The organism is Pseudolabrys taiwanensis (assembly GCF_003367395.1).
Taxonomy (GTDB): Bacteria; Pseudomonadota; Alphaproteobacteria; order Rhizobiales; family Xanthobacteraceae; genus Pseudolabrys; species Pseudolabrys taiwanensis.
In genome coordinates this window covers 1-57,671 of the sequence record NZ_CP031417.1, presented here as the reverse complement: position 1 = coordinate 57,671, position 57,671 = coordinate 1, and the positions used below count along the sequence as shown (strand labels likewise).

48 protein-coding genes and 1 pseudogene (1 of these 49 running past the window's edge) are annotated in these 57,671 nt (G+C 60.2%); 22 read left to right on the top strand and 27 right to left on the bottom strand.

Annotation, left to right across the window (positions count from 1 at the left end; translation table 11 throughout):
• A protein-coding gene (locus DW352_RS00245; protein ID WP_115687424.1) for a mannose-1-phosphate guanylyltransferase/mannose-6-phosphate isomerase crosses the window boundary here: on the top strand, positions 1 to 155 show its final stretch. 1,258 nt of this gene lie to the left of the window's left edge; 155 of the gene's 1,413 nt are visible here — the last part of the coding sequence; its start codon lies off the left edge, out of view; it ends in the stop codon at positions 153 to 155.
• A gap of 28 nt (positions 156 to 183) precedes the next feature.
• Here the strand turns inward: DW352_RS00245 and DW352_RS27595 are convergent, their stop codons facing one another.
• On the bottom strand, positions 184 to 456 hold the full coding sequence (locus DW352_RS27595) for a diguanylate cyclase domain-containing protein (protein ID WP_425374675.1): 273 nt from the start codon (positions 454 to 456) through the stop codon (positions 184 to 186).
• Here DW352_RS27595 and DW352_RS26560 point away from each other — a divergent pair.
• From DW352_RS26560 to cpsB, 3 genes and pseudogenes are all read left to right on the top strand, one after another.
• Positions 409 to 546 carry a hypothetical protein gene (locus DW352_RS26560; protein WP_162826676.1) on the top strand — a complete coding sequence of 46 codons (138 nt, stop codon included), beginning with the start codon at positions 409 to 411 and terminating at the stop codon, positions 544 to 546. The genes DW352_RS27595 and DW352_RS26560 overlap by 48 nt on opposite strands.
• A 248-nt stretch (positions 547 to 794) precedes the next feature.
• Positions 795 to 3,722 carry an autotransporter domain-containing protein gene (locus DW352_RS27465; RefSeq protein WP_162826675.1) on the top strand — a complete coding sequence of 976 codons (2,928 nt, stop codon included), beginning with the start codon at positions 795 to 797 and terminating at the stop codon, positions 3,720 to 3,722.
• An 83-nt stretch (positions 3,723 to 3,805) separates the two neighbouring features.
• Positions 3,806 to 4,009: pseudogene (cpsB, locus tag DW352_RS27225) on the top strand (mannose-1-phosphate guanylyltransferase/mannose-6-phosphate isomerase); the annotation flags it as partial.
• Positions 4,010 to 4,028: 19 nt separating this feature from the next.
• On the opposite strand, the gene DW352_RS00225 reads toward cpsB, so the two are convergent.
• The 5 genes from DW352_RS00225 to DW352_RS00205 all read right to left on the bottom strand — a co-directional run bounded on the left by DW352_RS00225 (position 4,029) and on the right by DW352_RS00205 (position 10,518).
• Positions 4,029 to 5,210: a GGDEF domain-containing protein gene (locus DW352_RS00225; protein ID WP_115687418.1), complete on the bottom strand. Its 1,182-nt coding sequence runs from the start codon at positions 5,208 to 5,210 to the stop codon at positions 4,029 to 4,031.
• A 215-nt stretch (positions 5,211 to 5,425) separates the two neighbouring features.
• On the bottom strand, positions 5,426 to 7,315 hold the full coding sequence (gene cysN / locus DW352_RS00220; RefSeq protein ID WP_115687416.1) for a sulfate adenylyltransferase subunit CysN: 1,890 nt from the start codon (positions 7,313 to 7,315) through the stop codon (positions 5,426 to 5,428).
• A complete protein-coding gene (gene cysD, locus DW352_RS00215) occupies positions 7,315 to 8,226 on the bottom strand; it encodes a sulfate adenylyltransferase subunit CysD (RefSeq protein WP_115687414.1) in 912 nt (303 codons plus the stop codon). The genes cysN and cysD overlap by 1 nt, the downstream gene beginning before the upstream one ends.
• A gap of 112 nt (positions 8,227 to 8,338) precedes the next feature.
• A complete protein-coding gene (locus tag DW352_RS00210) occupies positions 8,339 to 9,487 on the bottom strand; it encodes a DegT/DnrJ/EryC1/StrS family aminotransferase (RefSeq protein ID WP_115687412.1) in 1,149 nt (382 codons plus the stop codon).
• Positions 9,488 to 9,519: 32 nt separating this feature from the next.
• A complete protein-coding gene (locus tag DW352_RS00205) occupies positions 9,520 to 10,518 on the bottom strand; it encodes a Gfo/Idh/MocA family protein (protein ID WP_115687410.1) in 999 nt (332 codons plus the stop codon).
• A 632-nt stretch (positions 10,519 to 11,150) separates the two neighbouring features.
• Here DW352_RS00205 and DW352_RS00195 point away from each other — a divergent pair.
• Positions 11,151 to 12,065: a class I SAM-dependent methyltransferase gene (locus tag DW352_RS00195; protein WP_162826674.1), complete on the top strand. Its 915-nt coding sequence runs from the start codon at positions 11,151 to 11,153 to the stop codon at positions 12,063 to 12,065.
• 104 nt (positions 12,066 to 12,169) lie between these two features.
• Here the strand turns inward: DW352_RS00195 and gmd are convergent, their stop codons facing one another.
• The 7 genes from gmd to DW352_RS00160 form a co-directional block, all read right to left on the bottom strand.
• A complete protein-coding gene (gmd, locus tag DW352_RS00190) occupies positions 12,170 to 13,219 on the bottom strand; it encodes a GDP-mannose 4,6-dehydratase (RefSeq protein ID WP_115687406.1) in 1,050 nt (349 codons plus the stop codon).
• Positions 13,216 to 14,271 (bottom strand): NAD-dependent epimerase, encoded by a 1,056-nt coding sequence (locus DW352_RS00185; protein WP_115687404.1) that lies wholly within the window; start codon positions 14,269 to 14,271, stop codon positions 13,216 to 13,218. Before DW352_RS00185 ends, gmd begins: the two co-directional genes overlap by 4 nt.
• A complete protein-coding gene (locus DW352_RS00180) occupies positions 14,259 to 15,545 on the bottom strand; it encodes a nucleotide sugar dehydrogenase (RefSeq protein ID WP_245434263.1) in 1,287 nt (428 codons plus the stop codon). The genes DW352_RS00185 and DW352_RS00180 overlap by 13 nt, the downstream gene beginning before the upstream one ends.
• A 95-nt stretch (positions 15,546 to 15,640) precedes the next feature.
• Complete coding sequence (locus DW352_RS00175; RefSeq protein WP_115687402.1) at positions 15,641 to 17,545, bottom strand: hypothetical protein; 1,905 nt, start codon at positions 17,543 to 17,545, stop codon at positions 15,641 to 15,643.
• A 13-nt stretch (positions 17,546 to 17,558) separates the two neighbouring features.
• Entirely contained in the window at positions 17,559 to 18,998 is a 1,440-nt protein-coding gene (locus DW352_RS00170) for a glycosyltransferase (protein ID WP_115694160.1), read from the bottom strand.
• On the bottom strand, positions 18,995 to 20,437 hold the full coding sequence (locus DW352_RS00165; protein WP_115687400.1) for a hypothetical protein: 1,443 nt from the start codon (positions 20,435 to 20,437) through the stop codon (positions 18,995 to 18,997). Before DW352_RS00165 ends, DW352_RS00170 begins: the two co-directional genes overlap by 4 nt.
• Positions 20,438 to 20,454: 17 nt before the next feature.
• Positions 20,455 to 21,606, bottom strand: a complete 1,152-nt coding sequence (locus tag DW352_RS00160; RefSeq protein ID WP_115687398.1) for a glycosyltransferase family 4 protein — start codon at positions 21,604 to 21,606, stop codon at positions 20,455 to 20,457.
• Between the two features lie 55 nt (positions 21,607 to 21,661).
• On the opposite strand from DW352_RS00160, the gene DW352_RS00155 reads away from it, so the two are divergent.
• From DW352_RS00155 to DW352_RS00145, 3 genes are all read left to right on the top strand, one after another.
• Complete coding sequence (locus DW352_RS00155; protein ID WP_115687396.1) at positions 21,662 to 22,897, top strand: ArnT family glycosyltransferase; 1,236 nt, start codon at positions 21,662 to 21,664, stop codon at positions 22,895 to 22,897.
• A 106-nt stretch (positions 22,898 to 23,003) separates the two neighbouring features.
• Positions 23,004 to 24,944: an asparagine synthase (glutamine-hydrolyzing) gene (gene asnB, locus DW352_RS00150; RefSeq protein ID WP_115687394.1), complete on the top strand. Its 1,941-nt coding sequence runs from the start codon at positions 23,004 to 23,006 to the stop codon at positions 24,942 to 24,944.
• 23 nt (positions 24,945 to 24,967) lie between these two features.
• On the top strand, positions 24,968 to 26,095 hold the full coding sequence (locus DW352_RS00145; RefSeq protein WP_162826673.1) for a glycosyltransferase: 1,128 nt from the start codon (positions 24,968 to 24,970) through the stop codon (positions 26,093 to 26,095).
• 568 nt (positions 26,096 to 26,663) lie between these two features.
• On the opposite strand, the gene DW352_RS00140 is transcribed toward DW352_RS00145, so the two are convergent.
• Genes DW352_RS00140 through DW352_RS00130 form a run of 3 tightly spaced genes read right to left on the bottom strand, consistent with a single transcriptional unit; the run spans position 26,664 to position 29,101 of the window.
• Complete coding sequence (locus DW352_RS00140) at positions 26,664 to 27,794, bottom strand: glycosyltransferase (RefSeq protein ID WP_115687390.1); 1,131 nt, start codon at positions 27,792 to 27,794, stop codon at positions 26,664 to 26,666.
• 58 nt (positions 27,795 to 27,852) lie between these two features.
• Positions 27,853 to 28,242, bottom strand: a complete 390-nt coding sequence (locus tag DW352_RS00135; RefSeq protein ID WP_115687388.1) for a hypothetical protein — start codon at positions 28,240 to 28,242, stop codon at positions 27,853 to 27,855.
• Between the two features lie 16 nt (positions 28,243 to 28,258).
• On the bottom strand, positions 28,259 to 29,101 hold the full coding sequence (locus DW352_RS00130) for an EamA family transporter (protein ID WP_162826672.1): 843 nt from the start codon (positions 29,099 to 29,101) through the stop codon (positions 28,259 to 28,261).
• 417 nt (positions 29,102 to 29,518) lie between these two features.
• Between DW352_RS00130 and DW352_RS00125 the strand changes: the two genes are divergently transcribed.
• The 5 genes from DW352_RS00125 (at position 29,519) to DW352_RS00105 (ending at position 34,416) form a co-directional block, all read left to right on the top strand.
• The gene (locus DW352_RS00125; RefSeq protein ID WP_162826671.1) at positions 29,519 to 30,352 is read left to right on the top strand and encodes an ABC transporter permease; all 834 of its coding nucleotides are present in this window, start codon (positions 29,519 to 29,521) and stop codon (positions 30,350 to 30,352) included.
• A 10-nt stretch (positions 30,353 to 30,362) separates the two neighbouring features.
• Positions 30,363 to 31,121 carry an ABC transporter ATP-binding protein gene (locus DW352_RS00120; RefSeq protein ID WP_115687382.1) on the top strand — a complete coding sequence of 253 codons (759 nt, stop codon included), beginning with the start codon at positions 30,363 to 30,365 and terminating at the stop codon, positions 31,119 to 31,121.
• A 45-nt stretch (positions 31,122 to 31,166) separates the two neighbouring features.
• Complete coding sequence (locus tag DW352_RS00115) at positions 31,167 to 31,658, top strand: NUDIX domain-containing protein (RefSeq protein WP_162826670.1); 492 nt, start codon at positions 31,167 to 31,169, stop codon at positions 31,656 to 31,658.
• Positions 31,659 to 31,808: 150 nt separating this feature from the next.
• On the top strand, positions 31,809 to 32,960 hold the full coding sequence (locus DW352_RS00110; RefSeq protein WP_115687378.1) for an FAD-dependent oxidoreductase: 1,152 nt from the start codon (positions 31,809 to 31,811) through the stop codon (positions 32,958 to 32,960).
• A gap of 58 nt (positions 32,961 to 33,018) precedes the next feature.
• Positions 33,019 to 34,416 (top strand): MBOAT family O-acyltransferase, encoded by a 1,398-nt coding sequence (locus tag DW352_RS00105; RefSeq protein ID WP_115687376.1) that lies wholly within the window; start codon positions 33,019 to 33,021, stop codon positions 34,414 to 34,416.
• 15 nt (positions 34,417 to 34,431) lie between these two features.
• Here DW352_RS00105 and DW352_RS00100 read toward each other — a convergent pair whose 3' ends face one another.
• The gene (locus DW352_RS00100) at positions 34,432 to 36,240 is read right to left on the bottom strand and encodes a hypothetical protein (RefSeq protein ID WP_162826669.1); all 1,809 of its coding nucleotides are present in this window, start codon (positions 36,238 to 36,240) and stop codon (positions 34,432 to 34,434) included.
• A gap of 319 nt (positions 36,241 to 36,559) precedes the next feature.
• Here DW352_RS00100 and DW352_RS00095 point away from each other — a divergent pair, with 319 nt between their 5' ends.
• On the top strand, positions 36,560 to 37,768 hold the full coding sequence (locus tag DW352_RS00095) for an FkbM family methyltransferase (RefSeq protein ID WP_115687372.1): 1,209 nt from the start codon (positions 36,560 to 36,562) through the stop codon (positions 37,766 to 37,768).
• A gap of 143 nt (positions 37,769 to 37,911) precedes the next feature.
• On the opposite strand, the gene DW352_RS00090 is transcribed toward DW352_RS00095, so the two are convergent.
• Positions 37,912 to 39,366, bottom strand: a complete 1,455-nt coding sequence (locus DW352_RS00090; protein ID WP_162826668.1) for a hypothetical protein — start codon at positions 39,364 to 39,366, stop codon at positions 37,912 to 37,914.
• A gap of 296 nt (positions 39,367 to 39,662) precedes the next feature.
• On the opposite strand from DW352_RS00090, the gene DW352_RS00085 reads away from it, so the two are divergent.
• On the top strand, positions 39,663 to 40,970 hold the full coding sequence (locus DW352_RS00085; RefSeq protein ID WP_115687368.1) for a hypothetical protein: 1,308 nt from the start codon (positions 39,663 to 39,665) through the stop codon (positions 40,968 to 40,970).
• A gap of 93 nt (positions 40,971 to 41,063) precedes the next feature.
• Positions 41,064 to 41,921: a TylF/MycF/NovP-related O-methyltransferase gene (locus tag DW352_RS00080; RefSeq protein ID WP_115687366.1), complete on the top strand. Its 858-nt coding sequence runs from the start codon at positions 41,064 to 41,066 to the stop codon at positions 41,919 to 41,921.
• Positions 41,922 to 41,995: 74 nt separating this feature from the next.
• On the opposite strand, the gene DW352_RS00075 is transcribed toward DW352_RS00080, so the two are convergent.
• The 5 genes from DW352_RS00075 to DW352_RS00055 form a co-directional block, all read right to left on the bottom strand.
• Positions 41,996 to 43,225, bottom strand: a complete 1,230-nt coding sequence (locus DW352_RS00075; protein ID WP_115687364.1) for a class I SAM-dependent methyltransferase — start codon at positions 43,223 to 43,225, stop codon at positions 41,996 to 41,998.
• The gene (locus tag DW352_RS00070) at positions 43,225 to 44,115 is read right to left on the bottom strand and encodes an NAD-dependent epimerase/dehydratase family protein (RefSeq protein WP_115687362.1); all 891 of its coding nucleotides are present in this window, start codon (positions 44,113 to 44,115) and stop codon (positions 43,225 to 43,227) included. Before DW352_RS00070 ends, DW352_RS00075 begins: the two co-directional genes overlap by 1 nt.
• Before the next feature lie 4 nt (positions 44,116 to 44,119).
• On the bottom strand, positions 44,120 to 44,536 hold the full coding sequence (locus DW352_RS00065) for an LIC12192 family sporadic carbohydrate cluster protein (protein ID WP_115687360.1): 417 nt from the start codon (positions 44,534 to 44,536) through the stop codon (positions 44,120 to 44,122).
• A gap of 3 nt (positions 44,537 to 44,539) precedes the next feature.
• The gene (locus DW352_RS00060; protein ID WP_115687358.1) at positions 44,540 to 45,355 is read right to left on the bottom strand and encodes a sporadic carbohydrate cluster 2OG-Fe(II) oxygenase; all 816 of its coding nucleotides are present in this window, start codon (positions 45,353 to 45,355) and stop codon (positions 44,540 to 44,542) included.
• 267 nt (positions 45,356 to 45,622) lie between these two features.
• Positions 45,623 to 47,809 carry a tetratricopeptide repeat protein gene (locus DW352_RS00055; RefSeq protein ID WP_115687356.1) on the bottom strand — a complete coding sequence of 729 codons (2,187 nt, stop codon included), beginning with the start codon at positions 47,807 to 47,809 and terminating at the stop codon, positions 45,623 to 45,625.
• A gap of 97 nt (positions 47,810 to 47,906) precedes the next feature.
• Between DW352_RS00055 and DW352_RS00050 the strand changes: the two genes are divergently transcribed.
• From DW352_RS00050 to DW352_RS00025, 6 genes are all read left to right on the top strand, one after another.
• Complete coding sequence (locus DW352_RS00050) at positions 47,907 to 49,088, top strand: hypothetical protein (protein ID WP_115687354.1); 1,182 nt, start codon at positions 47,907 to 47,909, stop codon at positions 49,086 to 49,088.
• A gap of 388 nt (positions 49,089 to 49,476) precedes the next feature.
• The gene (locus tag DW352_RS00045; RefSeq protein WP_115694159.1) at positions 49,477 to 50,133 is read left to right on the top strand and encodes a class I SAM-dependent methyltransferase; all 657 of its coding nucleotides are present in this window, start codon (positions 49,477 to 49,479) and stop codon (positions 50,131 to 50,133) included.
• A gap of 8 nt (positions 50,134 to 50,141) precedes the next feature.
• Positions 50,142 to 50,981: a transketolase gene (locus DW352_RS00040; RefSeq protein WP_115687352.1), complete on the top strand. Its 840-nt coding sequence runs from the start codon at positions 50,142 to 50,144 to the stop codon at positions 50,979 to 50,981.
• On the top strand, positions 50,978 to 51,889 hold the full coding sequence (locus tag DW352_RS00035) for a transketolase family protein (RefSeq protein ID WP_115687350.1): 912 nt from the start codon (positions 50,978 to 50,980) through the stop codon (positions 51,887 to 51,889). Before DW352_RS00040 ends, DW352_RS00035 begins: the two co-directional genes overlap by 4 nt.
• A gap of 39 nt (positions 51,890 to 51,928) precedes the next feature.
• Complete coding sequence (locus DW352_RS00030; protein ID WP_115687348.1) at positions 51,929 to 52,828, top strand: NAD-dependent epimerase/dehydratase family protein; 900 nt, start codon at positions 51,929 to 51,931, stop codon at positions 52,826 to 52,828.
• A 5-nt stretch (positions 52,829 to 52,833) separates the two neighbouring features.
• Positions 52,834 to 53,979, top strand: a complete 1,146-nt coding sequence (locus DW352_RS00025; RefSeq protein WP_115687346.1) for a radical SAM protein — start codon at positions 52,834 to 52,836, stop codon at positions 53,977 to 53,979.
• Between the two features lie 77 nt (positions 53,980 to 54,056).
• On the opposite strand, the gene DW352_RS00020 is transcribed toward DW352_RS00025, so the two are convergent.
• Genes DW352_RS00020 through DW352_RS00005 form a run of 4 tightly spaced genes read right to left on the bottom strand, consistent with a single transcriptional unit; the run spans position 54,057 to position 57,643 of the window.
• Positions 54,057 to 54,941 (bottom strand): NAD-dependent epimerase/dehydratase family protein, encoded by an 885-nt coding sequence (locus tag DW352_RS00020; RefSeq protein ID WP_115687344.1) that lies wholly within the window; start codon positions 54,939 to 54,941, stop codon positions 54,057 to 54,059.
• Positions 54,942 to 54,953: 12 nt separating this feature from the next.
• The gene (locus DW352_RS00015) at positions 54,954 to 56,285 is read right to left on the bottom strand and encodes a nucleotide sugar dehydrogenase (RefSeq protein WP_245434262.1); all 1,332 of its coding nucleotides are present in this window, start codon (positions 56,283 to 56,285) and stop codon (positions 54,954 to 54,956) included.
• A complete protein-coding gene (locus DW352_RS00010; RefSeq protein WP_115687340.1) occupies positions 56,228 to 57,157 on the bottom strand; it encodes a Gfo/Idh/MocA family protein in 930 nt (309 codons plus the stop codon). Before DW352_RS00010 ends, DW352_RS00015 begins: the two co-directional genes overlap by 58 nt.
• A gap of 30 nt (positions 57,158 to 57,187) precedes the next feature.
• Positions 57,188 to 57,643 (bottom strand): PfkB family carbohydrate kinase, encoded by a 456-nt coding sequence (locus tag DW352_RS00005; protein ID WP_245434521.1) that lies wholly within the window; start codon positions 57,641 to 57,643, stop codon positions 57,188 to 57,190.
• Positions 57,644 to 57,671 lie beyond the last annotated feature (28 nt).

Here is a 57,671-nt window from a genome sequence, read left to right as displayed (position 1 = left end):
TGCACGAGAACGAGTCGGTCTACATTCCGATCGGCAGCGTGCACCGCCTCGCCAATCAGGGCCGCATCCCGCTCGAGCTCATCGAAGTGCAGACCGGCAGCTATCTCGGCGAGGACGACATCGTCCGGCTCGAGGACATCTACAAGCGCGTCTAGCGCCGAACGTTGCTTGGTGCCGCCTCGTCTACGCGACGATGCGCGACGTATGCTTCAGCGTCGGTAGGTCACCGTCCGCCCGGCATTGCGCCGTCGGCACGGCCACTTCTGCATCGGCGGACGTTTTCCACACGGCGACACTGCCCCGGCCCTGGCGTTTGGCATGATATAGCGCGGCATCGGCGCGCGACGACAGCGTCTGCGGACCCATCCCGTCCTGAGGCGCGAGAGCTATGCTGATGCTCGCGCCGACATGCATCTCCCGGCCATCGTGCACAACGGGCGCGCCGAGGCTGCGAATGATCCGGTGCGCCAGCAGCCGCGCTTCATCGACCCCCTGATGCCGCTCTGCAGCATGATGAACTCGTCGCCGCCGATCCGCGCCGCATGAACGTCAACGCGATGACGCGCTGTTTCACATTTGTGATGGTTGGACAGCGGAGTGGGGCGTCATATGGACCGTCAGGAGCGGCGCACGGCAGGTCGCTCCTGTTCGCAGCCACGTCCGCTTTCGAATATCTTTCGCGGAGGTAGCAATGTGCGGCTTGCGCACGCACAGCACACGTTTACTTTTGCAGCGGCACAAGGCGCAGATATTCGCGCCGGATCTCGACAGGGCGACGGATGCAGAAATCGTCCATGACGTCTGAGACAATCGGCGGTGCGAGGAGACGACGCCGTTTCGCCGCAATGCTAGCGCGCGTGGCGGTTTTTGCTCAGGTAGTGTGCGTCGCGTCTGAAGCAATGGCAGATGGCGGCCCCGGCGGCTCTGGCAATGCTGCCGCTCCAGGCGGTGGCGGCACCGATTCAGTGACGGGAGTCGGCGGCATCGGCGGCGATGGGGACGCCGGCATCGGGGGCGGCGGTGGCGGCGGCGGCGGTTCCGGGGCCACAGGCGGACATGGCGGCAACGGCGGCGCAAACCCTGGCAGCGGTGGTGCGGCTGGTAGCAGCGGTGCGGGCGGTGTCGGCAACCAAGGCGGTGGTGGCGGTGGCGGTGGCGTGCACGGCGCAGTCGTCACCGTAGACACAACAAACACCGTGACGGTCAATGGTGGCGCTGGCGGCAACGGCGGTAACGCCTCCTGGGGCGGCGGAGGTGGCGGCGCCGCCGGCTACGGTGTCGTGGTGAACGGCGCGGGCATCAACTACATCAACTTTGGATTGGTTTCGGGCGGCAACGGCGGCGGCGGCGGTCAAAGCCAGACCAGCGGCGGCGGCAGCGGCGGCAGCGGCGGCAGCGGCATCGCCTTCGCCGGCACCGGCGGCACGTTCAGTAACTTCGGCATTCTCAGGGGTGGCGCTGGTGGCGCCGGAGGGAACGGCGGTAGCGCGTTCGGCTTCGGACGCCTCGCCGGCTTTGGAGCCACGGGTGGCGCCGCTTTCGTCGGAAGCGGCATGACGATCATCAATAGCGGTACAATCACGGGCGGAATCGGCGGCGGCACAGTCGGCCTTGCTCCAGGGCGCGGCGGCATTGCCATCTCGGGCAACAATCTCGCAATCAGCAATGCAGGCGCAATCGTAGGCGGCAGCGGCGGCCACGGAGGACGCAATTCAACCACCGGGGCCTTCGTCTACGGCAGCGGTGCGGAAGCCGTCGTCGGCAGTGGCCTTTCGATTAGCAACGGCGGAATAATTGCCGGTGGACTAAGCGGGGATGGGCAAACGCGCACCAATGCGATCAATTTCACTGGCGGTAGCAACAGCCTGACGTTTCAAACCGGATCTGCCATTCTCGGCAACATCGTTATTGGTGGCGCTGGCACGCTCACGCTGAGCGAAACAACCGCCCAGGCACTCGCCGGTGCAATCACCGGAAACGGCTCGCTCGTGCACGACGGAACCAGCACCCTGACGTTGTCCGGTACAAGTACCTATTCCGGAGCGACACTTGTGAACGCCGGTACGCTGCTCATCACAGGCGCATTGAATGGCACCAGCGCTGTCACCGTCATCAACGGCGCGACCTTCGGCGGCACCGGCAGCGTGAACCGCACCACGGTCCAGAACGGCGGCACGTTGATGCCCGGTGCGCCTGGAACGCCAGGCACTTTCACAATCACCGGCAATCTCGTTTTTAGCAATGGCGCCACCTATCTCGTGCAAGGACAATCGAATTCGGCGTATTCTAAGACAAACGTCACCGGCAGCGCGAATGTCACCGGGACCGCGAAAGTAACGTTCGCTGACGGCGCTTACTTGTCCGGCACCTACACGATCATCGCTGCCAATGGTGGCGTGACCGGAACGTTCGCAAACTTGATCACCTCTGGAAACGTTACTGGCATCCGCAACCCACATTTGGCCTACGATGCAAATAACGTCTTCCTTGTTCTCGACCCAGGGTTGATTGCGATATCACCAGGCTTTTCGGGCAATCAGCAAAACGTCGCAAACGCCATTAACAACGCCATCATGGGTGGCACCGTCCCGAATGAAGGCTTCGCCACCTTACTCGGCTTTACAGGCACGCAACTGACAGATTCGCTGACCCAACTTGCCGGCATGACGCCCGGGGGAGCACCGATTGCCGGCATGCAATTAATGAATGGCTTTCTGTCAGTGATGCTCCATCCAACGGGCGGCCCGCCTTCGAACCAGCCTGACGCGTCGGGTGCATCGACCGGCTTCGCCACGGAAGCCGATTTCCCGCGCGAGATCGCGGAAGCCTACGCCGCGGCTGTGCCGGTAAAAGCGGAGTTAGCCACCACCTTCACTTCGCGCTGGAGCGTTTGGGCCGCTGGCTATGGCGGCAGCACGCACCGCAGCAGCCAAGCCGACATCGGTACCGCAAGTACGAATGCGCGTGCTTATGGGATAGCGGCCGGCGCAGAGTATAAATTCGACAGCCAAACCACGCTAGGCTTCGCTCTTGCCGGTGGAGGCACTTCCTGGGGTCTCGCTAACGGGCTGGGCAACGGCGGCGGTAACGCCTTTCAAATTGGCGGCTATGCCTCGCACACTTTCGGCCCCGCTTATATCTCTGGAGCGCTAGCCTATTCTTGGCATGACATGCGCACCGATCGCGCAGTTACCGCTGTCGGCAGCGAGCGACTGCACGCTAGCTTTCATGCGCAAGGGTTCGGCGCCCGACTCGAAGGCGGCTATCGCCTAAGGACCCCTTGGCTCGGCATCACACCTTATGGCGCCCTGCAGCTACAGACTTTCCACACACCTTCGTATGGCGAGGTCGCCCAGTCCGGGGCCGGCGCATTCGCCTTGTCATACGAAGCGCGCAACATCACCGCGACCCGCATCGAGCTTGGCGCGTGGGTCGATAAGCCCCTTGCGCTTGCATCCGGCCAGATGCTGCTGGCGCGCGGCCGTTTAGCCTGGGGACACGACCATTCGAACGATCCGACCATAAACCCCTTTTTTCAAACCCTCCCCGGCTCAAATTTCACTGTGAATACTACGATGGGGCCAAGCGATCTCGCGCTCCTCACAGCGGGCGCAGAGTTGAGACTAGCCAACAACTGGGCAATCGCCGCACAATTTGATGGAGAGTTTTCGAGCCACTCGCAAACCTACGCCGGCACCGGCGTGATCAAACGCGTGTGGTGACCGCTACGGCTCAGCTGGCATTGGCTATGCTCACGCACAGCCAAACAGAAACGCAACGCAACTGCGTCGTGCATTCCGACCATCGGCTTACGGCCGTTGTAGCCGTCGAGGACCTCGTCGTGGTGCGATCGGTGCACGAGAACGAGTCGGTCTATATTCCGATCGGCAGCGTGCACCGCCTCGCCAATCAGGGCCGCATCCCGCTCGAGTTGATCGAAGTGCAGACCGGCAGCTATCTCGGCGAGGACGACATCGTCCGGCTCGAGGACATCTACAAGCGCGTGTGACCGCCCGCCGGCTTCCGCATCATCCGGCGGAATCGGGATCGCCCCACACGACGACGTTGCCGCGCCCCCGCGCCTTGGCGCGATAGAGGGCGGCATCCGCGCAGGCGATCAGCGTCTGCTCGTCACGAGCGTCGCGTGGCGCGATGGCGATGCCGACGCTGCCGCCGATCCGCACCGGTTGGTGCGCATATTCGTATGGGGCGCTGATGGCGCGGACGATGCGCGCTCCCAGAACCCGCGCTTCCTCCGCGTCTTTGACGCCGGTCTGCAAGACGATGAACTCGTCGCCGCCGACGCGCGCGGCCGTATCGCCGACGCGCAGGATATGCGACAGGCGTTCCGCCACTTCACGCAGCACGGCATCGCCGGCCGCGTGGCCGAGCCGATCGTTGACCTCCTTGAACAAATCGAGATCGAGAAAGAGGCAAGCGAGGCCCGAGCTGTTGTTGACGACCCGCATGATCTCCTCGTTCAGCCGCGCATTCAGCAACGTGCGATTGGGCAGACCGGTCAGCACGTCGCGTCCCGCCAACATGATCGAGTCGTGCTTGCTCTCGATTTGCTGCAAGGTCGTCGCGTAAACGGAATTGACGGTTTCGAACGCCGCAAAAACGAAGCCTACCGTCAGGACCAGCTGTAAAAGATAGGCCTCCATTTCAAAGGAGGCGGTCGCGCTTCGGATATAGAAGGTGAAGCCGACAGCGGTTGGCGCAGCCGAAAGCAAGAGACTGGTGAAGCAGATGATCGGCCGCGAGGAAACGCGCGATACCAGCCCGCAGCCATAACCGAAGACCAGGCCCGTCGCTAGCATGGCGTCCAAAGGATCGCCGGCTGTCATCGCACGGAGGTTCAGCAAGCCAAGCGCCGCAGCGAAGGTGTGGCTGCCGGCGGCATAGCGCCGTTCCCAAAGCCGCGCGACCTCGGCCGATTGGCGCAGAGTGCGGTTTGCATAGGTCCGGAACGTGACCAACCGGAGCGTGACGATCACCGCCGCCACCGCCGTGATCGCCAGGGCCAGCGCGTCCTTATTCTTGAACCCGATCAGCACGCCATCGCAAACCATGGCCACGCCGACGAACACGGTCGGCCGCGCGTTGCTGTAGACGATGTCGACAAGTTCGACGTAGACGCTGTCGGGAAGCCGCCGCCACGTCGAGAGGAACACCCGGAACGGACCGGCAAAACTTCTTCGCTGTGGCATCGGCCGAATGCGGGCCCGCGGCTGGAGGGTACCGAATTATAGAACCACGCGACGGTGCCGGAGCGGTGTGATATTACTTGGTTCTTACCGGACAGCGAGCTGCGCTTCGGACGATGCCGGTCGACAAGACAGGCTTTGGTACGCGAATTTCGGGGCGGCATAGCGATAACAAATACCCGCGCACTCCACATTCGTTCTCTGGAGAGCAAGCCGACTTAGAACAAGTTCCGGCGCACGAGATCGTCGACAACCCGCGCGGCCAGCGCTTCCGGCGACTCGTCGCCCGCGTTCAAATGCAACTCGGGCTTCTCCGGCGCTTCATAGGGCTGGTCGATGCCGGTGAAATTCTTGATCTCGCCGGCCTGAGCCCGCCGGTAAAGCCCTTTCGGATCGCGCGCGATGCACTGATCCAGCGGCGTATCGACGAAGACCTCGATGAATTCGCCCTCGGGCAGCAGTTCGCGCACCATCTGCCGTTCCGCCCGGAACGGCGAGATGAACGAGCACAAGACAATCAGGCCGGCATCCGTCATCAGCTTGGCGACCTCGCCGATGCGGCGGATGTTCTCGACGCGGTCGGTTTCGGTAAAGCCGAGATCCTTGTTCAGCCCGTGACGCACATTGTCGCCGTCAAGCATCAGCGTGTGAATGCCGCGTTCGTGAAGGGCCGCCTCGACCAGATTGGCGACCGTCGATTTGCCAGCCCCCGACAGGCCGGTGAACCAGAGCACCGCCGGTTTGTGCTGCATGAGCTGCGAACGCGCGGCCTTGCTGACGGTGATGTTCTGGACGTGAACGTTCGTCGCCCGGCGCAGTGCGAAATCGATGGTGCCGGCCGCGACGGTTTCGTTCGTGTAACGGTCGATGAGAATGAAGGCGCCGGTGTCGCGGTTGGCAGCGTACGGATCGAAGGCGACCGGCCGCGCGATCGACAGATTGCAGACCGCGACCTCGTTAAAGCTGAGCGTCTTCGCCGCGAGCTTGTTCAGCGTGTCGACGTCGACCTTGTGCTTGAGCTCGGTCACCGTCGCCGCCAAGGTCGCGTGATTGAGCTTCATCAAATAGCTGCGCCCGGGCTGCAGCGGCTCGCGCGCCATCCAGACAAGGTGCGCGGCGAATTGGTCGGCGACCTGTGGCCGGTCCCGCAAGCCGGCGAGCATGTCGCCGCGCGCAATGTCGATCTCATCGGCAAGCGTCACGGTGACCGCGTCGCCCGCCTCCGCGGCGTCGACGTCGACTCCGGCGGAGAGGATGGCGCGGACCTGGCTGGTCTGGCCGGACGGCAGCACCGCGATTTCGTCGCCCACATTCAGGCTGCCGCCCGCGATGGTGCCGGCGAAGCCGCGGAAATCGAGGTTCGGCCGGTTGACCCACTGCACCGGCATGCGGAACGGCTTCTCCGCGCGATCGTCCTCGACGTCGATCGTCTCGAGGTGATCGAGCAAGTGGGGGCCCTCGTACCAGGGCGTTTGAGCGCTCAATGTCGACACGTTGTCGCCGTCGCGCGCAGACATCGGGATGGCGCGGATATCCTTGAAGCCGAGTTGCGCCGCGAAATCGGCGAAGCCCGAGGCGATCCCGGCGAAGACGGCCTCATCGTAGCCGACGAGGTCGATCTTGTTCACCGCCAGCACGACATAGCGGATGCCGAGCAGGCTGGCGATGATCGCGTGCCGCCGCGTCTGGGCGAGAAGCCCCTTGCGGGCATCGACCAGCAGCACCGCGAGGTCGGCATTGGAGGCGCCGGTCGCCATGTTGCGCGTGTACTGCTCGTGGCCGGGCGTATCGGCGACGACAAAGGAGCGCCGCGGCGTCGAAAAGTACCGGTACGCAACATCAATGGTGATGCCCTGCTCGCGTTCGGTCTCGAGCCCGTCGAGCAACAGCGCAAAGTCGACGTCGGCGCCGTTGGTGCCATGCTTTTTGGAGTCGCGTTCGAGCGCGGCGAGATGGTCGTCGAAAATGAGATTCTGCTCGTAGAGCAGCCGCCCGATCAGTGTGGATTTGCCGTCGTCGACCGAACCACATGTCAGAAACCGCAGCGCCGGCCGTGTGGCGGCATCGTCGGCGGCGATGGGCTGCGCTCGCGTTGCGACTTCGAGCATCAGAAGTAGCCCTCGCGCTTCTTCTTCTCCATCGAGCCGCTCTCGTCGTGATCGATGAGCCGACCCTGGCGTTCCGAGGTCGTCGATGCGCGCATCTCGTCAATGACGGCATCGAGCGTGTCGGCGGTCGACCGGATCGCCCCGGTCAGCGGATAGCAGCCGAGCGTGCGGAAGCGCACGCTCACCGTGCGCGGCACTTCGTCCGGCAACAACGGCAGACGATTGTCGTCGACCATGATAAGCGCGCCGTCACGCTCGACCACCGGCCGGGGCTTCGCAAAATACAGCGGCACCACCGGGATATTCTCGAGGCGTACGTATTCCCACACGTCGAGCTCGGTCCAATTCGACAGCGGAAAGACGCGCATCGACTCGCCCGGCTTGATGCGCGTGTTGAACAGATGCCACAGTTCGGGGCGCTGACCGCGCGGATCCCAGCCGTGATTGGCCGAGCGGAAGGAGAAAATGCGCTCTTTGGCGCGGCTCTTTTCCTCGTCGCGGCGCGCGCCGCCGAAGGCGACATCGAACTGCCATCTGTCGAGCGCTTGACGCAGTGCTTCCGTCTTCATGACCTGCGTGTGCACGGCCGAGCCGGAGGCGATCGGCGAGACGCCGCGCGCGAGCCCCTCGGGATTGGTGTGCACCAAGAGGTCGAGTCCATGCCGCGCCACCGTATCGTCACGGAAGGCGATCATCTCGCGGAATTTCCAGGTCGTGTCGATGTGCAGCAGCGGGAATGGAAGCTTGGCCGGGGCGAAGGCCTTCAGCGCGAGATGCAGCATCGCGCTCGAGTCCTTGCCGATCGAGTACATCATGACCGGGTTTTTGAACTCGGCCACGGCCTCGCGCAGGATGCCGATGGCCTCGGCCTCGAGCCGGCGCAACCGGATATGTTGGTGACGCCAATTCATCAGAACGGCCTCGGAATGATTGAGCCCGAATACCTAGTGTATTCCAGCCCCCCGGGGCAGTCGAAGATATTTCAAAGATGCGGGCCGGACGGCAAAATCCGTCTCGAAAAACTCACTTTTTGAGGGCGCGGCGTGCCACGTCGATAACCCGGTCCTGGACCTCGGGCTCGAGATAGGCGTGCATCGGCAGGGCGATGACCTCGCCGGCGATGCGGTCGCTGACGGCCACGCCGGCCTTGCCCACCGGGAAATGCTTGTAAGCCTGCTGCCGGTGCAGCGGGATGGGGTAATAGATCGCCGTCGGCACGCCTTCGGCCTTCAACGCCTCGGCAAAGGCATCGCGGCGGCCGCCGGGCACGCGGATCGTGTACTGCGCCCACACAGAGGTATAACCTTCCGGCACGGTCGGCACGGCGCAGACGTCGGCGAGGCCTTCGGCGTAACGGGCGGCGACCTTGTTGCGGGTCTCGATCTCGTCCTGGAATATCTTGAGCTTCTCGATCAGCACCGCCGCCTGGATGGTATCGAGGCGCGAGGCGAGGCCGATGCGGACATTGTCGTATTTGTCGCTGCCGTGGCCGTGGATGCGGATGCTGCGCATGATGTCGGCGAGTTCGGCATCGTCTGTCATCACGGCGCCGCCGTCGCCGTAGCAACCCAAGGGCTTGGCCGGGAAGAAGCTGGTCGACGTCACGTGCGGCCCGGTGCCCAGCCGGTGGCCTTTGTAGCTCGCACCGAAGCTCTGGGCGGCATCGTCGATGATGAACAGCCCGGCGGCATCGGCCGCGGCGCGGATGGCGTCGTGATCGGCCGGCAGGCCGAACAGGTCGACCGGGATCACCGCCTTCGGCTTGAGGCCGAGCGACTTCGCCGTCTCGACCGCCGCCGCGATGTCACCCGGCTTGATGTTGAAGGTCGTCTCGTCGACGTCGACGAAGATCGGCGTGGCACCGACCAGCACCGCGACCTCGGCGGTCGCACAAAAGGTGAAGGACGGACAGATCACCGCGTCGCCGGGTCCGATGCCCAGCGCGCGGAGCGGCAGCACCAGTGCGTCGGTGCCGCTGGCGCAGGACACGACCTGTTTGGCACCACAGAAGGCCGCGAGATCCGCCTCAAAGGCGCGCACTTCCGGGCCCATCGCAAACTGGCAATGGTTGAGCACGCGCGCGACCGCGTCGTCGATCGCCTTGCCCAGCCGCCGGCGCTGCGCGCCCACGTCGATAAAGGAGATGGCGGGAGGCTGGGTTCTCACGTTCATGTCTAAGTCCGATGGGGCAAAAAGGTATGGGATCAACCGGCGACCACGCGCGGCGCGGGACGCGACGGCGTGAACGGTACGGGACGCGTGGTGAGGCAGCGGGTGGCGATCTCAAGGCTGGCGACGCCCTGCTCGCCGGTGACGGCGGGCTCGGCACCGCCGCGCACCGCGCGCAGGAAGGCGAGCAGTTCGGAGCGCAGCGGTTCGGCATGGCCGACCGAAAGATGGCGCATCGAATAGCTGCCGTCCGGCTGGAAGCCGAAGCACTCGGTGACCTGGCGGGTGAGCAGATCGCCCATCACGTATTTGCCGCGCGTCGCAACCGTCACCTGGCGCGCCTTGAACGGCGTCAGCCAGTTGGTGTTGATGTGCGCGAGCACGCCCGAGGCGGTGCGGAATTGCAGCAGCGCGATGTCCTCGCGCTCGGCGACGGCGCTCGAAAGCTGCGGCTGCACCTCGATAATGTCGCTGTCGGTGAACCAGCGGATGAGATCGATGTCGTGCACGGCGAGATCGATCACCACGCCGACATTCGACATACGCGGCGGGAACGGACCGACGCGGGTGATGGCGATGGAGAGAATGTCTTCGCCGCGGATCGCTTCCTTGATGGCCTCGACCGCCGGATTGAAGCGTTCGACGTGGCCGACCATCAGCGTGACACCGGCGGCGCGCGCTGCCTCGATGATTTCGTAACCTTCCTCGACGGTGGACGCGATCGGCTTCTCCACCATCACATGGACGCCGCGGGCAATACAGGCGAGCGCCACGTCGCGATGCAGATGCGTCGGCGCGGCGACGGTGACAGCATCGACGCCGAGATCGAGCAGCGCCGCGATGTCCGGCACAGCGGCACAGCCAAGCGTGCGGGCGACGAATTCGGCCTGCTTTACGTCGGGATCAGCGACGCCGATCAGAACGGTACCGGGGAGCCCCGCGAAGACGCGCGCGTGGTTCGAACCCATGACGCCCACACCGACGACACCCACGCGCAACGGACGTTCGGCGTTCGCACTGGCAGTCTGCGTCATGGCTTAACGGTCTTCCCCTGGCCCGCCTCCGGGCACCCGGCTCTGACCTAGCATGCAGGGGGGCCGGCTGGCGACGGCCGCCCGAAAACGATCCGAACACGTTTTGATTCAGAGCGTTACAGGCTTGGTAACCCTGAACCAGGCCGCTATTCGGCCGCGCGCGACGCCGGGACAGCGAGTCGCAGGCCGGCGGCGACGGCGTCCTCGCGGAAAGTCTTCACCGCGGCGAGAGAAAGCTGGGCGGCCGTCTGCGTGCCGATCGCCGGCAGTTTCTTGAGGACGTCGAACCGTCAGCCTTAGAGTATCACGCACATCGGCGGCGGCCCGGCCCGTCACCGGCATGGATCGGTTGCGATCTCGAATGCCGCCCGTCGCCCATCCGATTCACGAATGGTGCTTCAACTTAATGAGCCGTTCCGCCAAGTACAAAATGTGCAAGTGCAGGCTGGAGAAAGCCACCCGACCGACTGAGCAACAAAATATTCCGCACTTCCTACGACGAGGATGAAGCGCACCCCTGACCGGCGCCGGCTCGCATAAGATGCCAGAATGAGAAGTAAGACTGGCTCCAGCAGGCAAACTCGAATAAAAAAAGCCCGCTAAAGGCAACAGCGCGTTTTCGATTAAATGGAATGAGAGAAGCTATGGCGATCGGATGCGTTCATACTGAATGGTTGTTTCGAGTTCTTCGTAAAGGGGCGTTCGATGGCAGGACGTCCATCCTAGATTTGGGTCCGCAAGACATCCAGACCGGCCGAAAATTCCTTGAAAACTCGATCAGGCGCAATCTAGCCATTGACCCAACTTCAGATATTGCAGCCATTTGCGACGAGCAGAATCCGCGAAAGGACTGCCAGCCCGAATACTATCGATTGTTCGGTCCCAAGGAATACAAGTCGGCTGATCTGACCGATGATCGAGCCGACTACCGTTTCGACTTGAACAGCCCGATCGAAGAACTACCGCGCTTCGACGTCGTGACCGATTTCGGCACTGCCGAGCATGTCTATAATATCGCGCAAGTCTTCGACACCATGCACAAACTCCTCGTACCAGGAGGGCTCGCACTTCATTGCGTGCCGGCTTTTGCTTTCCCCAACCACGGCTTCTACACACCCAATCCAAATCTTTTCATCGAATTCGCCCGCGCCAATAACTACGAGCTCGTGGATTTCAGCTATGTCGACAACATGTTTGTTAGAGAGAGAACATTAGCCCTTGCCGAGAATGGAACGCTTTCATTCGACCGTTTGCCTATTCAATTATCCGATCTCGATAACACCCAAGCCTTCATGACAAAGGTCGTATTGCAATTCTACAGCAACATTCGCTCGGCCGAGACCAAATCAGCCCTGAAGGGACTGGCGCCATCTCTGGGTCGCTGGGCTCCTTATCCGTCCGACAAACACCATATGTGCTATGTGTTCGATCTAATGTTTGTGGCGATGATCAAACCGCAAGGCGAACATCGCCCGCTCAATGCACCAATCCAGCGCATGGAGGGAGTAAACTTGATCCCGCAGCGTGAAGAACGGTTACCTCCATGATCGGATTCCGCTGATCAACAAACAGACTCTCTGCGACACGTCATCGTTTTCGACATTCGGGGCTTTCGGGACGGAGACATCCCCCCGCCTAACCGTTGACGTTCCTAAGGTTTGCCTGCCCGCGCGGCGGCCAAGTCTTCCATCACCATTTCGGTGACGAGATCCCCAAAGGCCACTTTGTGGCTCCATCCGAGCACATTCCGCGCCTTACTCGGATCGCCAAGCAGCACATCGACCTCGGTCGGGCGGAAATAACCCGGGTCGATTTTGATCAATTCCTTGCCGGTCTTCACGTCAAAACCGACCTCATCGACGCCCTCGCCCCACCACCGGATGGCGCGGCCAACCACCGCAAACGCACGCTCGATGAACTCGCGGACCGTATGCGTCTCGCCGGTCGCGAGCACATAATCATCCGGTTTGTCCTGTTGCAGGATGGTCCACATCCCCTCGACGTAGTCCCGGGCGTGGCCCCAGTCGCGCCGAGCATTGATGTTGCCGATGAAAAGCGTCTCCTGCTGCCCAACCTCGATCGCCGCTACCGCGCGTGAAATCTTGCGGGTGACGAAGGTCTCGCCACGGATCGGACTCTCGTGGTTGAACAGGATGCCGTTAGAGGCATGCATGCCGTAGGCTTCGCGGTAATTCACCGTGATCCAATAGGCATAGAGCTTGGCCGCGGCATAAGGACTGCGTGGCTGAAACGGTGTCCGCTCGTTCTGCGGCGCCGGCGCGTTGCCGTATAACTCCGAGGTCGAGGCTTGATAGAAGCGGACCTTACGCTCCATGCGCAGGATCCGTATGGCCTCCAAGAGCCGCAGCGTGCCAAGCGCGTCCGAATTCGCCGTGTACTCCGGTGTCTCGAACGACACCTGCACATGACTCTGCGCCGCGAGGTTATAAATCTCGGTCGGCTGCGTCTCCTGCATCAGACGGATCAGATTGGTGGCATCCGTCATGTCGCCGTAGTGCATGAAGAAGCGCGTCGCATGCTCGTGCGGATCGACGTAAAGGTGGTCGACACGCTGGGTGTTGAGCGACGACGAACGGCGCTTCACGCCGTGCACCACATACCCCTTCTTCAGCAGCAATTCCGCGAGATAGGCACCGTCCTGGCCGGTGATCCCCGTGATCAAGGCAATCTTGTCGGTCATCTATCCAATCCAACGGCGGCGCGGCCGACCGAATTCGAGCTGTGATAGGAACGGTACCACCGCACGAAGCGGTCAATGCCATCGGCAATGGAGGTGGCCGGCTTGAAGTCGACTTCACGCATCAGGTCATCGACATCGGCATAGGTCGCCGGCACGTCGCCGGGCTGCATCGGCAGCAGCTCGCGCTTCGCCTTGACGCCGATCGCCTCTTCCAACAGGCGAACGACTTCGAGGAGTTCAACCGGGCTGTTGTTGCCGATATTGTAGACACGCCATGGCGCGGCGCCGGTGCCGGGATCAGGGTTGTCGCCCGACCAGTTCGGATTACCGGCCGGGATATGATCAACGAGGCGCACGATCGACTCCACGATGTCGTCGACATAGGTGAAGTCGCGCTGCATGTTGCCGTTGTTGAATAGCTTGATCGGCTCGCCCGCGAGAATGGCCTTGGCGAATATCCACATCGCCATGTCGGGACGGCCCCAAGGGCCATACACGGTGAAGAAGCGCAGGCCCGTGGTCGGCAATTTGAAAAGATGCGAATAGGAGTGCGCCATCAGCTCGTTCGCCTTCTTGGAGGCGCCGTACAGGCTGAGCGGATGGTCGACATTGTCGTGCACCGAGAACGGCATCTTGGTGTTGCTGCCGTAAACCGACGACGAGGATGCGTAAACGAGATGGCGGCAGCCGTTATGGCGGCAGCCTTCGAGGATGGTGGTGAAGCCGGTAAGATTGGAATCGATATAGGCGAAAGGATCGATCAGCGAATAGCGCACGCCGGCCTGCGCCGCGAGATGGACGACGTAAGGAAACTTGTGCTTGGCGAACAGCGCCGCGACACCGGCGCGATCGGCGAGGTCGAGCTTGACGAACTCGAAGCCCTTGAGCTTGGCGAGTTCGGCGAGGCGCGCGTGCTTCAAAGCCGGGTCGTAATAGTCATTGACGATATCGAGGCCGACCACCGGCCTGCCCTGCTCGACCAGACGCTTGGCCACGTGAAAGCCGATAAAGCCGGCCGCGCCGGTAACAAGAATAGGGTCTACATTCGCCACAGGTCGATCCCTTCGGGTTGAAAGGCGCGGTCGAGCCGCGATTTTACGTCGATGACGGTTCCTCTACCCCCCTTGAGCAAACGTGTGATTATCCCCCAACCTTGAGTCACGTAATCTTGGTGCGCGACGGCGAGCACAACGGCATCCGCGGGCTTCAGCGCCTCCATCGGCGTCAGAGTCACGCCATATTCGTGCTCGGTCTCCTCCGGCAGCGCCAACGGATCATGCACTTGCGCGCGAATGCCGAAGCGCTCCAGCTCGCGCACGATGTCGATGACCTTGGAGTTGCGGATGTCCGGCACGTCCTCCTTGAACGTCATGCCCAGAACGGTGACAACCGCGTTGGTGCAGTTGCGCAGCGTGAGACTACGCACCGTCTCATGCGCAATCCATTGGCCTACGCCGTCATTGATGCGGCGCCCGGCAAGAATGATGGCAGGATGATAGCCCGCCTTCTCGGCGCGATAGGTCAGGTAATACGGGTCGACGCCGATGCAGTGGCCGCCGACGAGCCCCGGCCGATAATTCAGGAAGTTCCACTTGGTCGCCGCGGCGGCGAGCACGTCGCCGGTGTCGATGCCGAGCTGGTGGAAGATTGCCGAGAGCTCGTTCATGAAGGCGATGTTGAGATCGCGTTGTGCGTTCTCGATCACTTTGGCGGCTTCCGCCACTTTGATCGACGGCGCACGATAGACGCCGGCGGTGACAACCGAACCATAAACGTCCGCGACAATACCGAGCGTGCTGGCATCCTGTCCCGACACGACCTTGGTGATGGTTTCGAAGCGATGCGTCTTATCGCCGGGATTGATGCGCTCGGGTGAATAACCGACGGTGAAATTGGTCCCCGCCTTCAGACCCGATTTTTGTTCCAACACCGGGACGCAATCTTCCTCCACGGCGCCGGGATAGACCGTCGACTCGTAGACGACGATGTCGCCGCGCTTGAGCACGGCCCCGACGGTCGCCGACGCGGCCAGCATGGCGCGGAGATCCGGACGGTTGGCTTCGTCGATCGGTGTCGGCACCGTGACGATGAAGAAGTCGGCTTCCTTTAAAACCGCCGGCTCGGAGACATAGCGTAAGCTCGGCTGAGCGAGATCAACAGCTTCAACCTCGCGCGTGCGATCGTGACCGGCGCGGAGTTCCTCAACGCGCTTCCGGTCAATGTCGAAACCGATGACCGGCACGCCGGAGCGGGCAAACGCGACGGCGACCGGCAATCCGACATAGCCAAGTCCGATCACCGCAATCTTGCGTTGGTGCGCCGCCAATGAAACCTCCCGCCCTCCGGGGCCGCGGCCTGTTTAGCCGGGGAATGGATACCGCTGCAATGCTCAAATCCGGGCGTGGGAAATGCCGAAAGTCGTTAACGGCCAAGACCTAACGCCGCCACAAGCTCGCCACCTTCGACGCGCTGGAGCACATGGGGACAGGTGGCCTTGAGCTGCGCCAGACAGGCGGGCCGGGCGGCGGTCGCCGCCCGCCAGAGCGGCTCTCGGTCCGGCGGCGGCGCATAGAGCCCGGCAGGCGGGCCGGGCCGCAGGAACGGCAGCGTCAGGTTGGCATGGCGGACGAAGAGCGCCATCGTCGCCGGATGCTCGGGCGTGCACTCGCACACCAGTTCGCCCGGCGCCGTGTAGGTCACCGGGAGCCCAGGTATGACGCGCAGCGATGTGTCGGGAGCATTGGCGCGCACCACGTCGCCCGGCATCAAGAGCCCCTTGGCACGCGCCTCGGCGAGCAGCGATTTCATCGGGAAGAAGATCGCAGCGTCGTAGTGTTCGATGAAATTCAATCCGGTGATCGGACCTATGGCGCGCATCATCGCCGCCGTCACGCTCGGAATCTGCAGCAGCAACACCACGACGGCGACGACACCAGCCCAGCGTGGCGCCGTCATCTCGCCGAACGCGAGCGTACCCGCGGCGAGGAATGGCAGCGCCGGCAACAGGAACCTGAACGAGCCGAGCCAAGCGAGCGAGCCGCGATCGACAAAGAAGAAAGCGACGAGCAGCAGGCCGGTGGTCAGCAGACAGACGAGCACCATCCGCCGCGATCGCCAACACACGATCATCGCCAGCAGGAGAAGCAGCGATGCCCCGAACAGCACGGCGCCGGCCGGCAGCAGCGATGCCATCACGCGATGGGCGAACTCCGCTGCGTATGGCGAGAGCGGCCCCGGCGGCAATCCCGCCTGAAATTCCCGTGAGGCCTCGATGCCATCGGCGGCGACGCTGTTGCGTGCCGCGAAATAAAGAACGAACGGCGCGCCGGCGGCGAGCGCGCAACCCGCCAGCGTCCACACGTCACGCCACGCATTGCGCCACGGCGCGCCGGCCAGAAAAACCAGCGGCAGCGCGAAGATCGCCGGCTCCTTCACGGTCGCCGCCGCGCCGACAAGCAAGCAGGCAATGGGTGCGCCTGGCGCACCGCGCACAATGAGAAGTTCGATCGCGAGGACGCAGAAGATGACGGCCCACGGCTCCATGTAAACGGAGTCGAAGAAATAGATGACGTCCTGTTGCCAGAACAGCAGCACGGCAAAGGCAAGCACGCGCAGATCCGGCCAGCGGCCAACGAGCCAGGGGCGCAGTGCAAACAGCCACAGCACCGGCGCGAGCACATTGGTGAGACGGCCCGCCAACTCGACATTGCGCAAGAGCACGGCCGGGCCAAGGAAGGGCATCGTCGCCAGATAGCCCGCGCCCGGGTAACGCACAAAGATCGTGTGCTCGGTGAGCCCCCAAACCACGATTGCCACTGCGGCGAAAGCCAAGGCGGCCACGCGGTGCCACCGGTAGAGTGCGATCGTTGCGAGAACGACGATGACGGCCAAAGCCGCGCGCGACGTCGCCAACCCCGCAGGGTGCCGAAGCAGCTGGGACACGTCATCGAGCGTCGGCACGCGCACGACGGGACTTGCCGGCGGCGAGAGCCACCAGAACGCAATGCGATAGGCCTGCCCGACATGGAAGTAGTGGTCGCCGCTGAACGGGAAATCACGATCGAAGCCGAGCACGAAGGTCGTCAGCAACGGCGCGAGAATGACAATGCCGAGCAGCAGGTTAAACCAGCGAAACCGGTCCCGCTCCGGCCCGGATGGTGCGACGTCCGGAGCCATGACCGCGACACTGGCGACGACGGCGATCAGGAGAAGCGCGGCCGCAAACGGCAGCGACCCCAGCCGGAACACCGCCTGATTGGCCGCCACCGCCGCTACACAAAACAGCGGTGCTGCGAGATTGCCGGTGGAGAGTCGCTTCCACAGCATGAATTGCTACGGGTTAGAGCGCCTTGATGCGGAAGAACGCGAAGATCACCATGCGGATCAGCATCAGGCCGTGGCTGAAACGCGAAATCTGAGTCGAGCCGTAAGTTCGCGCAGCGTAGCGGATCGGCACGTCGACGCAACGCAGGTTGAGCTTGGCGGCACCGAAGATCAGGTCGAAATCGCCGAACGGATCGAAGTCGCCGAAATAGGCCTTTCCCCGCTTGATGCGCTCGTAGTCGACACGCCGCAGCACCTTGGTGCCGCACAAGGTGTCGGTGAAACGCTGGCCGAGCAGCCAGGTGAAGGCGATCGAGAACGACTTGTTGGCTATGAGGTTCAAGAACTGCATCGCCTCGTCCTCCATCGGATAAACGAGCCGCGAACCGTTGATGAACTCACCCTTCCCGCTCTTGATCGCGTCCCAGAACTTCGGAAGCTGTTCCGGCGGCATGGTGAGGTCGCCATCCAGGATCATCAGCACGTCGCCGCGCGCGGCATCGAAGGCCGTAAACACCGCGTCGGCTTTGCCTTTGCCGGGCTGACGCATCGTCTTGATGTCGAGATGCGGATAGGCGGCGGCGACGCGCTGCACCTCTTCCCAGCTTCCGTCGCTGCTGTTGCCCTCGACGAAGATGATCTCGAGATCGTCACAAAAACGCGGCGTGCGCTGGACCGCCGGCTCGATGTTGCCGCGCTCGTTGCGCACCGGCACGACCACGGTCGCCGAGCGTATGTCGTCCGGCCGCTCGCGGAAGGCACGGCACACCGAATAATGCCGGAAGCTCAGATGGCGGATGCCCGGCAGCATCGAGATGAAACGGTTGACGAAGCGGCCAATGCCGAGCAGCCGCAGCGGCGACAGCAGTTTCGATTCCGACTTGATGACTTCGAAATCCGCGAGCCCCGCGAGGCTGTGGATGTCGCCGGGCGACATGATGTTCTGCGCCGGCTGCTTGGCGCGCCAGCCGATCCATTCGGCGAACTTCAGCAGCGGCTGCCACAGATGCGAATAATAGACGACGACGACGCGCGTCTCGCGCGTACACAAAGGGTGGAGACTTTCGAGCGCCGCCTGAACGTCGTCGAGCGACCCGAGCGTATCGACGATCAGGATGACATCGAAGGGACCGGGCAGCGACGCGACGAAGTCGCGGTCCTCCATGTCGCCGACCCGAAAGTCGAGAGCGGGATGCAGCCGCCTGGCCTCCGCGACCATGGCTGGGCTGAAGTCGACGCCGACGCCATAGGCCGGCTTGAGCGCCGCCAGCACATCACCCGTGCCGCAGCCGAGCTCGAGCACACGCAGCCCCTCGGGAATGAGGAAGCGGAGATAACGCAGGTCCTCCTCGTGGAAGAACGGGGCGCGGGCCCGCTGCGCCCGGCGCTGGGGGGCCAGGCGGTCGTAGGTCGCCCGGAACTGATCCTTACGCGCCGACCGTTCGAATGACGTCATGAAGCCAGCCTCGCCGGCGCGGTCCACCGCATGTAACCCCGCCAATGTAGGAAACTCAGGACCAGACAGATGCCGATGATCTCAAGATGCGGAAATATCGCCATCAAGAAGCGCGGCGTCCACTCGTTCACAAGGCTGATGAACAAGGTGTAGCCGTGGCACATCGCGCTGAGATACGTGGCGATGAGAAGATAGAACCCGGCGGCGTTGTCGGCGAGCGCGGGCCGCGCCAGGAAGACGAAAAACCCGAGCGCCAGCACGAGCGTCACGGCGCCGGCGGCGAGGAAGGCCGGATAGACGATCACGCCGGTCAGCGACGGCTTGGGATGCAGTAGCGTCGCCGGAATGCGCCCGCCGACTGAAACCGCGGGATCGGTATCGGCGTAAGCGTTGAGCGCGCGCGCGATGCTAGGGAAGTTCTGCGCCGCCACCGACCACTGCCCGATTTCGTTGAGCAGCGTCAGCGTGAGATATCCGCCCGGGTTCTGCGCGATCACCTGTTTGGCCAATTCGGTGCGCAAGATTGCCGGCGAAATGCCGGCGCGCGCCGCGGCCTGGTCGATCTCCGTGCCAAGCACGCTGTACTGCGCCAGGCCCTCATAGATCGCGCTCAATTGCACCCGTACCGGCAGCGACGGCGCCTGCGCGGCCGCGGCCTGGACCGGGCCGTAAACCTGCGCCAATTGGCGGCCGATGTCGTCGAGGGCGGCGGCGTGCGGACCGGTAAAGGTCATTTCGGGCCGGATCAGCATCGCCGCCTTGGCGAACAGCAGATACTGCGCTTGCGATATCGATCCCGAGCCGTGCACCGCGTAATAGAGCATGCGCTCGCCCGCAATACCGGCAAGCGGCGGCAGCAGCGCGAGCAACAGCGCCATCCAGAACGGCACGCCCTTCGGCCGCTTGACCCAGACCGCCAGCAGGTGCAGCGGCAGGAGGCCGAGTCCGGCAAGGCGGATACCGAGCATGAGGCCGAGCGATAGTCCGGCGCCGACGATATAGGCCGGCCGCGCGGTCCTGAAATAATCGATCCAGAGCGCGACAGCGACGATGCTGAGCGAGAAGTAGAGGGACTCGCTGAGGATCGAACGATGGAACGACGAGAACAGGATGTTGCCCGCCATCATCGCGACCAACAGCGCGAGCCAGATCTTGGGCACGCGGCTGCGCAGCAACGCTACCAGGAGATAACACAGCGCGACGCAGAACAGGCCGAGTTGCACCCAGGTGGTGGCGACGAGCCCAAGTCCGAGCGCCCGGCACAGGGCGAGGAACGCCGGATAGTAAGCCGGACGGAACGCGCTGAAGTCGGTGTAGGCCCCGCTGTCCGCGTCGATGAGCGGCGTATAAGACGGCACGACGAGCACGGCGATCGCATAGATCGCCGCGCAGCCGAGCACAAACAACAGATCTTGGCGGCTGAGCGCCTTGTCGTTCATGACGAATGGGGAATGGTTCAGGAGTACGTGAGCAAGCGGTCGTACAAGGATACAACGTCGCGCCCGATCTTCTCGGCGGAGAACTCCGTCTCCACCAAATGCCGGCCGGCCGCGCCGTAGCTATGCCGCAGAGCGGCGTCCCGCGCCAGCCGTTCGATGGCGTCGGCCAGGGCCGCCGGACTGTCTGGCGGAACCAGCAGCGCGTTGATACCGGGCCGCGCCACCTCGCGGCAGCCGGGCACGTCGGTCGCTACAATCGGGCGTCCGCAGGCCGCCGCCTCTAGCAAGCTCTTGGGCAGCCCCTCGCGGCGGGACGGCAGCACGGCGATGTGGGCGCGGCTCCAGACGTCGCGGATGTCGCCGACGTGTCCCAGCACCTCAATGCCCGGCTGCCTGGCCCAACCGGCAATCTCGTCAGCGGGTATAGAAGCCGGATTTGCCGGGTCCGGGTCGCCGGCGATCAGCAGGCATACAGGCGTTCCGCGACCCCCCAGCAGCGCCTGAGCAGCCACCAGCGGCCGGATACCCTTGTCGTCAAGGAGACGGCCCACAAAGGCCATCGTTATGGCTCCTGGGGGCTCGGGCAGGGGCACGAGCCGATCCGTTTCGACGCCAGAACCCGGAATGGTGAAAATCCGATCGGCGGGCACGCCGAGGCTGCCAATGGCGGCCCGGTCATCCGGGTTCTGCACCAGCACCGCAGCGCGACGGTCCCTCAGGACGAAACGCAACAACGCTTCCAGCACGGGGCGGACCAGCCGCGCCTTGAGAGTGGTCGAGGTAAAGGTAAAGCCAAGGCCAGCAAGCGCATTTAGCCGGCGCGGCGGCAGGCCGAGGGCCGCCAGCGAGCCGACGACCGTCGGCTGCAGCGCCACATTGTGCACGAGCGACGGTTTTATCCGGCGAAAGACCCGACGCACCGCACAGATGTTCGAGAGGAAACCGAGCGGGTGCAGACTGCCACGCCGCCACACAACCGGATGCAAGCGGAAGCCCTCGGCTTCGATCGCCGCCCCACCCTTGTTCACATGGGTGATCACATGCACGTCGAAACCGGCCTCCCGCGCCGCACGCGCCATCGGCAGTCGATGCGAAAGGAAATACCAATCCTGGGTCACCACGTAGGCCAGAACGGGACATGTGTCGGGCGAGGTTGCGGCGGTAGCCATGACTCCGTCCGGATGCTATGCCCGCCTGAAGTAGCGAGCGAATAATGCGGACCGTGTGGCCGATTCGATGAAGCCAAAGCTGTTGTATCGAATCCTGCCCTACGTCGCATGCCTGCTCGCATGCATCGCCGTCAACCTGATTTATTTTCCGGCCGCAACGGTCTTTCCGGACGAGCAGCGCATCCTCGCCTCGGCGGTCAAACTCGCGGCGACGGGTGAATTTTGGGTCGGCACCGATCGCGCCTGGGAGATGCCGGGTGCAGCGTTGTTCTTCGCCCCATGGGTCTGGATGCTCGGCCTGCCGAAGGCGATCATCGCTATCCGCTTCGCGCAGACGGCACTGCTGCTCATTCAATGTGGGCTCATCGCGTCCATCACACGGCGTGTCGCGCGCGGAGAGGCCGCGGCGTTTATCGCAACGTGTGTCACCGCCATTTATCCATTCTTCGTGTTCTATCAGGGCCTGTTGCTCAGCGAGACGCTGTTCAACACGATGCTGCTAGGCGGCATCGCCGCGTTGTATGCATGGCAGGACCGCGGCGCGCGCATCGACAAGATGCTCGCTCTCGCCAGCCTATGTTTCGCGGCGGCGACGATGACCAAGGCGACGCTGACCGTGCTGCCGCCGGTGCTGCTGGCGCTATCGGGCTGGATCGCAACGGCGAACTGGCGGCGAGCCATAACGACTTTGCTGACCGCCTCCTGCCTATACGCTGCGCTGCTCAGCCCATGGTGGATCCGTAATGCCGCGGTGCTGGGGCACTTCGTTCCCTTCACTACCAGCAGCGCGCAGAACCTCTATCTCGGCAACAATCCAGCCAATACCGATGCCGGCATCGACTGGGCGCACGACGTCGAGCCTGATGTCGCTTCGCGCCTGTTGGCCATACCGAACGAGGTCGAAAGACAACGCGCCTTCAGCGACAGAGCAACGAGCTACATCAAGGCGCATCCGGACCTCTTCGTCGAGGCGGCGGTGATGAAACTCGTGCGGCTGTGGAACATCGTCCCCAATACCGCGGAGTTCCGCGGCGTCTACGCGCTGATCAGCGCCCTCAGCTTTGGACCGGTGCTGCTGCTGGCGCTCATTGGCGCGGTGTGGCAGTGGCGCCAGTGGCGGCGGTTCGCGCCGCTCCTGATCCTCATCGGCTATTTCACTTTCGTCCACGTTGTGACCATCGCGTCCTTGCGCTACCGCCTGCCGCTCGAACCGCTCCTCATCGTGCTTGCGGCAACAACCGTCGGCGCCTTGCTCGAAAGAATGCGGCCTTTTCCGCCATCGGCGACCTGACAGCAGGCCTACAGCCGTCTTTGCAGTTGTGAAAGGCGCCGGTAGACGTTAAGCAGAACGCTTGTTTTAGGCGCGATCTGAAGTCGCGGACGGACGCGAACGGACCATGTGCGGCATCGCAGGCGTGCTGACTTCGGCGCGTGTTTCTCAGGACCAGCTCGAGCGCGACGCAAAGGCGATGGGCGACAGCATCGCCCACCGCGGCCCAGACGACTACGGCGTCTGGAGCGACGCCGAATGCGGCATCGCTCTCTCCCACCGGCGCCTGTCGATTGTCGACTTGAGCCCGGCCGGTCACCAGCCGATGGTCTCCGCCGACGGCCGTTATGTGATCATATTCAACGGCGAGATCTATAACTTCCAGGATTTGCGACCAGCGGTCGAAGCGCGCGGCATCAAGCTGCGCGGCCATTCGGACACCGAGGTCATGCTGGAATCGTTCGCGCTTTTCGGTATCGAAGCGACCGTACCCAAGTTGATCGGCATGTTCACCATCGCCGTGTGGGACCGGCGCGAGCGCACCCTGACGCTGATCCGCGACCGGCTCGGTATCAAGCCGGTATACTGGGCAAAGTTCGGCGGCCTCTTCCTGTTCGGGTCCGAGTTGAAAGCACTACGCGCCCATGCCGGCTGGTCGCCGCAGCTCAATCGCGGGGCGATCGCAGCTTATCTCCGCCACAACTACATCCCCGCGCCGCATTCAATCTACCAAGGCGTTTACAAGCTCGAGCCGGGAAGCATCCTCACGCTGCCCTGGGGCGGCGAGCCGAAGATCAACCGCTTCTGGGATGCCCGTGCGGTCGCGCGGGCCGGGCTCGCCAATCCGCTCGATACGAGCGACGACGAGATGGTCGATCAACTCGAAGCACTGCTCAAGGACGCGGTGCGGCGCCGGATGGTGGCCGACGTACCGCTCGGCGCATTCCTGTCTGGCGGCGTCGACTCGTCGACCGTCGTGGCGTTGATGCAGGAATCCAACGCCAGCCCGGTGCGCACCTATTCGATCGGCTTCGATATCGCCGGCTACGATGAGTCCAAACATGCCGCCGCAGTGGCACGCCATCTGCACACCGAGCACACCGAATTGACGGTGACGGCGAAGGAAGCGATCGACGTCATCCCAAAACTGCCCGAATACTACGACGAGCCCTTCGCCGACTCCTCGCAGATCCCGACTTATCTCGTCTCGGCGATGACACGGCGACACGTCACCGTCGCGCTCTCCGGCGACGGCGGCGACGAGCTATTCGGCGGCTACACGCGCTACACCTTCGCGCAGCGCCATTGGGGCAATCTGTCAATGCTGCCGATGCCGTTACGCCGGGCCGCCGCGGCCGCGATGCGCGCCATTCCCGCCGAGCTATGCTCGAACCTGTTCGACCGACTGCCGACCCCGCTCAGGGTGCGGCAGGCCGGCGACAAAATGCACAAGCTGGCCTCGATCCTGGCGCTGCCGGATGCCGACGCTTTCTACCGGCGCTTGGTGACGCATTGGGAGCCGACGGCGCTGATGCCCGACGTGCCTGAGCCCAAGGGCGTCTTGTGGGATGAAAGCGCCAAAAAGGACTTCGGCGGTCTCCTCGAACGCATGCAGTTCTTCGACATCGCCACCTATCTGCCGGACGACATCCTCACGAAGGTCGATCGCGCCAGCATGGCGGTGGCGCTGGAAGCGCGCGTACCGCTGATCGACCATCGCGTCGTCGAATTCTCATGGCGCATTCCGCGCGACAAGCTGATCCGCAGCGGCGTGAGCAAATGGCCGCTGCGGCAGATCCTCTACAAGCACGTGCCAGCCGAACTGATCGAGCGGCCGAAGATGGGCTTCGGCATCCCGCTCGGCGAATGGCTGCGCGGCCCCCTACGCGATTGGGCGGAGGCGCTCCTGTCTGAGCAGCGGCTGCGCGAGGCCGGCCTCCTCGACGTGGCACGCGTGCGCAACGCCTGGACCCAGCACCTCAGCGGCAACTTCAATTGGCAGTATCCGCTATGGGACGTGCTGATGCTGGAGGCTTGGCGCGAGCGGTGGGGCGCGGGCGTCTCATGACTGCACGCCCGAAAGTGCTGCACATGATCTCCAATCTGATGGCCGGCGGCGCGGAGACGATGCTCAGCAAGGTCGTACGCGCCACCGCCGGTGAGATCGAACACAGCGTCGTCTCGATGATCGACGGCGGCGCGATCGCCGCCGAGCTCAAGAACGCCGGCATTCCTGTCCACTTTCTCGGCGCCGGACGCAATTTCAGCGCGGCGCTGCGCATCGGCAAGATCAGGCAGATCGTACGCGCTGTAATGCCCGACCTCGTCCAGGGCTGGATGTACCACGGCAACATCGCCGCCAGCGTTGCCGCCAGTGCCCGTCGTCCGCCTGTCCCCGTTCTCTGGAACATACGCCAGTCGATCGGATCTCTGCGCGACGAATCGTTTCTAACTTTGCTGACGATCCTTCTCGGCACGCCACTCAGCGGCTCGCCCCGCGTGATCATCTACAATTCGCGCCGCGCCATTGAAGACCACGAACGACTTGGCTATTCACGTAAGCGGCGCGTGATCATTGCCAACGGCTTTGATACCGAAGCCTATCAGCCGGACCCGGCGGCGCGCGCCGCACTACTCTCGCAACTCGGCCTGCCAACGGATGCCGCAATCGTCGGCCGCATCGCGAATTTCCGTACCTACAAAGACTATCCGACCTTATTCGCCGCATTTGCGGCGATCGCCCGCGCTAATCCGCGCGCGTATCTTATCGTGATTGGCCGCGAGCTCGATCCCGATAATCCGGCGCTGAGGCGACTGATCGCGAGCCAGCCGGCGCAGGACCGGGTGCGTATCTTGGGCGAGCGTGCCGACGTCGCCCGGCTTTTGCCGGGCTTTGACATCATGCTCTCGAGCTCCTCGGCCGAGGCATTTCCGAACGTGCTCGGCGAGGCCATGGCCTGCGCCGTCCCCACGATCACCACCGACGCGGGCGATTGCGGCGAGATCCTCGGCGATCCGACTCGCGTTGTGCCGGTCGGAGATAGTGCCGCACTCGCACAGAAGGCCATCGAATTCCTGGCGCTCACTCCCGAAAGGCGCGCCACCATCGGCGCCACCGATCGTGCCCGGGTCATCGCTAACTTTTCCCTTGAGAAGATCGCGGCCGAGTATGTGGCGCTGTGGCGGCGCGAAGCAGCCTTCCTACCCTCCTCGGGATGATACGGGCCTTGCCCCACAGCAAAAGGCCCGCTGTCCGGCCATTTGCCATAAACGTCAGTTCAGCGAGCAGTGGCTTTAAGACGCGCTCGGCACTGCGTGTCAGGGAATATAAGACCGGCCCCCGATCGCTACCGCCCGCTCTGCCGATTCGCGGCAGCCGTCTACAATTCGTTACCGGTTAGTCATACTCGCAACACGCGAGAGCCTTAATACAATCCAACGCTCTCCGCATACTGCGCTCAGTTGATCAAAATCTCGTAAGCGGGACTGCTTACAAGGGATCGTTAAGCCGTCCGTAGCGTTTACCCGGTAAGCTTCAACAGCGCATGAAAGAGTTTTGAAATGGACCGACCAACGTCGCTTTATGAACCAGAACTGGTCAATCGGTGGGCTGAACGCTATCGGCAGTTTGAAACCGAAGAGCTTGCCAGGCAGGTGCGGCAAATGCGTCGCAGAATGCCTCGCCAAGTCAATCAGAACCAGCGCCCCGACGAGCCGACCGGTAGGGCCGCCTAGGAATAGCTATCGCCGCTGCATGTTCCGCGACTTGTAGACCATCGCCCGTCAGTCAGTTACTGCGGAACGTCTCCGCCAGAATACTTTCCGTCTGCTTGAGCAGGCGATCGACGCCATATTGCGTCATAACTCGCTCTCGAACCTGCTGGCGAAGCTCGGGATGCTTGTTCATCCGTTCGCGCATTCGTTTCCACCCATCGCTCAAGGCGCGCGGATTGTTCGGTGGCACCAAAATACCGAGATCGCCGACGATCAGCCGCGCGTCGCCAACGTCGGTTGCTACAACTGGCGTTCCACAAGCCATCGCCTCACCAACGACATTTGGAAAGCCCTCACCGAAGGCCGAGGATAACGTACTCACGTCGAAAGCGTTGTAGGCTGCCATGACATCGTTTTGCTCACCCGAGAAAACGACGCTATCCGAGAGACCAAGATCGCCCGCCATCGCCAACAATTTCGCTCGGTAGGCGGCCGGGCCGTCGCCGACAAAGACGAACTTTGCCGGGCCATTGCGCTTCGTAAAATCCGCCGCGGCGAGCAGACAATTGCGATGATCCTTCATTGGATCTAAGCGGGCGACCATACCGATGACGAACACTTCGGGATCGACACCCCAAACCCCTCGCATCCTGTTGCGGGCACCCGGATCGATCCGATTGACCTCAGTATCGATCGCGTTTGGGATGACGACGATCTTTTTATTGCGAAAACCGCGCACTGCGGCATCTGCCCGAAAGCTCTCGGCATTGGCAATAATGAGATCCGCGCAGCCGGATAGCCAAGCCTCGGCACGATAGCTCATCGCAGAAAGACGATCATAGTGACTGAGCCGCATACCGCTGGCGCGTGCACCGAAAATTAAGCGCGCCGGCGTTGAGCCCACTCTCAACAGGGCGGCCAAGACATTTTGCATCGGTAGGAACGCATAAATGACGTCCGGGCGCTCGGTGCGGAACAGCCGGCGCAATCGCGACAGAGGCCCGAGGATGTCCCATCGGCCCGTCTTACCCACTGTCACCAGCCGCACCTTGCTCCCGGCAAGCGACGCCGCCATCGCTCCACTAGGATAGAATTGGACAAGGATGATGTCATGTCCGAGTTCCGCAAGGCCGCGCGCAAGAATGCCGACCTGGCGTTCGGTGCCGCCGATGCCGAGCGACCGGACAAAGAGCAGTATCTTCATATCAACGACATCCGCCTGTAAATTGGACAAAGGCCTCGGCAATTCAAAAAGCTCAGCCCTATCGGTCCGCGGTCAGTTCCTTAAATAAGATCGAATGCAGAATGCGCGCTTCGACAAAGTTATACGCGCCGTCCCCGATCGCCGAATTCTTGCGGCCGAACTTTGCGTTCTGAATACGCGGTACAATTGCCAAGCGGGATGTCGCCGTCTTCGGCTCGGGGTAGCCGATGGCGATCCAATCGCTTTTCGAGAGTCGTTCGCGGAGATATTGGTGTCCGGCGCCCTTGTCGACCTGGTATTCGACGATCCCAAGAATACCCCACATTATGATATGCGGCTGATCGACGGCGGAGCGACCGCGCGTCACCGGCTCGCTCATTCCCCACAGTTCCGCGATCGAATAGCCGTGCGCCCAGACCCGTCGCAGGTCATCTCCCACATCGAGCATGACTGCGCCCGAACTCCTATTTCCAGACGGCGATCATCACGATCCCGGCAACGACCAATATACCACTTACGGCCCGCCACGGCGACAAGGGCTCATGATAAACGAGAGCACCTATCAGCATGGCAAAGAGGACGCTTGTCTCGCGGACCGCCGACACCGATCCGACCGCGTGGCGACTGAGCGCCCACAGAAACACGACAAATGATGCCACTCCAAGGCCGCCCGAAGCAAGTATCCGCACCCGCAGGCGCAGGAGGTTTGGCCACAAGGCCGGGCCCCGTATGGCGCGACTTAAGCCGAGATAAGTGAGATTGTCGAAAACAATCAACCAAGCCGTAAATCCAAGCCAGTCGCCATACAAACGCGTACCAAACGCATCGAGAACGGAGTAGCTCGCCACAGCCAAACCCGCGCCTGCGGTCGCCGTGAACAGCGGAGCATTGAATGCGCGACGGGAGGACTCGAGGCTCATAAGCAGAATGCCAACCGAGACCAGCGCAATGCCGCCAAGTTGCCGGAAACTCGGCACCTGACCGAGGGCGACAAAGCCGATCGCGGTTGCGAACAGCGGCACGGCACCGCGCGCCAACGGAAACGCCTGCACCAGATCGCCGCGTTTGTAGGCCCAGGCTAAACACACCTTGTAACCGTTATGAAGAATGACCGACGCCACGAGCACAGGCCAGACGGCCACCGGCGGCGCCGGTACAAACGGCAGAACAACTGCGGCACAAACCGTCGCGACAAGACCCATACCGGCGAGATTGATCACCTGGTCAGCGCCGCTCTTCACCAGACCATGCCAACTGGCATGCATCACGCCGGCGGCAAGCATCAGGGTGAGCGTAAAGAGGTCCAATGGCTGTCTTAAAGTAGATAGCTCAGCCGCAGACGCACAGCCGCAAGAGGCTCATGAAAGCACAAGCTACCGCCCGCTTGTCCTGCCGCCAAATGCAAACGCAGACGTTCCGGATTCGCCACAATTTCAATGGAAGGATAACGCTGCTGTATAGGCCACCATGCCCAAAAGTCAACGCTCACGGTTCCCACAAAAAGGCCCTTGCTAGGGTGCTTTTGAAACCGCCCAGAGGTCATTTCGGCGGCGACGCGAGACCGGCCCTGCGAGATGGCGCGGACGAACGATCTCCTGAGGACTTTCTTTCGAACGGCGGCGAAATCTGGATGGGCGGACGCGAGCGCCAACGCCGCTACCGCTTGCACTGGACGGTCCAATATGCAAGTCACCCTCCGATTATTGCTGTTTAAGGACTTGAAGATGACCGTACCGACCGTGGCGACGGCCAACCTGAGGCCGCTGGCGCTAAGCGCAGGAGAAGACCTCTGGCACGGCATTTGGAAATGGGACCTCTGGGGACGGCTCGGCTGGCTCGAAATTAGGCGCCGCTACAAGCGAACCCTCATTGGCCCCTTCTGGACCTCGGTCAGCCTCTTTGTGTTCGTCGTCGTGCTCGGAACCGTCGGCTCTGGGCTTCTGAGCAAGAATACCCACGAGTACCTTCCGTTTCTGGCCTCGGGAATGATCGTCTGGGTGATGATGTCGAGCATCCTCACGGAATCCGGCTCGGTTTTCATAGCCGGAGCGCCGCTACTTCGCCAAAAGCAATTCGAGTATTCGCTTCTCGTCTACGCTTTGGTCTGGCGCAATGCGATCGTCTTTGCCCATAACATGAGTATCTATGCGATCATATTTCTGATCTTTGCGCCCGAGAAGATTACTTTTAATATCATAATTTTCGCCATTCCTGGCATGGCCTTCGTATTGCTGAACGCCATCTGGATAACGCTTCTGATCGGCCTCATAACCGCGCGTTTCCGCGATATCCAGCAGATCATCCAGACGATCGTTCAAATATCGATGTTCGTCACACCGATCTTCTGGCACGCAGACAATCTGAGCGGATTTCGCCGCATCATCTTCGTAGGCTTTAATCCACTCTATCATCTGATCTCAATCGTACGCGACCCGCTGCTCGGTGAAACGCCTCGTTTGAATTCATGGATCGCCGTCGCAATAATCACCGCGGCCGGCTGGACGGTGACCTACATCCTTTATTCCAAATTCCGCAAACGCATTCCTTATTGGCTCTGAGAGAAGAACGATGTCCGCGCTGGTTCTCGAAAACGTCAACGTCGACTTTCCCATCTACGGAGCACAACGTAGTTTCCGCAAGGCGTTGTTCGAACGCGCGACCGGCGGCTTCGTTCAGCGAGACGCCAAGAAGAACGACCGCGTCGTCGTCAAGGCGCTCACGGACATCACGTTCACCCTGAACGATGGTGACCGGCTTGGGCTCGTGGGACATAACGGAGCAGGCAAGTCGACATTGCTCCGCGTCCTGGCAGGTGTCTATCAGCCAGTGTCCGGGCGCCTACTTGTTGATGGCGACATCACACCGCTGTTCGACACACTACCGGGCCTAGATCCCGAAGATACCGGCTACGAGAACATTATAACCGCAGGCCTTTTGTTCGGCCTTAGCCGCGAGCGCATCGAAACGATCATCCCCGATGTGGAGCAATTCAGCGAACTCGGCGAATACATGGGCCTGCCTATTCGGACCTATTCATCCGGCATGGTCCTCCGCCTCGGGTTTGCTTTCGCAACTGCCATGCACCCGGGAATTCTACTCATGGACGAAGGCATTGGCGCCGGCGATGCGCGCTTTGCCGAACGAGCCGCCAAGCGCATGGAAGAGTTTATCGGCCGCAGTCGCATTGTCGTTCTCGCAAGCCACTCCAACCACTTGATCCGCTCCATGTGCAACAAGGCCGCACTCATGGAGTCCGGCCACATTCGCGCAATTGGCAACGTCGACGACATTTTGAAACAATACGACGAACTTGTTCACAGGGCCTAGCTTTCGCGTGCAGGGCAAGCCTACTACGAGCCCGGAGTCATCGCTTTGAGTGGACTGACGGACGACCCCCGCCTTGACCGCACGACCGCGCTGACACCGGACAACGCCGTCGCGGCGATCATCACGATCGGCGACCGTTATCTGCTTCAGTTGCGCGACCGCAAACACGGCATTTTCTTTCCCGATCACTGGGGCTGTTTTGGCGGCGGCGTGGAGCCGGACGAGGCCCTTGAACAAGCGCTCATTCGCGAATTGAATGAGGAACTATCGCTCGAACTGAACGCCGAGCAGGTACGTTACTTCACCCGCTTCGAATTCGATCTAGGCTTCGCCCGCCTCGCTCCGATCTGGCGCGTATTCTACGAAGTGTCCTTAGAGCCGGCCACGGTACCTACCCTGACCCTCGGCGAAGGTAGCGACATGCGACTATTCGGGGCCGAAGAGATATTGACCTGCAAGATTACAGTTACGCCTTACGACGCTTTCGCCCTGTGGTTTCACATCAACAGGAATAGACTGATCGGAGCGCATAGATAGATGAGCGGCCTCTTGCCCGTGTGGCCAGCCGCAACTTCGTTCGTGGCCGTCGGAACCATCCTTTCCTGCGATGGCCCGGCCGGGACTTGAAAAGTGACGATTCATATGCGAAATGGCACGCGGCCTTGTCCCGTCATTAGGTGAAAATCCTTGAAAAAAGCTCTCGTTATCGGCGGCGGCGTCGCCGGTTGTGCAGCCGCCCACCACCTCACCATGATGGGAGGCTGGGACGTGCTGCTGGTGGAAGCGGCCCCTTTTCTGGGCGCCGGCGTGCGTACCAACTGGTTCGGCGGCCATCCTTACACGTTCGGCCCGAGGCATTTTCTGACGCAGAATCGCGCCGTCTACGACTACATGGACGCGATCGTGCCGTTGCGGTCCTGCGCCGATCACCAGTTCATCACTTACGTCGAGCGTGACAACGCCTTTTACAATTATCCCATTCACGAGGACGACATCGCCAAGATGCCGGACCGGGACAAGATCGCAGAAGAACGCAAGAATGCGGTCGGCGTCGAGAACGCCAAAGACCTGGAAGCCTATTGGATCGGCTCGGTCGGCCAGACGCTCTTCGACAAGTTCATCGACGGCTACAATAAAAAGATGTGGCTGGTCGACGACTGCAAGAAGATCGACACCTTCAACTGGTCACCAAAGGGCGTGACCATCAAAAGCGGCCCCCGCGCCGCCTGGGATACTGCTATGTCGGCTTATCCCTACGCCGAAGACGGCTACAACAAGTACTTCGATTATGCCGTGCAGGGCGTAAAGGTGCTGCTCAACACCAAGATCGAGCGGTACGACATTCCAAACCGCACGGTCTGGCTCAAAGGCGAGAAGATGACGTTCGACGTGATCGTGAACGCCATTTCACCGGACGAGATTTTCGACAAGTGCCACGGCGAGCTGAAGTATATCGGCCGTGACTTCCATAAGATTGTTTTTCCGACCGAACATGTTTTCCCTGAGCATGTTTACTTTCTCTATTACGCCAACGACGAGCAGTTCACGCGACTGGTCGAGTATAAAAAAATGACGCACCATAAGTCTCCGACCACGCTGATCGGTATGGAGATTCCTTCGTTGAATGGCCGCCACTATCCCTTGCCGTTCAAGAAGGACATTGCGCTTGCGAGCAAGTACTTCGAGATGATGCCGGACCACGTGTACTCGATCGGGCGAAATGGCAGCTACCGTTACGGCCTCGATATCGACGACTGCATTGAACAGGCGATGATCATGGCAAGGCAGATTAAAGAGGGCGGCCGCGATTACCCGGTACCGATGGAAATCTGGCGCTAGACGACATGGCAGTAAGGACGTGAGATCTCGATAACAGAGCCGGCCCGGCGGGTGGAATATGCTGTTCAGCTCGCCGGTGTTCCTCCTGTTCTTTGCTGCCTATTTTTTTGTCCATCTCGTTACGCCGCCCAAAGGGCGCATTTTACTTATTATCGTCGGCAGTACGGTTTTCTACGCTTGGTGGAAAGCAAGTTACGTCTGGCTGCCATATCTGTTGATGGCAATCGCTTATGGCGGCATCTTATGGATCGAAAGCTGCAAGCGTCCTGAGGGACAAAGACGCAGACTCGCCATAACTATTATCCTGCTTTTTCTGCCGCTCGTATTCTTCAAATATACGGACTTCGTCTACGGCGACATCCTTGGTCCGATCTTCGGCCTCAAGGGACCTATTTTAAACCTGCCGCTGCCTCTCGGCGTCTCTTTCATCACATTCACATTGACAGCCTACGTGGTCGACATTTCTCGCGGCCGCTATCCACGCATTCCCTCACTATCGACATCGACAGGCTATCTACTTTTCTTTCCCCATCTCATTGCTGGCCCAATATTAAGACCTGTGGAGCTCGTACCGCAGCTCGAACATCAGCGCCCCGCGCTCCACGCGCGCTTTTATATCGGCTTATTGATTTTCACCGTGGGCTTGGTCAAGAAGCTCGTTTTTGCTGATACGATTAGCGGCTTCGTCGACCCCATCTACTCGGCAGACGCGGCTCCTAGCGCAGCACAGGCGCTTTTAGCGATTTATGGATTCTCCGCACAGATCTATTGCGATTTTAGTGGCTACACGGACATGGCCATCGGACTCGCGTTGCTCATCGGCATACGATTGCCGAACAACTTCTTGCGCCCATACATCTCGGTTTCGCCGGTCGATTTCTGGAGGCGCTGGCATATCACGCTATCGTTCTGGTTACGCGACTACCTTTATATCCCGCTCGGCGGGAGCCGGAAGGGTCGGATCCGGACTTACGTAAACCTCTTTATCACAATGGTGCTTGGCGGCCTCTGGCATGGCGCGAGCTGGACATTTGTAATTTGGGGAGCCCTGCACGGCGTAGGCCTCGCGTTCGTGCATTTCATGCGCGGTGTATTTGGCCGCGGCAGGCCCCTCGAAATGCCGCGGATGATCGCTATCTTCCTAACTTTTCATTTCGTAACACTGCTATGGGTCTTCTTCCGCGCGCCCACGCTGAGTAAGGCCTTCCAAATTCTTTCCGCTCCCTTCGTCGGCAATTGGTCCGGCGCTGTCGCTTATGCCAGCGCCAATCTCTCTGTCCTAATATTGCTCGCGATCTTCGCAGCTCTGCACATTTTCGACGACCATCGGCACATCTACGTCGTCGCGCGCCGGCTGCGGCCGGCCGTGGTATTGCCGCTTGTGCTCGTACTTTGGGCGGTGGCGATGACGCTAAGCCAGGGGGCCTCAACGAAGTTCATATATTTCGAGTTTTAGACTGCGACGTTTTACTTACATACAGGCCGCCGCACGTACTCGGCGAACGATGGGAACATCCGTTTGGTAGGCAGGCACAGAACGCCCCTTTGTGATCTGTATCTTGCGAATCAAGACCGACTCCCTGGCCGCCGCAAAATCATATCTGCCGGACGGCTCCGCCAGTTGAATGATAAAGGCCCCTCGCCCACCCACCGGAGAGAAAAAAGTCAGCCAAGCGCGGTACCAACCAAAACCGGCCGCCTCCACTCCACTGCTAATGCTACGCACCTTACCCAAGCGTATCGTTGCCGACTCGCGGTTTGCGAGATCGAAGTCGGCGACCGCTCCTTGACTATTCGGCCCGAATAACTGGACTCGAAATTTTCCGGACTGGTCCGGCTTGACCTCCAATGAGGCGCTCACATAGCCTGGACTTAGATCGATGCCATCAACCGCGAAGTAATGCTCGCCTGGCGGCCCGGACGCCGCGAGACGATAGGTACGAACCAGCGGCCAGAAACCGCGAACGCAAGTCAGGCTGACGATCGAACCGGGACGGTCCGAATTCGGGATACTCTCGGAGTCAGAAAAGAAATTCCGATATGGCCCTACCGCGCTCTCTTTCTCGGTCGTGTCCGCGTAGTCTGCAACGGCTGCCGCGTCGTGGTCGAGTTGCGGACTTTCCAACAGCGCGGCCGCGACTCTTCGAGCGACCTCACCATTACCGAGCGGAGATTTGTGTCCGGTCGAGCCATCCGGCTTTCTGACATAGTTCTCGCGCAGCGCATTAGCATTTCCGCGGTATATGGCGGCCAGCGCACCGAATTCATCGACCGTCTGGATTCCGAGAGACTGCGCGCACTCGTGTACCAACGCCGCATGCGGTGGTTCCGACAGCCCGCCGATAATGTGCGATCCGGCAAACTGCAGATATAGAATTAGTCGAACCCCACCCTCATCGGTCTTCTTCTTGAGACGATGGAGCAACCTGCACGTAATCTCGACCTCATCTCCGCTTGTCCGAGAGAAGCTTGAGTTTCGGCCAGCGAACCACCAGTCGCTAAAGAACGCTTCCATGAAGCGGCTGACAACAATCGAATGCGCAAACCAGTGCTTGGCATCACCGCCCTCGAGGTCTTGCTCGACCTTGGGTACGGGTTGATTGTGAGCTACGAGCGCACCATGCTCGACCAAAAAATACGGTTTGGGACGACCGTAGGACGAATAGGTTACGCCAAGAATATTATCGGCCAACAAATCGACGATGAGTACTTTTGGCCGAAGTAGCGGCATGAGCTGTTCGGCGCGCAGAATAATCTGGTCCGCACCGTAACCGCCGACACCGCCGTTGTAGACCGGCAGATTAAGCATCCGCCGTAATTGGGCGGGCCAAGTCTCCACATCGGAGACTTCTGAACCTGCCGTAAACGATGACCCTACCGCCAACACGCCTCCGCTCGGCAATTCCGAAAACGGCTCGCCGTTAGAGCGCAGCCCGTACTTTAACGTGTTCACGGTGTATGGCGGCGAACTTGTGTAGGCCGTCGAGTGGTCCGGTTTCATAACCCAACCAACGACAGGGTCGTAATCGATGGCCGTGTTGGTCGTGGGACTTTGAACCCGATCGTTTCTGAAATCTTGAAAGCGAAATAAACTATGCGTCGATATTCTCACCAAGACTTCGCAAATGAATAAGTAGGTAAACGTCGCCACGCAGGCGACCGCTAGCGAAAGTGAGATGCCCCCAATCAAGCCGAGAAGGCCGGCCGGCTTACCGAACTTTCGACGCGATACGACACTGCTGATGCGAGCGCCGAATGCTAACAATGACTGCGACAACAAGCGTTACTTCCGTCGATCCGACCGGCCAACACTAACTCCATAAAATAGCACGCTATCGAGACACTTGCTCTTGCTTATCGTTGACATAAGCTTTTTAATGCTACCACTGGTTGTATTGCGACGCAACCTCCCGCGGACGGGGGCGATATGAATAGAATGGGCGGATGCAACCGCCTTGAAGGCGCTAGTCACACGACAAGTACCCATACATCGAGCCGGCGCACTAGCGGTATCGCACACCCGCATCGATGCCGCGCGAGTTGCACGGGAAGTCGACATCGTTCATGGTCAACATAGTTTAGAGTTTGGGGACGTTTCTATGGCACTGAAAGATTTTGTTTCGCGTTTTCTAGGCGTTCGCGATCTCATTGCAGAGAACAAACAACTGAAAGCCCAACTTCACAACGTCGGCGCCGAATTGGCCGTGGCGCGGTCCCAGCTCTATATTTTGACACAGGGCAACACACCGGTTTCGTCGCTACAGACAGGGTCTGCATCGCGCGAAGCCGACGCGCAACTTTCCCGTTATCAGCGTCGCGATGAGTTGGTCTTACTACCTGGAATTCTGGAACTTCTTCCTCAAGATGATAGATTTCTTGTCGTTGACGGCGGCGCGCGCGAAGTCGACCGCGACCTGCGCTGGCGCCCGTTTCCGCCAAGCCGCATGAAGTTTGTTGGCTTCGAGCCCGACCAGGCGGAGGCCGCTCGCCTCAACTCGACGCCGGGCCCCGGCGGAATCGAATGGCAATTCGTACCGGCCGGGCTTTGGGGATCCTCAGGCACGATCAAGTTTGAGCACAACAAAGCCGGCGGAGGCAGCTCGTTTCTGCCGCAGAATCGATCTGTCACGGACCGCTGGAAGTTCGAAAATCCGCACCAGATAAGCCTGGCCGCAGAAATTTTCTTTCCTATCGGCGAGGAGGACATGACGGTCGTCAGCCTCGCTGATTGGTCCGGCCAAACCGGGACGACTAGCATCGACTTCCTAAAGCTTAACGTCCAAGGCGCCGAACATGAGATTCTCGATGGCGCCGGCCCGCTCCTCGATACGGTGCTGGGCGTGCTGATCGAAGTTGCGTTCGTTGAATCGTACAAGGACAGGCCATTTTTCGCCGATACCGATCGTCTGCTGCGTCAACGCGGTTTTACTTTCTTCGACTTGCTCGCGCATCACTATATCGGCCGATCTGCGTCCCCGATCGCCGCACAGCATCTGAAGATCATGCAGCCCGGCGTGGGACAGCTAACCTCGTCGTGGGGCCAATTGATCGAAGGGCATGCTCTTTACTTGCGCGATCCGATTAGCGACGATAACGCCGCTCAACTTCCTTTGCCACGCATACTCAAACTTGCGGCGCTTGCAGAAGCATTCGGTCAGGTCGAATATGCATTTGAACTGCTGGACTGGCTCAAGGACCGACCGGACGTAAAGGATACTCCGATCGCGCAAACACTTGCAGGGCTAATAGCTTCTGCGACCTCCAAATATAAAGCGATGCTTCGCGACGATATGAGAGGCGCAGGTTAAACCCTGCGGGGTGCGCTAGCGCAATGAGCCGTCGAAAGGGCCCGCCCGCCTCCAGAGACGGACGTCTCTTCCGCGAAAGAAAATGAGAAGGCCCAGAGAGACAACCGCCATAGCATTGAGATCGGCCTAGCGGCGCCGGACCGTCATATGAGCCTAGGCTGCGGATCGTCGATGGCGTCCGGCTGAACACGCGGCAGAACCCCCTCAGCCATCAGAGCATGACGACCGACTAGATAACCCCAATCTTGTTCCAGTAAAACCGGCCGGGTTTGAAGCGGCACGCCATCGATGTGTGGCACGCCACGCTGCCAACTTAACTGCCGAGAATTGCCGCGCATCGTCGTAAAAGTTCTATCTTCCTGCACGGTCAAGTCGACGGTGCCGACAATAACATGGTCAAGCAACAAGTTCGCAAGGCCGTTCTCCGCGCCACTCTTCAGATAGCGTGCGCCGTTATCAAAAAGCCAGCGCACCATTTCGGCGCCGGAGGGAACGATAATCGTCACCGGATCTTTGTAATGAACGAGCTGCGCGACTCGCGTCTGAACCAAGGCAGCGGCGACCACGCGGCGGGCCATGGCCATGCGATCCTGCGGCATCGCCCGCATGACACGCAAAATTTCTCGTGCACCGATAAGCCGAGACATAACGATGTCCGACTGCCGCTCAATCCGCCGCCATAACTCAGGCGTTCGCTCACCCAGATGTATTCGGTAGTAAAGCGCGGAAACTGTATCGTTGGCGGGGCTATCATATCGCAACCACCAGCTTCCGATCGTAACGGCATCGAGCTTCTGCGGCGAGGTGAACCAGTCGACGTCTTTCATCAGCGGAGCAAAGCTCAACGCGAACAAGTCATCCGAATCGGTAATAAAATGCGTCAACTCCGGATCGAGCTCATGCGCTGGCAGCGCTTGTTCATTGAGCAGCACGACCCGTGGATCGTATGCAAACATTTCCCGGACGAGAACGCGCATCACGTATCCTTCGCCCGGAACCCTCCACAGGATGAATTCTGGGTGAATTGGAAAGTTCGGACTTTCCCGCAGATAGGTTAGCGTCAGCGGATGAATATACTGGAATGCCATTTCGACAAGCTGTCGCGACGACACATCGATTGTGACACCGTCTCGCGCAAGATAGCGCTCACGAACCTCGGGAACACATGTCTCCGAGACGACACGCATATAGGTAATGAAGATCGCCTTCTTACCCGACGTGGCCAGATCGGCAACGTGGCGAAAGGCACCGTTCGACCACGTAACGTCAGGCGGAACGAAGAGGATCATCGCGCCAGCGTCGCGCGCATCCTGAATGCTTCGACGCCATAGCTGATGATGCATTCCGATGGGATCGCTGCTTCCTTCTACGGGGCAAGCAATCAGCTCAAAAGTGACGTACTCGAGCGCTTTCTTGAAAGCCGGATGAGATGAAATTCTCGCCTTATCTTTTTCCGATGTAAATATTCGATAAGTGACGCGATGCTGAGCCGCGAACGCCGGTAGGTTTCCGTCCGCCAGCAAGCTGGGAAGGTTCACATCCAGGAAGATACCTGTGTGCCAAGGTCCCCATACGACGGTTGAAAAATGAAAAAACACAATTGTAGCCGCCCCACAGCTGGCAATATGCCACCGGCCGCGTGGCCAGCTCACATAGGGATGTAGGCCACACCTGAGACAACCGTGTCAATCCTGGATGCTGTCCGGCACCCTCAAGCCATCGCAAGGTTTCGATAGTAGAGCAAATGTGTTTGGTAGCTAAATCTTTGACTTGACCTTGGATTTTTCGGCAGCATTATGGCGTCCGGCAGGTTGCGAGCTGTCCGGCGGGCGATCCCCTGAGTATTCGCTGCTGATATTTCCCTAAAGAGATTTTTGTCCTGTGGTGAACCTGAATGAACGACACGGCTGATCTTGCCCGACCACCGGCAACCGTCGAAGCCGGCTGCGAGGTCATGAGGCGAGCTGTTGCGGTTTTAGGCGTGGATCATCTGTACGATGAACATTTCCGGTCATTCGGCTATCCCGCCGACATCTACAAGCCACGCACAGTCAAGGGGCTGACCGACCGGCTGGCTTGGCAGACGGCCATCGACATCCTGATCCGAGCGACCACCGCCAACCCTGACAATATCGAAGGCAAACATCAACTTGCGTTGATGCTCGAACATCTCGGACAGGTCGACCATGCGTCCGACGTACGTGCCGAGATTGCGAAACTCAATCCGAGCTACTTTCCAAACAATATTGCCGTTGGCCGATTGATGGAGTTCTCCAAACCCATGGAGGCCGTCCGGCGGCACTATGCAAATGCATGCGCTACGCCGTCATCTTATAGCCTTGCCTTAGCGCGCAGCGTTGCGATCAATGGGCCTCAGATTCTCGATAAAACAAGCCTTGCTGAACTGCTAGTAAAGATCGAGAGCTCTAAGCAATCTCCGGCTGATGATATTCTGCTCGATCTTGCGATGGGGTTTGTTAGCCTCGCCAAATCGGATAGTGACAGCGCGCGCCAATACTTCGCAGCGGCGTGCATGCTCTCAGATGCGCGAGACGGCAGTCCAACGTACTGCGACGAGTGGTCGTTGGCCTATGCCCGCGCGTATCTGGTCGACCTTGTTCCTCCCGGCAGAACGGCCGTTCCAAATTTCGCCACCATCAATCCCGTTAGGCTAGCTCTCGCTTGCGCCTCGCAACAGCGAGCGCAAGGCGCCAGCATTCCAGTTCTGTGTGCCTTCGAAACTGCGATCGATCGCGTTTTGCCGAGGCCTCCGACACTGAACCATCGACTGTACCATGGCTACAGAATTGCCCAGCTTGAAGGACGGTATTACGCGATCCCCAGGGAGGTTGCGGATTTTTTCCTGTTCAGAGGAAGAGTTTATCGCCAGCCCCCTACTCACTACGACCGCATTTCGAGCGGAAGGGAAATGGTAGCGAGCCAGATGCGCCCGTCGTGGCGACGTTTTCTCAAGAGCATTTACTTCAATGCGAGAAGCGTGGCGGCGCACCTGCTGAACGCACTTCGGAACGGCAAGCACGCAGCTAGGAGACTCGCACGTCTCAGTATCGAGTTCTATATGCGGCGCTACGAAATTCCGGGTGTTCTCGTCGATTCCGAATATGCGGGCTTGCAGCAGTCGGTCGATCGCTCCACGACGAAAAAATCCGTTGGACTCGATCGTATGCGCAAGTCCACCTGATCGCGTCCGCTCCAACAGGGACACAATTAGGGTATCGACCTAGTCCCTAAATCCCATTAGACAGTTGGCGTCATTCACCGAGGTTTGGAGCCTATGGCCAAGCGTTCAAAGAAGACCGTGAAATCTAAGCGTGCCGGAAAGCCGGCGGCAAAGAAGCCTGCCGCCGCAGCCGCATCACGGATCGCTGCCGTCCCGGAAGAAGATTTGATCGTCCGAATTGACGGCGAGCCTTGGGTGAAACTTGCCGACGGGCGGGAGCTGGCGAAGTGGTCCAAGCAGGACGAGATCCGGTACAATCAGGGCAATCGCCAAGCTGAAAAGTATCTGTTTTTCCGGCGTGTTTTCGACTTTCTGACAGAGAACGAAATTCGCGGCAACTACCTCGAGTTCGGCTGCCATCGGTGTCGCACCTTTCGCATGGCGCTGACCGAGGCCCGCCGGCATAACCAGGATCACATGAAGTTTTTCGCCTTCGACAGCTTCGAAGGCCTGCCGATTCCGACGACGGAGACCAGCGTCACCAAGTGGACGCAGGGAGCACTCACCACGTCCGAACAGTCGTTCCAGGACTTGGTCCACAAGCACGGAATCTATGTCGACCGCGTCAAGACCATCAAGGGATTCTACTCGGACTCACTGACTGACGAGTTGCAAACGCAATTCGTCGCGAAAGAGAACAAGATCGCTCTGGTCACGGTCGACTGCGACCTTTACGAGTCCGCCGTTCCTGTGTTCGATTTCATCGAGCCGCTGCTGCAGGATGGCTCGGTAATCTATATGGATGACCTTTTCGTCGGCAACAAAGCCAATCCGACCCGCGGCGTCGCCAGGGCATTCCTGGAATTCCAGAAACGGTCGAAGTGGCGCTTTATCCGCCATCTTGATGTCGGTTGGTGGGGCCGCACTTATATTGCTCGCACGGCCGACGACGGGATTGACGGCGTCTACTAACGGCGTGGCGGGGGCCCTGCTCCCGCCCACTTTCCGACGAGGATTAAGCCCCCGTTCTTGGACAAAACCTCGGACTAGGCAAACAAACTGGGCGGTTGCTCGCCATTGCCGGCAAGAGAATCAGTTCGAACGGTATAAATTGGGCCCTTGAAGCCCAGCGCCCGCACCTTTCGTGCGATAACGAGGTCATGTAGGTAGGCCGTCACGATCACCGCGCCGAGCGGCAGCAGCTTCTCGACGGACGGGGGGCCGATCGGCAAGTCAATAGCTGGCCCGTAGACCTGGTGTCCAACATACATCGGCGTGTCGTCGAACATGGCCGAATAAGCGGCAAAGTCCGGATACACGCCAAACAGCGATTGCGAATAGGCATTGGCGCCGTATAGGCCGATCGAACCGGTGATGCCGGTAAGCCGCTCCCTGCCGTAAGCGCGACGCTTTGCCATGTCGGCGACGAAATTCGGATCATCTTTTATAATTGCTGGCCGTACGTCCGAAGCCGCTACGGGCCGCAACACAAAGGCCGTGTCGTGCCCGTTCTTGACATCGATCGTCTCGACGACCGCAAAGCCAGCGCGAGCAAATAAAGCCTCAAGATGAGGCTGGCGGTAAAAGTGAACATGGGGATAGTGAAAGTCGACAACCGATCGGTTGACATAAATGTACTCGGCGCTCGGCAGCTCGATGTACGCTATCCCATCATCGCTGATTTGCGCCCGCAGCGATTTCAAAAACGGATTGGGATCCGGAATGTGCTCCAACACCTGTCGGCAGACAATGACATCGAAAACCTTCCCCGTCAGCGTGGTTGTCGGAAACATCGACTGATGGAAAGTAACCTTCGTACCCGCAAAACGGTCGGGAGATAACGCCCGGCTTGGCTCCACGAGATGGACCTCGCTTGCGGTCTCCGCCAGCAACATCGACAGCGCGCCGCCGCCGCCGCCGACCTCAAGGACCACGGGTCTCGGTTTGGCATGCCTTAGAATGGATTCCGCCGTGCCTTCGACGGCCTTCACCATTGAGGGGCTGACCGGCACGTTGGTGAGCACAAAAGCGCCATAGAGATCATCGGCACCGAGCGGGTCGAAGGCCGCGTTATAGAGGTGACCGCAACTGTCACAACGCACGATATGTAGGCAACCGAAGCCCGCCTGACTGCCCGCCGCCTCAGGAGGGCGGAACGGATGTATCGGCGATTTCGCTACATCCCACACAGGTTCGCCACCAGCCCCGCCGCAAACGACGCACCGACTGATGTGGGCCGGCGAGCGCGGTGATGCGCCTTGCTGCGTGATATTCATTAGTGCTCCGGTCGGTCGGTTAAATTGTCGCGAACGAACGCTTCGATGCTCGCCCGAACTGATCTTGGACGATAGCCAAGCGCGATGGCGCGGTCGAGATTGATGAGAAACGGCCTCTTACCGCCCTCTGCGATCTCAATCCGCTCCGAACGGCGCGCCGTGCTGAACAACAGGCCGAAGACGTCGCGGATTGGGATAGGATCGGGAGACGCCAAATTAGTTACAGCGTAACCGGACCGAGGCGCCGCAATCCAACGTGCAAGAAAGCTCGCGAGATCGCCAATATAAACGATGTTGTTGAACATTGCCTCCGGATTGCTGGCGCGCACCGCTTCGCCTGCGAGAACGCGACGCAAAGCCTCGGAGAGGAAATTATGGTGCGATCCTTTGCCTACCGTTCCGGGTAAGCGGAGAGACAGGCCAGACAGACACTTTCCATCCTGGACCACATTTTCCAGCAAATCCTCGGCGTCACGTTTCGCGCGGCCATAGGGATCCGGATTCTGAGACGGCGTAGTCTCCGTCAATTCCGACACGTCGACAGAGCCGTATACGGACATCGAGGAGGTAAAAACAATGGTCTTTGCGCCGGCGGCAACCGCCTGTTCGAATACGCTTCGCGACGGTTCTAGATTTCGCCGGTAAAGCGCGTCCGGCTCCGGACAGCGAGCCGGTATCTCCGCGGCAATATGCAATAGCGCATCGAACCGCGTCGGCAACGAACCAGGATCGATGATGTCCGCCCGGCGCCATCTCAGATTGGCGACCGGAGCATCGTCGTTCGCGTGACGAGACAGCGCGGTAACCGTGAAGCCTTTTTCGGCCAACGCGCGTGCGATAAACCCGCCAGCAAAACCACTGGCGCCAGTTACCACGACGTGATCCGCCATCGTCTCAATCCACCGGAAGGGATTTTAAAACCTTGGTCGAAATCTGGTTCAGCTGGACCAGTTCCTCGATATGCTCGACCCCCTGGTCATCGGAAATCACCAGGCCCTCGAGCACGATGTGGAGCTCGCAACCTTGCTCCAATATCTTCTTGTAGAACTCGCGGCGGCGCTCCTCCCGCTGCGGCAACATGTGCAGACTGTACATGACGATGCCCTGATAATCCGACAGGCCTTTCGTCATGCCTTCCAGCACCATGTATGAGTGCGGAAAAATGTTCTCATTCACCGGCAACACGTAAATGAGATTGTTACGTTGGCAATAATCGCGCAACGCCAGCGACTGCAGCGGAACCGGAACACAGTATTGCCCAAACGGCCGCGAAGTCACGTACCCGCGTAAACCCAATCTGTTTTTGGACATCCGTTACTCCGCAAAGCCGGAAGGCTGCTTGTACGCCATGCCGACACGAGTCACGGGCCGCACTGTGATAGGTAGATAAAAGGAGCCAAGTGACTTCTCGGCGCTGTCATAGGGCGTAAACAGGCCCGTGAACCGACAATTCATCGACCAACGCGTTGTTGTCTCATCGTTGAGCACATTGCCGTGCAGAAAATTCGGGCAGAAGATCAGCACCTTGCCGTACGGAATGTTCAGCCAGATCAGATCCTTCTCCACCGCCGAGAAGAGCGAGCGCATGTCCGGAAATTCTTTGAAGCGCTCGACGACGGGCTCTGACTTCTGACGCGGCAGGATGAACATCGACTTAGTGCCGAACACATCCACAAGCGGCATCCACTGCACGACCTGGTAGGGGGTTTCACCACTGAACACGTCGGCATGAATGTCGAGCAGCGACGTCTGCTCCTTGGGCATCTGAATCGAGAAGTTGATACGATTCTGCATGGCCAGCTCATTGCCGACCAGTTCCTCGATCATACTGCGGCCAAGCCGGAAATAGGTCGGACGGAACCAAGGCTTCGCATTCATCTCCCGATAGACGCCGAGGCGAAGCGGGTTGAGCTTCTCCACGGAAACGATGTCGTGCAGATTGTCGAGAAACTCGCCATCGTCCTTGGGCAACGGGCACTCGGCAAGCCGCGCAGCAACTTTCACGACCTCATGCCGCAACTCATCCAATGCCGCGCGATCTTCGACATCGCGGATGATATAACCTTGAGAATTGAACTCCTCCACCAAGGCAGAATTTTCAGTGGAGTAAAACGATTCGATGAGTGCCATCGGACTACCCCTGGCCGGCAATACGAAACGGAAGCGTTCCCCTTTTCAGCGGACTCTTAGCTTGCATGCAGAACACCATACAAGAACAATCTGCGATCGCGGGCTTCCGATCGCTAATCGGACAATCCGGGCAGTAAGGCAATAATCAAACATAAGATAACTATATGATATGTATAATGTATTTTAAATAGCTCCAATTCATGATGCTTGCCGCGACACCGCGCGCGAAGCCCCATTCGCCAGCGCATATTTCGCAAATATTGCGGCTTACCGCAGCCAGCGACTGACATCGTCCAAATTGCGCGGCAGTACGCCCCCGAAGCGCCCACCGATTGAGATGCGCTGCAATCCGCGCTCAAAGGCCGTAAGAGCGTCGTCGATACGACCGGCCTTCACGTAAAGGCGCGCTTGCGCCACATTAGATCGCCACACTGGTGAAGTTCCCGTCGGCAACGCGTCCAAAACAGCCGCCGCAGCGCCGCCGTCCGACACGGCCAAAGTCGCCCATTCGATCGCTGCAATAAGACGCGGGTCCGGCTGCCCCGCCTCCCGCGGCATAGTCGGCATCAAATCCTTGGCCTGCCGGAAAGCGGCCATTGCCGCATGGCGATCCCCACCGTCAAGATAAGCGTATCCCAGTTCGAACCAGGCCTCGAAGAACCATGGCGAACGCTCGACAGCTTCCTTCAACCATCCGATAGCGTTCTGCGGCTCGATGCGAGGCAGTTCAAGCCGGTTCAAATGTGTCCGAACGCCGCCAACGAGCGATGCGTCGCGAAACAATTGCCGATCGTGGAAATTCAACAGTTCGCTCAAGGCTTCGATGCTGCGAGCCACGATGGCGCGCCGATACAGCCGCTCCGTCTCAAGATCGACTTTCGTCTCCAAGGCTATTTGTGCCGAACCACCCTGCAGCACTCCACGCACTTTGATCAGGGCGTTGCGCAGTCGCGGGGTTCTCGACGTGCCACGCAACAGCACATCTTTACCTAGACGCACCAGACGAACAGCGGAGTGCCTCAAACGCCTCCTCGTTGCGACTGCGATGGAATCACTACGGTACCGACCAGCAACAAATGCCGACGCGACGCCTTCCAAGACACAAATATCAAAACCATCACTAGCATAGACCCGAGCGATCCTGAGGCCACCGCTGGAAGCCAGCGCGTAGCGGCGGCCACTCAAGGCTTCGATAGTACCGCCTGCCGCATTAACGATGCGCTGACCGCGCCGAAAACGATGCTTGCCCCGCAATAAATGGTCTCTGACCGCACGCACCAATAACGCCGCACCATTCTCCAAGAGCGACATTTGGTCGTCGCGCGAAAGCTGCTCAAGCACGCTTTCGGCCGGAACCAGGATCGTGAATGGTCCTCGCAAGCCGACCCGCCTGCGCAGCCGCCCTTCGACCATCGCGCCGGCGAGCCACCTTGCCGCAACGGAGTGGCCCCGTTCCTTTAACACCTTCGATATCCGAAACAGAGTGCGGCTGATCGACAATTGGCCAATAAAGAACTCGGCTCCGAGCCGAGTCGACCGCACGTCATACGCACGCGGCGCTGAATCGACAGGGCATACATGGCTGCACGCCGCCTCACGCTCATTTACCGGATCGATATAGGTTTCCGCCCAATCGCCAGAGCAACTCAGCAGCAGGTCATCCATCGGCTGTCGCCGCAAATACAAGTTGAGGTATTTGAACAACGGCTCAACGCCAATGAACCAGCAAGGCTCGAACGCGACTTTTTCGAATTTCTCTATCGGCGAAAAATTCTCCCCAGTCCTTATGCGTGCTGGCCAGAACGCCATCGGATGTGACGCCAAAACGGTCTGCAGAACGGCCTTTCCAGCAACCGCACGCAGATCCCATTCGCGGTGCGGGATAACGCGCGGCGCTCCACGCAGCAGACTGATCATGATCGGATGCAAATGTCGCAACATTGCATGGTGCAATTCGGACATTGCAAAATTGATGGGTTCAATCGTCGGGAAACGCGTAACGATCTCGGGCATCAGCGATTCATCGACGGCCTGAAATCCCGGCGAATACACGGCGAGGTAGCCGTTTGCCAACAAATCGGTCCAACGGACCAAAGCGCCATTTGCAAAGATATGGTCCGAGGCAACCAGAATAACCGCGACATCGTCACGTCTGGCTTCTTCAACGGCGCGCTGCCAAATCGTCCAATGCGACATGGAGTTCGTCGAATCGAAATCCCGCGGCCGTAGCGGCCGAAATCGAAAGCTCACACGGTCCGCGAGTTGGCCAAACCAAAAATGAGACCTGATCCTTTGTTCGGCCTCCGGTGGGACGTGAAGATCGTATTCGATGGCGTAGCGCCCTGCTACCGCGGGGAGATTGTCGGGAGCCGCCAAAGAGCGAAGCGTCGCACTGAGAAAACGGTCGACGAATTCATCTCCCCAAGCTGCCGTTATGAGGCGAAGGCGGATCATCGTCGCCGGACCGTCCGCGCGAAGTTGTCATCAACGCGCATTTTATGGTAACGACCGCAGTTCAACTGCCACACTCCACTTCGAACATCGACAACCCATGATCGCTTTCGTTCGCAAACTTGTCGCACGCGTCCGAACGCATGGCCTTAATTATTTCGTCATCATCGCACGCACGGAAATCACCCAGCCGCGCTTCCAGGTCACACACTACGTGCGTTTGGCTTTGATTCAAGCCCGGCAACTGACCAAGCGCCGCGGCGGCGCTTCGGCAGAAGACGAAACGTGCCTCCAGTTCATTTACGATCTTTCGACGTCGCCGTTAACCTTCGACTTTGCTAGCTATCTCGCAGCGGCTGAGGTTGAACGACGCCTCCGCGGCTTGCACTCCATTGAGGTGATCTTCGTCCCCGGCCCGCTCGATGGCGCACGGGCGGAAACCCCCGAATACGAAGCTGCCGTTAATATCGAGGCCCGCCGGTGGCGGCTTCGTCACATGCTGATCCCCATGCTGTCGTTCCTGCCGACCGTGAGCACATACACGGTCTGTAGAGATCGCAAACAGGCCGAAGCGCTCGTCACTTCGGATGCCAAGCGGATCTATCCTAGCGACTATCGGATATTCCTGCCGCGGCAGCCCGACAAGAAAGTCATCCATCAGCATGCTCGAGCGGGGGTGCCAATTTGGCCGATGTTCGACGCCCCGAGCCACGCCCGACACCTGGTGCGGCAGTTTTTCAACCACTACGTCAAAGGACGCAGGGCCATCGTCATCACCCTGCGCAACTATCCCTACACGCCACAACGCAACAGCCGGAACGCCGATTGGCTGGCCTTCGCAGACAGCCTCGATCCGTCGCGATACGCGGTCATTTTCGTCAATGACTCCGAGACGGTCACTGGTCCACCTCCTGTCGATTTTTCTCGGCATCTCGTATTCGATCTGGCCAGCGTCAATCTCGAGCTGAGGCTCGCGCTCTACGAGGCCGCATGGCTCAATATGGCGCTAATGCACGGCCCGACCGAGCTTTGCTGGTATAGTGAGACTGCGCGCTACCTGCTCTTTATCCAAGTAGGTACTGCCGCCGTACAATCGGAGCAGGCTCTCATCCAAAATGGCCACCGGCTTTACGCCGATCTCGATTTCGCCAAACCATATCAGCACATCGTCTGGACCATTGACGAATTAGGTTCGCTGCAACGCTCATTCGCAGAAATGGAAGCCCTGCTGGACGCCGAAAACGCAGGCCTGAACCCGTCTACATCCGATGGACGAGGGTGACATTCCAAGAAACGACTTGGGGGGTAGCCTCCGGGGGAGCAACTCAGGCCTCTGACCAAAATCCGTCTTCGTAAGACAGGTATCCCAACGTAGCGTGCGGCGTTGGACGGAATATCACTGGCCCGGGAGGTTGCCTGCCATCAGCCATTTCGGTAAATGCATCTGCCAGCCGGGCTGAAAGGACATCCACGGGCGTGTGTTCGTGGGCGATGGAAGGCCAACCGAGGGGATTCGGGATAACCGGAACCGTAGGCACCTCCCATCCACCCTTGCAACTGGACGGCAGCATTGGCCTTATAAGCTCGCTATAGTTGCGAATCTGGACGGCTGGCTGGACAATGGCAAAGTCGCCGCGTTCGCCTGGCAAAATACGGACGTATGGAACGCGATGAGAGAAATTAATCTTCTCGCCAAGCTCCCCCGGGGCAAGCGCAATTTAAATGCCCGCGCCACTGCAAAGACCGATGAGCACATCCGAATTTCCCGCGAATATGGCGAGATGTATTTCGATGGGCCGCGTGAGTACGGCTACGGAGGCTATCGTTATGACGGCCGATGGGTTCCCGTTGCGCAGGATATGATCGCTCATTTCGACCTTAAGCCCGGAGACCGCGTACTCGACGTCGGCTGCGCCAAGGGCTTCCTGGTCAAAGATTTCATGATAGCTAGCCCAGGCCTCGAAGCATTCGGCCTCGACGTGTCGCATTACGCGATGATGAAGTGCGAGCCGGAAGTCATAGGCCGCCTGCATCTTGGCACAGCGACCGACTTGCCCTTCCCTGACAATAGCTTCAAGGCAGCAATCTCGCTCAACACGATTCACAATTTCGAACGCAAGGACGCCATTATCGCGCTGAAAGAATTGCAGCGTGTCTCAGGCGGACGCGCTTTCGTGCAAGTGGATTCCTACCGGACGCCCGAGCAGAAAGCGGTCTTCGAAGAATGGGTACTGACCGCTAAGTTCCACGACTATCCCGATGGCTGGATCCAGCTTTTCAAAGAGGCTGGATACAAGGGCGACTACTATTGGACGATCATTGAATGAGGTCGAGCATGGAAGGCTCTAGAGCAACGCGCGCCAACAGCTTCGACGTCGCAGTGGCGCGCGCACGTTGCAAGAAATATCGTCGGCGCATCCTCGACATGTCGCAGCACGTCAGCGCGCTGCATATCGGCGGCGCCTATTCGTGCACCGAGATCGTTGATAGCATCTACAACGAGTTCATGCGGCCCGGGAATGCAGGCGGAAAATCGCCCGATACCTTCCTGATGTCGAAGGGCCACGGCTGCATGATCCAGTACGTGATCCTCGAAGACCACGGACTCCTCAGCAAGGCCGATCTCGATGCGTATTGCACGCCGGAAGGCCGTCTCGGCACGCATCCGGATTACGGCAATCCCGGCATCGAAGCATCTACTGGCGCGCTCGGCCATGGGCTGTCGATGGTGGTCGGCATGGCGCTTGCGGAGCGCGGCCGCGGCACTGACGGCATCATCTATACCGTCCTGAGCGACGGCGAGGTCCAGGAGGGCTCGACGTGGGAGGCGACTCTTATGGCGACCTCACTCAAGCTCACCAACATTGTCGCCTTCATCGACAATAACGACTTCCAGAGCCTCGGCCGAACATCGGTCACCCATCCTTCCTTCTATCCGTTGGGCGCCAAGTTCGAGGCTTTCGGTTGGGAAGTGGTCGAGTGCGATGGTCACGACGCGCGTTCGATCTACGAGGCTGTCACCGGCCGTAGCGGCACGAAGCCGTTGATGGTGGTCGCCAAGACCACCAAGGGCAAAGGTGTGAGCTACATGGAAAACGTGCCGATGTGGCACTATCGCTCGCCGAACAAAGACGAATACGCACAGGCCATTAAAGAGTTGGAGACGCAGGGGTGAGAAACACATTCTCCGAGGCGCTCTACGAAGAAGCGACCAAAAACGAAGACATCTACATCGTTGTGTCGGACATCTCGCCAGCCGGCAGCATGGCGAAATTCACCACGCAGTATCCCGACCGCTTCATCAATGTGGGCGTCGCCGAGCAGACAATGATCGGCATAGCCGCGGGCCTGGCGCTGAAGGGCTGCCAGCCATTCGCCTACACGATCGCGACGTTCTCCCTGTATCGCCCGTTCGAGATGGTACGCGACGACCTTTGCTACCAAAATCTACCGGTCACGGTGGTCGGCATGGGCGCCGGCGTCATTTATTCTACGCTAGGCGGCACTCACCACACGCAGGAAGATATTGCGGTCGCTGGTGCGATTCCGAACATGCAGATCATTGCGCCATGCGATCCGCTGGAATGCACAGACGCGACTCGCTGGTGTGCCAAGCAGAAGAACGGGCCAGTTTATCTTCGTATCGGTAAAGCGGGCGAGCCCGTGCTGACCAAGGACGCCGAGCCCTGGCAATTTGGTAAGATTCGCTATCTGCGCCGTGGTAGCGATGTCTGTATCCTGACCTATGGCGTCATCACCAAGATGGCCGCCGACGTTGCCGACCGCCTGCAAGCGCAGGGAAAGTCTGTGTCGCTGGTCTCGGTGCATACGATGAAGCCACTCGATCGTGAGGGCATCATCGGGGCTCTGCAGCGCCACAAGCAGGTCATCGTGATCGAGGAGCACGCCCCTCAGGGGGGCCTCGCAGCACAGACGAAGCAGATCGCTTGGGACATCAAGGCGACGAGCCGTCTCGATACGTTCACACTGCAGGATGCCTTCATCCACAACTATGGTAGCTACGAAGATCTGCTCGCCGCGCACGGCCTCTCGACGGATCGCATAATGGCGGCGGCCGGCTAAGGATCATCGGGCGCCCGTCGAGGCGCCACGGGGCGTGGCATGGACATACTGGTGACCGGGGCGAGTGGTTTCAGCGGCTCGCACCTGGTCCGCACTCTTCTCGCGCGTGGTCATCGCGTGACTGCGCTTATTGGCCGCTCGCGTGGTCGCCTTGACCCGGCGCTGGTCGATAATCCGGCCCTCACGGTATTGCCGTGCGATCTGTCTGCACCGGGACAGTCGCTCCCACCGCGTGTCGACGCCATCGTCCACGCCGCCGCTCGCTCGCCAATGCCGGGCATAACCGCGGCTGGTATGGTACGCGACAATACGCAGGCAACGGCAAATCTCATCACGTACGCGACGGGAGCCGGGGCGAAAACGTTCGTCTATCTCTCGAGTCTCTCCATTTACGGGTCCATAGCCGATCCGGAGGTCGACGAAACTACTCCGATCGTCAATCCAGATGCTTACGGCATGACAAAGCTCCTGGGCGAGCTCATGCTGCGAGAAATTGCTGCCCTGCGCTCCGTTTCGATTCGGCTGCCGGGGGTCGTGGGACCCAACTCAGTCCGTAATTGGCTGACTGGGGTGATTGAGCGTGCGCGGGCAGAAGAAGATATTACCGTCTTTAATCCGGACGCTCTGTTTAATAACGCCATTCATGTTGACGATCTTTCGACTTTCGTCGCCGACCTCGTCGAGAGCAAGCATTGGAATAGCCACGACGCTCTGACCGTCGGCGCCAGCAAGAGTATCTCGGTACTTGAGGCGATTGAAACGCTCCTGCGGGCCCTAGGCTCATCCTCCCGCGTCAGGGTCAACGCAGAGCGTCGGCCCAGTTTTTTGATCTCCAGCAAGAAAGCTCAGCAAAAGTACGGCTATGTTCCGGTTCCGATTGCCGATGTTCTCCGGCGGATCGGGATGGAAAACCGGCCTAGCGTGGCCTCTTCGAGCTGAGCGACATGACCAAAGAGGAAACGGCACTGGTCTGGGATACAGGCGAGGCCGTAACGTTGGGTGAGCGGCATCTATCTTTGCCGGCCCCGGAGCCGTCGGCTGGCTGGAGCGCCTACCGGGAGCAACGCGCGCGTGCCCTCTCCTTCGATCCACGTCGACAGGCCAACTTTGAGAAATACCTGAAAACTCAGAGGACAGCCGAGATCGCCGATTACCTGCCGATCAAATTGGACATCGAAAACGTCAGCCGCTGCAATTTTCGCTGCACCATGTGCCAAGTCAGCGATTGGCCCAAAGGGCAACGCTCGACCGACATGCCGCTCGCAGGCTTCAAGCGCCTGCTCGACGAGCAATACGGCGTCATCGAAATCAAGTTGCAAGGTATGGGTGAGCCGCTTTTGCAGCGCGACGACTACTTCGAGATGTTGAAGTATGCGCGAGGCCGCGAGATCTGGGTGCGGACAACGACAAATGCATCGCTTTTGCATTTGAAGGAAAATTACAAGCGGCTCATCGACTGCGATCCGAACGAGATACAGATTTCAATCGACGGCGCCGACAAGAAGACGTTCGAGAGCATTCGCCGCCAATCCGATTTCGACCGAGTGATTTCCAACTGCAAGCTGATCAACGACTATTGCGCCGAGCGTGGTGTCGTGCGTACCAAAATGTGGGTCGTTGTTCAGAAAGGAAATCGGCATCAACTCAATGACTTCGTCGAACTGGCAGCCAAGGCCGGGTTTAGAAGTGTCGCGTTCTCACTCAATCTCACCGACTGGGGCCAGGAGAAATGGAACACGATCAATACCGAAGCGCTGTCTGAGGACGCCTTTGACTACGACCTTTGCAATGCCCTGATAGAACGAGGACGCGTACTCGATATCAAAGTGGCGTTCTGGAGCGTAACGGAGAAGTACAACCAACGCGACACCGCGAGGCTGTGCCCGTGGCCTTTCGAACGAGTTTATGTGAGTTCCGATATGCGGGTCATCCCCTGTTGCACGATCGGCAATCCCGACGTCGCCGACCTAGGCTGTGCCGAAACGTTGACGCAAACCTGGAACAGCGAAACATTCGCGGCGTTCCGGCATGGCCATCTTCACGGACCTTTGCCGGCCGTTTGCCGCGGCTGCTACGAAAAAGATCACTGACGTCTTTATCGCTTCCAGCGAGCGCCCCGAGCACTATAGGGCCTTATCGTCCCAGGAAGATTTGGGACGGAGCTGTCCTATCGGACAGAGGATTCCTGGTGAACTCTCGCTAAGCCGTCCGCCAATGGCTCAAAATGAAAATCCGGGAAGCTCTTGTGCAAATCGGTGATGTCAAAGAACCGATGCAAGAGGTGCGGCCGGGGGCCCGGACGGGGCACAGATTTCACCTCGGCTCGCGGTGAGAACTGGGCGGCGACGATATTGGCGATGTCGTGAAAGGAAGTGGCTACACCGGTAACGGCGTTCAGTACGCCGACGCTGCGATGAAGCAGAATGCGTACCGCGAGCCGAGCAACATCCTCGACCGCCACGTGGTCACGCTTCTCTTCGCCTTCACCGAAGATCGTGATCGGCTCGCCGTTAGCTGCTTGGCGGCGAAAGCGGTTCGGTCCATAGCCTGAATGGGGATCGCCGGCACCGAAGATCAAGGTCGGACGTAAAAACGCGAGTGGACCACGATACTCGCTGCGCAGCATGAGTTCCCGCGCCGCATGCATCATGCCGTGCGTGGTCGACGGCGCTACCGGCGATCGCTCGGTAACCGGGTTGGCGTTATCCGCATAGACGGCATCCGAGCTGATGTAGAGCAGATGCGCCGGCTGCACCGCGGCGAAGGCCGCGCAGGCGGCTTCCGCCATGCGCAGGTTAGTCATCATCTGCCCAGCGGTCTTGGCCGGCGCCACCGCCGAAACGAAGACGACGCCGTCATCGGGGCGCAACACCCCCCTAAGACGCTTGGCACCATCATCGGCGAGCAGGTCGACCTCTTTACGGGTGAGGCCAAGCACGGGAACCTTGGCCAAACCGAGTTGCTTGACGAGCGTACTACCTACAAAACCACCCGCGCCTACGACCACTACGCGGCCCGGTGCCGTCGGCGTGCTGAATTGATGAGAAAGCATTGCGTTCGCCTCTTACGCGACACCGAGCGTACGATAATCGAGACCCGCCCTACGGGCCGCAGCAGGATTCAACACCCGGTACGGATCGAGCACTGTGCGGCCCCGCATCGTCGCCGCGAGGTCATCGCAGGACAACAGCTTAAATTCGGGCCACGGCGTCATGATCGCGAGGACATCGACACCCTCGGCCGCATCCAGGGCGGAAGCCGCTCCGCTCGCGTTAGGATGGAGCGCCGCGGAGGCCGGGACGACCGGATCGTAGACCTTCAAGGCCCATGGTCCCAGATAGCGAATGAGCGCCAACGACGGCGAATTCTTAACAGAATGGGTATTTTCCTTGTAGGCGAGACCGAGCACGCCAATGGTCGCCTGCGGGACCTTGTTTAGTACCGCCTCATGCATCGTGCGGAGAGCCCAGTCCTTGCGATGCGCGCTGTTGCCAATGAAGGCACGGATGACGCTCGCCTCCGTGCCGTATTCTTCGGAAAAGCGCACGACGGTGGCGAGGTCGCGCTCAAGATTGCCGCCTGCGAGCCCCAGGCCTGGCGACAGATACGAATAGGCGCCGATACGTCGGTCGAGCTTCAGCGCAGGTGCAATCTCCGACCAGTCGGCACCGATGCGCTCGCATAGCTCGGCCAGGGTATTGGCGACGGTGACTGACGCGACCAAGCAGCAATTGATCGAGATCTTGGTGAGCTCGGCGCTCTCGAAACGCATCGGCAGAATCGGGCAGCCGTAAGCTTCGAGATATTGCTGCATGGCCAGCGGCAATGGCTCGGACGGATCCGGCGCACCGACAATGAAGCGCTCAGGCTTGGTGGTGCGCTCGACAGCGCGTCCAAATACCAATGTCTCCACCTGATAGTACAGCAAACGACCGGACCGCTGGCGAGCCGCCGTGAAGCCTGGCGGTACTTGACTCAGCACGACCACCACTGCGTCCGGCCGCGTATTGGCGAGCACCAAGGCTAGCAACCCATCAAGGCCGGACAAATCGCTACCGCCTGTATCGTCGGTCGGCACATCCGGCGCGACGTAAACGACATCGCAGCCGAGCAGCGCCTTCGGATCGGCCGAGAACGACATGCGGACACGATTGTCTCGCAGCAGGTCATCAAGATCGGGTTCGACCACTGGCAACTTTCCGGCGTCGATCCGCGCAACGAGCGCCGGGTCGGTATCGAAGCCAAGCGTATCGAAGCCTTTGCTCGACGCGCCGATCGCCGAGCAAAGGCCGAGATGGGTCATGCCGGCATAGCCGATTTTAGGAAGCGCCATAATGCTCATTGTCCGGTCTTGATCGCATCGGCCGACAGCCGTCCCAGCACGCGCAATAGCCAACGATCATTCGCCAAATCGGTCGGAGCCTGATCGGCGACAAGCCGCTTGAAATGATCGTACTCAAGCGCCCAGGTCGGATCGTCCTGCACGAGCGTGATCGCTTCCTCGGGCGGGCGCCCGCTGGGCAGAATGCGGGTGCGCTTGGTAAACGTGCTGGGCCCCCACTTGCACAGCGACTCGATGTGGGCCGTGCCTTTTTCAGCGAGGATGTCGCACGTAAAATGGTTGCGCCACGATAGCAACGTCATCTCGAACTCAAGTTTCGGCTTGCTCGATTCCGAAGCGATCACCACGTTGTCCGGCGCCAAGTTTTCGAAGCGGCTCACCGAAACGAGGCGGAAGTCCTCGCCGAGATCGCCGAACCAGAACCGTGCCGTATCGAGCAAATGCGAGCCGAGATCAGGCAACACCCCCGCCCCCTGATCACGCCAAGCCGAGTCGCGCACGAGGCGTGCCGTGCCGTTGCCGTAGAACATGCGGCATCGATAGATGCGACCCAGATCCCCCGAGCGAATGAGATCGCGCATGCGCACATAATGCGGCTCAAACCGGTGGTTGTACGCGGTATAGCACACCGCGCCGGTACGACGCGCCGTCGCCTCGAGCTCGTCCAATTCGCGCACATTCTTGGCGTGTAGCGGCTTCTCGACCAGCACATGCTTGCCGTTGCCGAGGAGGTAGCTGAGCAGCTCTATCTTCGGCTCGTCCGGTGTACACACGAGAGCCGCATCATAGCTGTCCAAGGGCGCTTCGCGGATGTCGCGCCAATTCGCTTCAGCTGCAATCGGATCAACCACGCCGGCCGCATCGGAACCGGCGACGCGCAGGCGCTTTTTGCCCTGAACGCCGTATCCGACAACGATCGCACGCATACGGAGTGGACCTTTCGACGCCAGCGGCCATCAGCCGTAATTCACGAGCCGCTCGAAGCGATCAAGCTTATCAAGCACATCCTTCGGTCGAACGGGCACGTTACCTTCGTGACCACACTCGACGGCTGCGGCGAGCGAACCCAACACCGACGCGATCACCGCGTTCTTGGTCGCAACCATGGACAGAGCGGCGTAGGCCAACAGCGCGTCACCAGACCCAACGGCGTCGACCACCCGTTCGGTGAAGGTGTCGACAGCAAAGAAAGCGCGTACATCCTCTTCCTGCTCCGGAACGCTGCGGAAAGTCATGAGACCCCGCTCACCAAGCTTGAGGATAAGCGTCTTACATCCTGATTGACGATACAGCTCCAGCCCCAACGGACGCACGAACTCCTGGTCGCCAAGCGCGAAGCGCGCCTCTCGCTCGTTCGGCGTGATCAGATCGAAGCCGTTGAACTCAAGGATATTGCCCCAACGGCTCGCCACCTGACTGTCGGCAACGCGGAATACATCG

Bases quoted from the DNA above. Each gene is read 5' to 3' on its own strand.
- DW352_RS00135 (WP_115687388.1), bottom strand. From the start codon at position 28,242: ATGCTCGATGTGGGAGATGACCTGCGACGGGTCTGGGCGCACGGCTAT.
- DW352_RS00020 (WP_115687344.1), bottom strand. From the start codon at position 54,941: ATGCTTTCTCATCAATTCAGCACGCCGACGGCACCGGGCCGCGTAGTG.
- DW352_RS27465 (WP_162826675.1), top strand. From the start codon at position 795: ATGACGTCTGAGACAATCGGCGGTGCGAGGAGACGACGCCGTTTCGCC.
- DW352_RS00060 (WP_115687358.1), bottom strand. From the start codon at position 45,355: ATGGCACTCATCGAATCGTTTTACTCCACTGAAAATTCTGCCTTGGTG.
- DW352_RS00045 (WP_115694159.1), top strand. From the start codon at position 49,477: ATGAGAGAAATTAATCTTCTCGCCAAGCTCCCCCGGGGCAAGCGCAAT.
- DW352_RS00050 (WP_115687354.1), top strand. From the start codon at position 47,907: ATGATCGCTTTCGTTCGCAAACTTGTCGCACGCGTCCGAACGCATGGC.
- cysD (WP_115687414.1), bottom strand. From the start codon at position 8,226: ATGAATTGGCGTCACCAACATATCCGGTTGCGCCGGCTCGAGGCCGAG.
- DW352_RS00165 (WP_115687400.1), bottom strand. From the start codon at position 20,437: ATGAACGACAAGGCGCTCAGCCGCCAAGATCTGTTGTTTGTGCTCGGC.
- DW352_RS00205 (WP_115687410.1), bottom strand. From the start codon at position 10,518: ATGACGCAGACTGCCAGTGCGAACGCCGAACGTCCGTTGCGCGTGGGT.
- DW352_RS00030 (WP_115687348.1), top strand. From the start codon at position 51,929: ATGGACATACTGGTGACCGGGGCGAGTGGTTTCAGCGGCTCGCACCTG.
- asnB (WP_115687394.1), top strand. From the start codon at position 23,004: ATGTGCGGCATCGCAGGCGTGCTGACTTCGGCGCGTGTTTCTCAGGAC.
- DW352_RS00140 (WP_115687390.1), bottom strand. From the start codon at position 27,794: ATGAAGATACTGCTCTTTGTCCGGTCGCTCGGCATCGGCGGCACCGAA.
- DW352_RS00145 (WP_162826673.1), top strand. From the start codon at position 24,968: ATGATCTCCAATCTGATGGCCGGCGGCGCGGAGACGATGCTCAGCAAG.
- gmd (WP_115687406.1), bottom strand. From the start codon at position 13,219: ATGACCGACAAGATTGCCTTGATCACGGGGATCACCGGCCAGGACGGT.
- DW352_RS00025 (WP_115687346.1), top strand. From the start codon at position 52,834: ATGACCAAAGAGGAAACGGCACTGGTCTGGGATACAGGCGAGGCCGTA.
- DW352_RS00085 (WP_115687368.1), top strand. From the start codon at position 39,663: ATGAACGACACGGCTGATCTTGCCCGACCACCGGCAACCGTCGAAGCC.
- DW352_RS00120 (WP_115687382.1), top strand. From the start codon at position 30,363: ATGTCCGCGCTGGTTCTCGAAAACGTCAACGTCGACTTTCCCATCTAC.
- DW352_RS00125 (WP_162826671.1), top strand. From the start codon at position 29,519: ATGACCGTACCGACCGTGGCGACGGCCAACCTGAGGCCGCTGGCGCTA.
- cysN (WP_115687416.1), bottom strand. From the start codon at position 7,315: ATGCTCGAAGTCGCAACGCGAGCGCAGCCCATCGCCGCCGACGATGCC.
- DW352_RS00105 (WP_115687376.1), top strand. From the start codon at position 33,019: ATGCTGTTCAGCTCGCCGGTGTTCCTCCTGTTCTTTGCTGCCTATTTT.
- DW352_RS00160 (WP_115687398.1), bottom strand. From the start codon at position 21,606: ATGGCTACCGCCGCAACCTCGCCCGACACATGTCCCGTTCTGGCCTAC.
- DW352_RS00075 (WP_115687364.1), bottom strand. From the start codon at position 43,225: ATGAATATCACGCAGCAAGGCGCATCACCGCGCTCGCCGGCCCACATC.
- DW352_RS00080 (WP_115687366.1), top strand. From the start codon at position 41,064: ATGGCCAAGCGTTCAAAGAAGACCGTGAAATCTAAGCGTGCCGGAAAG.
- DW352_RS00010 (WP_115687340.1), bottom strand. From the start codon at position 57,157: ATGCGTGCGATCGTTGTCGGATACGGCGTTCAGGGCAAAAAGCGCCTG.
- DW352_RS00210 (WP_115687412.1), bottom strand. From the start codon at position 9,487: ATGAACGTGAGAACCCAGCCTCCCGCCATCTCCTTTATCGACGTGGGC.
- DW352_RS00095 (WP_115687372.1), top strand. From the start codon at position 36,560: ATGGCACTGAAAGATTTTGTTTCGCGTTTTCTAGGCGTTCGCGATCTC.
- DW352_RS00195 (WP_162826674.1), top strand. From the start codon at position 11,151: ATGAGAGAAGCTATGGCGATCGGATGCGTTCATACTGAATGGTTGTTT.
- DW352_RS26560 (WP_162826676.1), top strand. From the start codon at position 409: ATGCATCTCCCGGCCATCGTGCACAACGGGCGCGCCGAGGCTGCGAAT.
- DW352_RS00065 (WP_115687360.1), bottom strand. From the start codon at position 44,536: ATGTCCAAAAACAGATTGGGTTTACGCGGGTACGTGACTTCGCGGCCG.
- DW352_RS00055 (WP_115687356.1), bottom strand. From the start codon at position 47,809: ATGATCCGCCTTCGCCTCATAACGGCAGCTTGGGGAGATGAATTCGTC.
- DW352_RS00225 (WP_115687418.1), bottom strand. From the start codon at position 5,210: ATGCCACAGCGAAGAAGTTTTGCCGGTCCGTTCCGGGTGTTCCTCTCG.
- DW352_RS00040 (WP_115687352.1), top strand. From the start codon at position 50,142: ATGGAAGGCTCTAGAGCAACGCGCGCCAACAGCTTCGACGTCGCAGTG.
- DW352_RS00170 (WP_115694160.1), bottom strand. From the start codon at position 18,998: ATGACGTCATTCGAACGGTCGGCGCGTAAGGATCAGTTCCGGGCGACC.
- DW352_RS00070 (WP_115687362.1), bottom strand. From the start codon at position 44,115: ATGGCGGATCACGTCGTGGTAACTGGCGCCAGTGGTTTTGCTGGCGGG.
- DW352_RS00175 (WP_115687402.1), bottom strand. From the start codon at position 17,545: ATGCTGTGGAAGCGACTCTCCACCGGCAATCTCGCAGCACCGCTGTTT.